The organism is Paenibacillus sp. FSL R7-0204 (assembly GCF_038002225.1).
GTDB lineage: Bacteria > Bacillota > Bacilli > Paenibacillales > Paenibacillaceae > Paenibacillus_AQ.
Genome location: NZ_JBBOCA010000001.1, coordinates 3,169,951 through 3,227,621 on the forward strand (window position 1 = coordinate 3,169,951; position 57,671 = coordinate 3,227,621).

The following is a 57,671-nucleotide window of genomic DNA, read 5'->3' on the forward strand; positions in this document are numbered from 1 at the left end:
GATACGGTATAAAGGCCAGTATGTCCCGAAAGGGAAACTGCTGGGACAATGCCTGTATGGAGAACTTCTTTGGTCATTTTAAAGCCGAGTGTTTCTACCTCCACTCCTTCCACTCTGCTAAGCAGGTGAAGCATGCTGTGCAGCAATACATCCATTTTTACAACCATGCACGTTTCCAAACGAAACTAAACAACCTGAGTCCTCATGAATACCGAACTCAGGCTGCTTAAATATTGCTTTTTTATTACTGTCTACTTGACAGGGGTCACTTCATGTAAAGGGGGCGTTATTTTAGCATGATACATTGCTTGGTTATCGGGACTTGATTGAGTACAATTGATAGTATTCTGAGCCTTATTAAGTCTGAGTAAAATGTGAGGGGAATGCGAAATGGACAGTATTATTTTTGATCTGGATGGAACGTTATGGGACCCGACGGAGACTGTCGTGGGCGGTTGGAATCAAGTGATTAACAGCTATAATGGAGCTGCACATGAAGTGACTATAGAAGATTTACAGGGGATTATGGGTCTGCCGGTGCCGGAGGTTGGCCGTAAGCTGTTCCCTGATACGGATGAGGATACCCGGCAGAGGCTGCTGGATGATTGCTGTGACATGGAATGTGATGTGCTGGCGAGACAAGGCGGAAGGTTGTACGCTCGGGTGGAACAGGTGCTTCAGGCACTATCGGCTAACTATAAGCTGTTTATCGTAAGCAACTGCCAGGCGGGGTACATCGAGGCTTTTTATGACTATCATGGGTTGCAGAAGTATTTCACAGACTACGAGAATCCGGGGAGAACCGGACTGTCCAAGGGAGAGAATATCAAGCTTGTCATGGACAGAAATCATCTGGTGAGTCCTGTCTATGTTGGCGATACAGAAGGGGATCTGAAGGCGGCAAGGTTCGCGGGGATTCCTTTTGTATATGCGAGTTACGGATTCGGCGGAGTGAGCAGTTATGATTATGTCATTGACCGGCTGGAGGGGCTATTGGATTCGTTCTAAATCTCTCTTGGATAAGTGAGTACCCTTTTCTGCAAAAACTAGAGCTGTCCTCCAGCTATTCCATGGCCAGGAAGACAGCTCTTTAGGCTAGAATCAGACGGCTGTCCAGCCCCCGTCCACATATAGCGTCTGGCCTGTCGTGTAGCTGGAAGCATCCGAGGCGAAGTAAAGGACAGCGCCGTTCAATTCATCGGGGTTGCCGGGACGTCCCATGGGGCATAGCGTATTATACTGCTCCAGGAAGTGGTCCTGATAGAGTGCGCGTGTCATCCCGCTGGGGAACAGGCTCGGTCCGATCGCATTCACCGTGATTCCGTAAGGAGCGAGGGTCGCGCCCATGCCGCGGGTCAGATTCACGACTGCGCCTTTGGAGGCATTATAGGCATGCAGGGCGGCCAGCTTGCTGCCCTTCACACCGCAGATGGAAGCAAGGCTGATAATGCGGCCCGCCTTGCGTTCCTTCATGGCCGGGATCACAGCTTTGGACATGAGATAAATACTTTTCACATTGGTATCCATCACCCGGTCCCATTCCGCTTCCGCCAGTTCCTCGACAGAGCCTGTGGATGCAACTCCGGCATTATTCACCAGGATATCTATCCGTCCGAAATGCTCCAGAATGCTTGCTACCCCCGATTCTATCTCTCTGCTGCTGGTTACGTCACACTGGAGCGGGAGCACCCGGCGGCCCTGGGCTTCAATCTGTTGCCGCGCCGGTTCGAGCTCGTCCACTTTTACATCCAGCAGGGCAACATCCGCCCCTTGCCCGGCCAGAGCTTGGGCCAATTCTGTGCCTATCCCCCCGGCTGCTCCTGTCACCACCGCTACTTTTCCGCTCAAATCAAATGGATTTCTCACTGGCACACCTCCATTAATTCCACCAGTCCCAGCGTAAGTTGGAGTAAGGAAGGAACTGTACAGGATCTACAGCAGTCAGGACCTCACCGCGTTCAAGAACGGTATTGCTGACCGTGTAGATGCCGCCTAGCATACGGACAACTTCCAGCTCGGCCCAGGGGTCATGCGGAGAGTCATGCAGGTGAATCTCTACTTCTGCCGCTGTGCGCACGCTGACATCCATAGAGGCTGTCTGCCGGATCAGCAGCGGTCCAAGATCGAATCCGCGGCCATCCGGGGACTTGGAATACTTCATGTTGAAGACGGGCAGACCCTCACCGTAATGCTCGGAGATGATACGCTGTCCGTTCCCGGCATTCATTTTCCCGCTAAGCGCGGCCTCTACATGGAAGAATTCAGTGCCCCGCCGGGAGACGCTGCCTGCCACGTGCTGATCCTCCTTCTGGAGACTAATATCGGCCATCTTCTTGGGGAAGCCGTAAATCTCACGCCCCAGGCCCATCGCGATATCATCGCTGATCGGCATGGACAGGCAATAGGTGCCCGGTTGTCCGTTGTAGGCTGCCAGGACGAAGACCGCGGCTTCCCGGTAAGGCTCGCAGAAGCTGGTGCGGGGATAGTTAGCTACAAAAGCGTGCACAAGCGGCCTTGGACCCGGCGTAAGCGGGGCGGGCAGAATGCTGCGGATCACTTCGGGCGAAGTCTCCCAATAGACGGTTAGGGTCTCGGCATTATAGAAGGTCGTAGGTGTATTGATTCTTTTGGTAATTTCATTCACATCTTTTACGAAGCTGCTCATCTGAATCTCCTCCTGTGTTATAGGGTCACGAATAATGTAACATGACTATTCCAGTGATTATATATATGGAAAATATAAAAATAAATGGGAATTTTGTGCGCGGCGCACTATAATAAGCAGGGGGGGAGAGCGATGAGTGTTACCTTTGAACAGATTAGCAGACATTTTAGTAAGCATGCCGTACATATCCAGTGGAACAAAGCATTAACGACAGCCTATTCAGATACGATGCTGATTACGAAAAGCCTGACGCATTTTGCACCTGAATATATCTATGTGGGCTACCAGTCCGGATTACCGGATCACGCAGAAGGGTTGGAGCAGGCCAGCCTGATGCTGATTAATGATACTGTGGAGCCAGCTTCAGGCCAGCATCAGCAGATGTATAGCAGACAGAACCGTATGGAATTTGGGGCAGAGGAAGATGTATTCGAGCTCTATAATCGGACCCGGGAGCTGTTTCTGGAAGAGGCTGAACGGGAGCAGGCCAAGGGCAGAATGCTTGAAGCCTGTGTCGCCGGCAAAGGACTGGATGCAATCGTCTGTGCTGCAGCAGAGCTGATGGGTAATCCGGTGATTATCATCGATGTAAGCTATAAGGTTCTGGCTTCTTCGGATTGTAGCGGGGTTACCGATCCCATCTGGACCGATAATCTGCACAAAGGCTATTGTTCCTATGATTTCATAGCTGCCGTCCACCAACTGAAGAGCGTGCAGACCGGCATAGAGTCGCTGGAGGCTTACGAAGTGGAATGCAGCGGAAGCCAGGTGACCAAGCTGGTCGCCAAGATTAGGATCGGCAGCAAGCCTGTCGGCAATGTAATTGTACTGGGTGACAAACGCCCCATTGAACAGAGGGATCATGAGCTGGCAGGTTTTACGGCCGGGCTGGTGGCGGCCGAGCTGGCGAAGAACAGTTTTTACCGGAATTCCAGCCAGGCGGAATATGAAGAGCTGATCTATGGATTACTGGAGAATGAGGAGAACGGACCGGTACTTATTCAGGAGAGTCTGCGGAGCGGTCTGCATCTGCCCAAGGGCAGATTGTCCGTTCTGGTGCTGGATCTTGCGGGGTATGATGTTTCCGTTTCCGGCAAACACACCGGTTATTTAAGAGATCAGCTGCACCTGTATTTCGGGGAGGAGCGGCTGATCTTTTACCATGAGTATATGGTGGGGGTGAGTGAAGGTGAGTATGTATCTTCCAGGTCAAAAGAGGTTGATCCAAGCTTGCGCAAATTTCTCGTCAGCCATCAGATCCGCCTGGGGATCAGCCGGGAATTCACCGACCTCACAGACTGCCGCAAATATTATCTGCAAGCGCTCAAGGCGCTGGAGATCGGGCGGATCGTCTGGCCTGCGGAGCCGCGTGTGCTATACGCTGATGTGCAGCTGTATGATCTGTTATCCCCGCATGCGCAGCATGATTCCCGGGATGTCAGCCATCCGGCGCTTACGGTCCTGCGTGTATTCGATGAGAAGCATCATGCCGACTTGTATCATACCCTCTATTGCTATTTGAAGAACAACCAGCAGCTGCAAAAAACCGCCGACGAACTATTCGTCCACCGCAACACTCTGCGGTACCGTTTACGCCAGATCGACGAACTGATTCAGCTTGATTTGCGCCAGATCGATCAGGTACTGAGGCTATATATGTCCTATCAAATGACAGATTATCTGGAAAAGCTCAATGGGGGAGGGAGCCCTTGTTGCTCTTGATTTGTTATTTGGCAGCAGCTGCGTTCTCCCGCATTAGCTTCATACACACCTGAGGCTCTTCCTCCACTTCCCTGCAAGGCGCACATAGCTCAAACCCGAATTTCCGCACAGTAGCCATCGATGCAGCGTTCTGCGGATGGGTCAGAATATAGATACAGTCCACATCAAGATGGGTGAAGCACGTACCGAGAAGAATGGGCAGGGCCTCTGACATATAACCTTGTCCCCAATAGTCCTTCCAGATGTCATAACCGATCTCCACCTGCTTCCGCTCAGCGTCCCAATAATGATAGCCGCAGGTGCCAATGAAGGCATGAGTCTCCCGGTCAAACATCCCATAGCGGTGATGGCCTTTACCCTCAGGCTGGGCGTAATGCTCAATGATCTCTATCGCTTCATTATAATCGCAGGGCGGTTCGCTGAAGTATCTGCACATGTCCGGGTCTGAGAATTGTTTGTAGACGGCATCGGTGTCTAATTGATTCAGTAAGCGGAAGTGCAGACGGCTGGTGTTAAAGGGTTCAGATAGATTCATTATGTTCTCTCCTATTTATGAAAAAATCGTATCGTAATTGACCAGTGTATAGATATGGTATATTCTGTATTTAAATGGCATTTAAGGAGGATTTGGGGTGGGTAAATTGAGATTAGAAAACATAGATAACATTGATTCGCTTACTAATATGTTGAAACTAGCGTTTTCCAACGAAGATTGGCACAATATGATTTTAATTGCCGACAGGCTCTACGAAGAGTCTAGTGTTTTATATTATTATCAGCTGAACCAACCCTCCAGTAAATCATCTAACGACAGGCCTTTAATCTACTACCTTGGATTTTCACAGCTATGCAAGGGCGAAGCTTATCAGAAATTGAAACGATATTCAGAATCAAGAGATTGCATCCTGAAATATAAAGATCTTTCATGGGTCAAGGGTGTAGATGAGAAAGACAAGTTTATTATAAAAGATTTTAGTATATTTGCACTAGGAAATACATACACCATTGACTTGATGGAAGGCAAAGAGGATGTGCTGAAAGAGTATGTTCAGTATTTAAAACAGTATCCGAGAGAAATAATTGCCGGAATGGTCACAATCTTTGAATGTGCTATTAAAAAGAATCTACCAATAGAGTGGGTTAAAAAATATTCTAGAAGGAGTGTTAATGGATGAAAAAGACATTTCTCTCATTTCTATTCACAGCGGTAATAATGATTAGCGTTACAACAACGATTTTTGCAGATAATCAGCCGCTAAAAGGGTCAACTCTAATTAACGGTAGTATGGTGGTCACTCCATTTGGTCACGGTGTGGATTACTGATCAATTTTACTTATTCTGTGTTCTACATTATATTAAGCGCCTTGCAGAGATGCAGGGCTTTTTGCATTAAGTAGGCTGTTAATGTATGGTAAAATACAAAGAATGCTATGACCATTGAAAGGGGTGTGCCTATGAAGCCGAAGAGATTAACCAAAAACCTGGCAGTCGCGCTTGCCTCCGCACTGTTATTGACTAGCACCGGAATTACCGTTCTTAGCGCTTTCCCGCAGAAGATTGCGGCGGCGGCAGCGAAGACTACACCAGCCTTCAGCTTATTTGAACAGAGATTGAAGAAGCCGTCTTCCCTCGGGCTGGCCCAAGCTACGCTGGTTAACCGGATCGGCCAGATGACGCAGCTCGAAGCGAATCTGGCAGTACTGCATCTGGAGAATGCACTAAAGGCTTACCTTCCTACGGCAACCAAACGTATGAATGCGCCTGTCGTTCAACTGAATATCAAGAACATATATACGACCGGGATGCCAATGGCGCTCGCACGCTCCAAGGTGAGACAGGCCGAGGTCCGTGTGGTCCTCCAAGACCTGGAGGGCATGGGCTACAAGCTGGTGGAGGATGGGGGATTCGTACCAGCCATTCCTTATAAGAACTTCAAAGTCTTCAAGCCTTATGTCAGTAAGGATCTGCAGGTCTATATTGACCTTATGGCGATAGAGTCGGAACAGCCGATGGTAGCTGCCGAAAAGTTGATGGTGGACTGGTACCAGGTCATTGACCGGGCCGTGCAATACGAGGATTTTGTGCAGACATATAAGAACTCTAACCGCGTTGCGGCGATGACGGAAGCGCTGGAACGCGCCAAGAGAATTGTGTTCAACGGCACGCCCAAGACTCCGCTGTTCGACAAGAAGACACAGGTCATGCTGGAACAAGCGGCGATAGCTTACGAGAATACTTTGTCGGAAGCAGGCCCAGAGAGAATTGAGGGCAGCAGGCTGCTGACCCAGCTTGATGATTTCCTGCTGCTTGTAATGAAGAATGGCGATAAGCGCACACAGGCTGTTATTGATTATCTGAAAGCCTTGTAAATGTAAGGAGCCATTATAATTGTATTAGAGGAACCGGACTGCTTACCCATGCAGCTCCGGTTTTTTGGTTAAAATATAAGAATTTATATGTTTCACACGATAACTTATCCTTCTATTTCTCGCTGAAACGGTACCGACCTTTAAAGGACGGCAAAGCCGTTTCCACTTGGTTAGGAATTTGTGATTTACGTCTGCAAGTGGATAAGTGCTCTTTACTGCTCCAGCCAGCTAGCAAATGGGCAAACATAAGTGAGGTAAAAAAAACTAAGATGATCAAAGGACAAGTAACCTATTACCCAAGGGTGATTTAAGTGTGTGGTCTGGCTGATTAGACCCTGAGTACATATGATCCTATAGGTCTGAAGCGTCATATGTCACAGAACATGTAAGCAATTAAGCTTATAATGTAAGCGTTATCTATTAACGGTGTACATTTAGATGTAAAAGGAGGAAGACGGCTTGAGTGTCCCGAAGGTTTCCTTTAACATGCTAGTCTTTATGGGTTTTAGCCTTCAGTATGCATTGATGCATCTCTTGTCTGCAGGTGAGGTGATTGTGATTTCATCCGCTGAGCTTATCATTTATATGCTGCTAACCTTTGCCGGGCTCGGCAGATTCTTTCGGCGCAGAAGGCGGGCTCTCAACGAGAGGGGCTGCGGAAGCACCGGACTTTTTTTCAGCGTGTTATGGACAGTGTCACTCTGCTCCCAGTTCCGTAAGGAGAACTACCCGGATGCGCTGACTATTATTAATTCACTGGGCGTGTCAGCGGCTGGGCTGATTCTGCTTACTGAGATTATTATTCTGTTCAAGGTATAAGCCAGCTGTACATGAAGAAGCCCCTGTCCTGGGTGAAGGATAGGGGCTTCTTCATGTAACAACGGATCGAATTAATAGATATAACCATGCTCTATCAAGTAGGCGAGAATCAGCTCGGTGGATTGATCCTCGGTATGCTGCTCGGTATCCACAATGATCTCGGGGCTGAGTGGTTCCTCATAGGGGGCAGTCAGGCCGGTGAACCATAGTGTTACTCCGGTATGCAATGTGCAGCCCCACCTTCCATGTCAAACGATTAGGTTACCAGTTGTAATCTGTCTCATAGCCTGCCGGGAAGAGCAGGTAGCCTGCCACCTCTTTGAAGCAAGTCTTCACCTCTTCATTGAACTCGGTCCGCCAGTTCCCGGTTGTGCCGGTGCGGAAGGTATAGGAGGCTTTAGGGTTAATGTTCTGCTCCATAGCGTCCAGGATTGTGTCTAGCGGTAATGGCAGCGGCTTGTCAGCCCAGAGATAACGAATCAGCTGCTCCATGGTCCGGCGGCGTGAGCTGTGGCTGTCTACCAAATGTTCAAAGGCGATCTGCATACAGTCCGCTTCTCCGCTCCATCCGGCGAACTGCCCATACCACGCGGCGATACTCGGGTAATGAAGCTCTGGTATTCCCCGGATTAAAGCCAGAAATTGCTGATTCCGGTCCGGCAGAGAGAGCAGATAGGGGCGCAGCGGATGATTAGGGTATTTGTCTGTTATGAAATACGTATACGAGATGACGATATCTCTTAAGTCACGGTTAAGAAATAACGGCTTGATCTTCAGCTCCCGAAGCATGCCTGACCACCGGGGTGAATAGTACACATGCCCTGCTGTGAAATGTCCGCTGCGGACGAGCAGCAACCGCTGATAGTGGAGGCTGGAGTCTTCCGGATAGCCTTCATAGAATTCATAAGGGTTCTGCTTCATCCCCGGAATGCCTTCCAAGATCTGCTTCATCAGATGAGTACCGCTCTTAGGGACAGAGTTCAAAAATACAATGGGATATTCAACCGAAGGATCGAATGTGTTCATACCTGCCGTGTTCCTCTCTCTTTGAATAGCTGCTAGTCATACTCCTCTATGTATCCTATGAAGCTCTGACTATTGCTGACTAGACATTGTACATAAAAAGTAAGGGAATCTATCTACATTGTATAATCACATGGATTAGCTATTGCCGAAAAATATGTATGTCCAAGCGGTGCTCCTGCTGAATTTATAAATCCTGATAAACAATATTTATGAGTTCAATCTTTAAGGTCTGAATCGCTTCTTCCCGCGGCAGCATAATGAACCGAGATAAATTTTCGATGTCTACCGAGAACAGGCTTAGGATATCCTCCATGGACGCTTTATCGCCGCTTTGCGCCTTTTTTACGGTCTCGATGAATGGGTAAGATTTTCCTTCAGGACTTCCAGTCCCTTGCGCTTCCATTTACTAACCCCCTGTTGAGTCATTTGCAGCTCGGCTGCTACTTCTTGTTCGGGCATTCCTTCTATGACTGTTTTTTTGATGATATACCTGCATTTTTCCCATGGAAGCATATCCAGAAGCTCATCGACAAACAGCTCAGAAACGACCATACTTTCAAAGCTGTTGTCGTAGCATTCATTATCGTAGAGCGGGTTACTTTCCTTTATCAGCTGAATGCGAGTCTTGTACTGGATTCTCCATGCTGAGCGTTTTAATAATTTCCTGCAGGTTTCAACTAATTCGTCATCACAGGTAACCATGAATTTTCCTCCCCATGTTCAGTAGTACCTTCATTCTCAAGACGAGCGGAGCCTGTTCCCCCAGGCTTGACCTAATCCATCGCTGGTCCCCTCATATAACAAGTAAAATATTCCATAGATTCCACAACTGACAAAAACAAAAATTTACATGATTACTATATTTCTAGCGAAAGTTGTAAATATTATTTCGGGATTACCTAGTATTACGAGATTAAAGAACAATAGATTGTCGAATTATCCATTTAGGAGGCGATGGCAATGAGTGATTATGTAACATCTGAGATGATGAGCACCCTGATGACCGTGCTGATTATTCCGCTGCTGGGGCTGCTGGCGAGGTCTGTAATTGCTTATATCAAGCGGGAAATTGCCGGGCTGGAGCAGAGAATTGAGAATGAGGCAGTGAACAGCCTGCTTCAGCGGGCGGGGGATGCTGTTGAATCTGCTGTAATTGCCGTCAATCAGACGTTTGTGGAGTCGCTCAAGCAACAAGGCGATTTCGACACGGAGGCGATGAAGAAATCTTTTCTGCTGGCCAAAGAGAAGGCGATAGCGATCCTGGGTGAATCCGCCCGTAAGGAGCTGAGTCTGGTGATCGGCGACCTCGAAGCATGGCTCGAAACGAAAATCGAAGTTTGTGTGAACCGGAATAAACAGTTGTAAAAACCCGTCCGGGTTTCCCTTTGATTAGTAAAGGAGGTCCAGGCTTCACCATGATCACTATGCTCATTACTAAAAAGTTAGGGGATGTATGATGAAACATTCAAAAAGGAAATGTAAGCTTGTGCAGCAAGGACGGTTGGGCATAATCAGCAGATGGCTGTGTCTCTCGCTTCTAATTCTGATGCTGGCGCCAGGCGCTGTATTCGGGTCGGGGAAAATAGCCCACAACATTCTTCCAGGGCCTGAAGCGGACACTGCCTCTGCAGCAGTGTATGAGGCAGAGCCGCCAGTACCGGAGCCGCAGATTCAACGGGGGGCAACAGTTAAGGATTCGGTCTATCGCTCCGTGTATCAGTCGGTGTATGAGATTGATCCTACCTTGGGAGTCATCCTAAATCATGGAGCCTATCAGATGAGCCTGATGGCGCTCAGCAATGTCGAGGGGTCGATGAGCCCGGTGTCGCCGCTGCTGCAGCAGATCCGGTTGTCGCAGGCCTCGGGTGTGGTTCCAGGGGGGCGCGGCTTTATGCTTCCGCAGGTGGTGGCTGTCAAGGATCTGGCGGGTAATCCGCTGCCGGGTATTCCCGTCACCTTCACCGTCTCGGAGGACAGTACAATTACTGCGGTCATGCGCGGGCTTAACAGTACTGGAATTACAGTGGTGTCGGATGCGAACGGATATGCATCTGCGGCTAACAACTATACAGGATATATAGGAGAAGGCTATCAGGTCTATTCGAAGGGAACCGGGGTCATTAAGACCATGGAGGTAAAAGCTGCCGTTCCCGGTCTTCAGCCTGTTACCTTCAAGGTAGAGGTCGGTGCCGTAGGCTCTAACCTGATCGATACGACGCCGCCTTCCATCAAGGCAACGGCGGTAACGGATAACGGTGCTCCTTACATTGCCGGGACCTGGACCAGTCATTCCGTGACGGTACATTATACGGCAGAGGATACGTTGTCAGCGATCAAATCCCTGACCCCGGATCAGAAATTCACCGCTGAAGGAGCTGGTCAGACGGCAACGGGCAAGGCTGTTGACAGTGCGGCTACCAGTGATGAGGATAAGAACCATTATTCCATCGCAACCTTCGGTCCCATCCATATTGATAAAAGCGCCCCGGTTACAGAGGTAGCTGTAACAGGCGCTGAATCCGGCAGCTGGAGCCGGGGGAAGGTTGCGCTGCATTTTACCGCTCAAGATCCATATTCCGGTGTGGAAGCGATCTATTACAAGCTGGGCGGGAGCGATACCGTGAGAACTGCCGGCCCAAGCGCGGCGCTGGAGCTGGAGCTGGAAGGAGTGACTACTGTCAGCTACTGGGCGGTGGACAGAACCGGGAATGCAGAAGCTCCCCGCACGGTAGTAGTGCAAATTGACAAGAGTGGTCCGCTGATCGCCAGTATTCTAAGTCCGGAAGCGAATGAGAAGGGCTGGAACAGCACGGATGTTACGGTCTCTCTTACCGCGTCAGATGCCCATTCCGGAGTGAAGGAGATCCATTATAGACTCGGAGCGGATGGCGAAGAACAGATTGCGGCAGGCAGCACGGCTGCTTTTGACGTCCCGGTGGAGGGAATTATCCCTCTGGAGTTCTGGGCTGAAGATCATGCAGGTAACCTGACCGCTGTACAGAAGACCGAAGTGAAGATTGACAAGACGATCCCGGTCATTACTGTTCCGGCGAATATTACAATGGAAGCGAAGGCGGTCCGTACCCCTGCCGATATTGGACAGGCCTCCGTTCAGGATATCTCGGTCCCGGATGTTCTCCTGACAAATGATGCACCTGCAGACTATCCGATCGGGACAACTACCGTCAAATGGACAGCGGTGGACCCGGTGGGACTTACCTCCTCGCAGGTGCAGAGAATTACTGTAAAAGACACCACAAAGCCGGTACTAACCGTGCAAGGAGATATGGTTGTGGAAGCTACAGCGGTTAAAACGCCGCTTGTGGTCACCGGAGCGTCGGCTACGGATATTTTCCCGGTTATTGTGGTGAATGACGCGCCGAAGGAATTCCCCATTGGTCCGACTACTGTCACCTGGACGGCGACCGATGCCAACAGCAATGTGACTACAGCAACCCAGAAGGTCACCGTAGTAGACAGAACTAAGCCGTTACTGACGGTTCCAGCCGATATTACAAAGGAAGCTGTAGGCCGAAGAACTGTGGTAGATCCGGGGAAGGCCGCCGCCACAGATATTTTCAAGGTAAATATTACGAATAATGCGCCTGAGGATTATCCGGTGGGCGTAACCAAGGTAAGCTGGACGGCTAAGGATGAGAATGGAAATATCTCTACAGCAGATCAGCTGATCCGCATTACCGATACCACCAAGCCTGTACTGACAATACCGAAGGATATTACCGTAGAAGCTACGGCTAGACGGACGAAGGTGAATATTGGGCAAGCCGAAGCCAGCGATCTGTTCGATGTGCTGTTAACCAAGGATGCCCCGGCGGATTATCCGGTGGGTGTAACCATGGTTACCTGGACCGCCACAGATGAACATGGTAACGTCACCGAGAAAGTGCAGAAGATTACAGTTACAGATACAACGCCTCCACAGCTAACTGTGCCTGGAGACATCACCGCCGAGGCAACCGGCATTAAGACTCCAGTGGAGCTGGGGGAAGCGTCTGCCAAGGATATTTTCAGTGTTACTGTAACCAATAACGCCCCGGAACGCTTCATCTTCGGGACAACAGTCGTTACCTGGACGGCTACAGATGAGAATGGCAACACCACCAAGACAACGCAGACCGTGAAGATCGTAGACACGACGAAGCCGCTGGTTACACTACCAGGCGGTATAACGGCAGAAGCCACTGGAGTAAAAACGAAGGTAGACCTCGGCCAGCCGGTGGTTACAGAAATTTTTGCTGTGACGCTCAAGAATGATGCTCCGGCGGAATTCCCGCTTGGAATCACCAAAGTAACATGGACGATTACGGACGAGCATGGCAATGCAACTAAGGGAACGCAAGAGGTCAAGATCGCAGATACGACCAAACCGGTCATTACAGCACCGGAGGATCTAACGGTAGAGGCCACGGCGGTCAGATCCAAGGTCGCTCTGGGCGAGCCAGTGGTCTTCGATCTGTTCGAGACCGGGATCATTAACGATGCTCCGGTTGATTTCCCGGTCGGCACCACGCTGGTTACCTGGATGGCCAGTGATCCAAGCGGAAATGTGGCAATCGCGAAGCAGAAGGTGACGGTTGTAGATACGACTGCGCCTAAGCTGTCTATCCCTGCAGACGTCAAGGCAGAGGCTACAGCTATCAGAACTCCGGTTGTGACTGGCGAGGCCACGGCTACGGATATTTTTCCGGTTACTGTAACGAGCAATGCTCCTGAGAGTTATGCCGTGGGCGTTACCGAGGTCATCTGGACGGCGAAGGATGCCAACGGTCTGGTAACTACCGGCAAGCAAAAGGTGACTGTAGTGGATACTACCTTGCCAATACTGACGGTTCCGCAGGATATCAGTTTGGAGGCTACCGCAGTAAATACTCCGGTACAAATCGGCAAGGCTACGGCTACGGATCTGTTCCCGGTCACGGTGGTCAGCAATGCTCCGGCCAGCTACCCGCTCGGCAAGACCATTGTTACCTGGAAGGCGACAGATGCGAACGGCAACTTCAGCACCGGCACGCAGACAATTACGGTAAAAGACACAACGGCCCCGGTAATCGCTGACATTCCGGACTACATTGCAGAAGCTACCGGGCAGACAATGCAGATTAAGCTGCCGGTGCCTGCAGTCACCGATATCTTCGGAATTGCTGCGGTGAGCAGCAACGCTCCGGCTTCCTATCCCCTGGGCGTGACTGAAGTCACCTGGAGAGCGAAGGATGTGAACGGCAACGTATCCACACGTAATCAAAAGGTTACTATCTTGGATACCACGAAGCCTGTGCTTGCTGTACCGGAAGATATAGTTGTGGAAGCGGCGGCGGTTGAGACTCCGTTAGAGATCGGCGAGGCCACGGCTACAGATATTTTCAAGGTGACGGTGAAGAATAATGCCCCTGAAGCGTATCCGCTGGGCGTAACAGAAGTAGTGTGGACGGCAACGGATGCGAACGGCAATGTGACTACGAAGGTACAGAAGATTAAGGTCGTGGACACGACGAAGCCAACATTGACTGTGCCGGAGGATCTGTCCGTAGAAGCAACGGCTGTTGAGACTCCTGTGGAGATCGGTCAAGTGTCAGCTGCGGATATCTTTAAGGTGACGGTGAAGAATAATGCCCCTGAAGCGTATCCGCTAGGCGTAACAGAAGTAGTGTGGACGGCAATGGACGCGAACGGCAATGTGACTACGAAGGTACAGAAGATTAAGGTCGTGGACACGACGAAGCCTGTGCTTGCTGTACCGGAAGATATTACTGTAGAAGCGGCGGCGGTAGAGACTCCGGTGGAGATCGGCGAGGCCACGGCTACAGATATTTTCAAGGTGACGGTGAAGAATAATGCCCCTGAAGCGTATCCGCTAGGCGTAACAGAAGTAGTGTGGACGGCAATGGACGCGAACGGCAATGTGACTACGAAGGTACAGAAGATTAAGGTCGTGGACACGACGAAGCCTGTGCTTGCTGTACCGGAAGATATTACTGTAGAAGCGGCGGCGGTAGAGACTCCGGTGGAGATCGGCGAGGCCACGGCTACAGATATTTTCAAGGTGACGGTGAAGAATAATGCCCCTGAAGCGTATCCGCTAGGCATAACAGAAGTAGTGTGGACGGCAATGGACGCGAACGGCAACGTGACTACGAAGGTGCAGAAGATTAAGGTCGTGGACACGACGAAGCCGACGCTGACTGTGCCGGAGGATCTGACCGTAGAAGCAACGGCAGTGAAGACTCCAGTGGAGACCGGTCAAGCGTCTGCTACGGATATTTTCAAGGTGACGGTGACATCGGATGCTCCAGCTGCTTATCCGCTGGGAACAACGACAGTTACCTGGAAGGCCAAAGATATCAATGGTAACGAGGTAACCGGGGTACAGCGGATTACCGTAGTCGATACGACACAGCCCTTGCTGAAATTCGAAGGACCACTGCAGCTTACCAAGGAAGCAACGGCTCTGGAAACACCGGTAGAACTGGAAGTGCCAGCGGTGCTGGATTTCTTCCCGGTCACTCTAACGACAGATGCTCCTGGAGAGCATGGCGCCATCACTTCAGAGGAGACCTTAACCGCGAATTTCCCTATCGGTACTACGATTGTAAAATGGACTGCTACAGATAGCAGCGGAAACTCCGCAGTGGGCATCGTGAAGGTGACCATTGTGGATACGGTCAAGCCTGCGCTTAAGCTTCCCGCTGACATTACTCTAGAAGCATCAGCCCTAAAGACGCCAGTGGAGATCGGCGTGGCAACAGGGACGGATATTTTCAAGGTAACAGTAATCAGTAATGCTCCTGAGAGCTATGGGTTGGGAGTGACCGAAGTGGTCTGGACCGCTACGGATGCAAACGGTAATGTCAGCACTGGCGTGCAGAAGATTACGGTGGTGGATACCACGAAGCCTGTGTTGAAGCTACCAACTGACAAGACGGTCGAGGCAACGGCGCTGAAAACTCCGGTGGAGATCGGCGTGGCAACAGGGACGGATATTTTCAAGGTAACAGTAATCAGTAATGCTCCTGAGAGCTATGGGTTGGGAGTGACCGAAGTGGTCTGGACCGCTACGGATGCAAACGGTAATGTCAGCACTGGCGTGCAGAAGATTACGGTGGTGGATACCACGAAGCCTGTGTTGAAGCTACCGGCTGACAAGACGGTCGAAGCAACGGCGCTGAAAACTCCGGTGGAGATTGGCGTGGCAACGGGAACTGACATTTTCAAGGTAACAGTAACCAGTAATGCTCCTGAGAGCTATGGGTTGGGAGTGACCGAAGTGGTCTGGACCGCTACGGATGCAAACGGCAATGTCAGCACTGGCGTGCAGAAGATTACGGTGGTGGATACCACGAAGCCTGTGTTGAAGCTTCCGGCTGACAAGACGGTAGAAGCATCAGCCCTGAAAACTCCGGTGGAGATCGGCGTGGCAACAGGGACGGATATTTTCAAGGTAACAGTAATCAGTAATGCTCCTGAGAGCTATGGGTTGGGAGTGACCGAAGTGGTCTGGACCGCTACGGATGCAAACGGTAATGTCAGCACTGGCGTGCAGAAGATTACGGTGGTGGATACGACGAAGCCGGTGCTGAAGCTTCCGGCTGACAAGACGGTGGAAGCAACGGCGCTGAAAACTCCAGTGGAGATCGGCGTGGCAACAGGGACAGATATTTTCAAAGTCACAATAACCAGTAATGCGCCTGAGAGCTATGCGCTAGGAACAACAGATGTCACTTGGACGGCTACGGATGCGAATGGCAATGTCAGCACTGGCGTGCAGAAGATTACGGTGGTGGATACCACGAAGCCGGTGTTGAAGCTTCCGGCTGACAAGACGGTGGAAGCAACGGCGCTGAAAACTCCAGTGGAGATCGGCGTAGCAACAGGGACGGACATTTTTAAAGTAACAGTAACCAGTAATGCGCCTGAGAGCTATGGGCTGGGAACCACAGATGTCACTTGGACCGCTACAGATGCGAATGGCAATGTCAGCACGGGCGTGCAGAAGATTACGGTGGTGGATACGACGAAGCCAGTGCTGAAAGCTCCGGCAGATGTTGCTGCTCCGGCAACCGGAACCAAGACGCTTGTGAACCTGGGCCAAGCTACAGCGAGCGATATCTTCGGAGTTGTGCTGAAGAATGATGCTCCGGCTGACGGCTTCCCGTTAGGAATAACAGTGGTCACCTGGACGGCTACGGATGTGAATGGCAATGTATCGACGGCGGTGCAGAATGTAACTGTCACTCAGACGTTCAAGGTTCAATCGTTTAATGCGAGCCGAAGCAGCGTGACGAATACGATTTTCCCGAGAATATCCTTTGAGAATACCAGCAAGTCGACCTTGCAGCTCTCCAGCATCAAGCTTAGATATTACTACACTATCGATGGTGAGAAATTCCAGAGCTTCTACACGGATTATGCCAGAGTAGCGGGCTCGAATACCAGGGTGATTCAGTCCTATGTTACGGGAAGCTTCCAGAAGACAGCAGGCAAAACCGGCAGTGATTATTATCTGGAAATCGGCTTCACCAACAGTGCCGGAAGTCTGAAGCCGGGAGAAATTGTAGAAATTCAGTGCAGATTCTGGAAATCGGATTTCTCTAATTATTATCAGACCAATGATTATTCCTTCAATGGACAGGCAACGGGCTTTACAGATACCAGCAAAATTACGGCCTACTCCTACGGCAATCTGATTGCAGGTATGGAACCGTAAGCGGCTAAGTACAGCATTGCACAGCTTCCAGGCTGCTTCCAGATCAGTGGCTGCAGCTTGGAGCTATTCATTAACGGGAGATCAACCAGCTCCATTAGCGGGGGTACGATATGCCAGACGACATGAATGAAATCCTTCAACGGTTGACCCGGGTGGAAACCAAGCTCGACATCATGAACAGTGCAAGGGATATTGCGCTTGAGGCTATGCAGAGCAGCAAATCAGCGCATTTGCGGATGGATGAGATGCGGGATGAGCTGTCCAGATTGAAGCTCAGGCAAGGGGAGAATCAGCGCTGGCTGGTGGGCACAATCATTAGCAGCGTGGGGATGTGTATTGCCGCAGCGGGACTTTTGATGAAAATATTAATCGGGTAGCAGACAGGAAGAAGGAGATGGGGGAATGGCCAAAGGCTTTGATTGCGCAGCACCGCTAACACGTACACTGGCTAAAAAATTCAAGGAGGATGGTCACGAATTCGTATGCCGTTACCTCGTGCCCTCCGGCTGGAAAAGGTTAACCCAGGCGGAGGCGGTTGCCATCAGCGCTGCGGGGCTGCAAATTGTCTCTGTGTATGAAACGACCGCCAGCCGTGCGCTGGGAGGCCGTGCAGCGGGTCTGACAGACGGGGCGATTGCCGCACAGACGGCCCTTGCGGTTGGACAACCTGCCGGGAGCCGGATCTACTTCGCCGTTGATTTCGATGCCTCTGCAAAACAGATGGATACGGTGATAGAGTATATTACGGCAGCAGGAGAAGCCGCCCGGAATTACCAGTCGGGTGTTTACGGGAGCGTGACCGTTATTGAAGCTGCAATGGCCGCTAAGGCCTGCACCGGCTTTTGGCAGACGTATGCCTGGAGTAAAGGCCGAAAAGCGGAGGGTATCCACATTTATCAATACGACAACGGCCCCAAGGGATTGGGTCAGCCGGTTCACGGGGTGAATGTGGACCTCAATCAGTCGAGTGGAGAGGCGGGCTGGTGGAGCACACAGTCTGCTGCGGTTCCTGCACCAGGCAATGTAAACGGGGAGGGAAAAGACTATATGATGAAGAAAGAGGATGCGGGCAAGATCATTGCTTTTCTTCAAGCGGCTTATATGGCTGCAGGTAATGCAGAGTCTGGAAAAGAATTTCACCGTCTGGCGAATGAGCTGCGCAAAGCCTCGGGCCAAGCGGCAGACCCGAATAACCGTTAATCCGCAGAATGGTTAACAGGCTGCCTTAGGGCGGCCTTTTTGACATGAGAATATACATAATTAATTGAATAAATGGATTTATTTATAACTCCGGCTGTAAAAAGCGCTATGGATTTTACTTTATCTATAGGATCGATTTTTTACAGAGGGGGGACTCCATTGCAGACCCAAGCAACCGTAAGTAAGGAGAAAGATAAAGCATCCGGCGGGCATAAACCATACAGCAATCCGCAGGTATTCATTCGTCCGGCAGCCGCGAAACAACCGGACCCGGTAGAGATTATCCGGCGTGTCCGCCAGAATCCGGCTTCCTTAAGCCGTGAAGACAAGCTGGCGCTCCAGCGCACACTCGGCAACCGGGCCGTGGTTCAATTGTTGTCGAGTCTGAAGGAGGATGGGAAGAAGAAAGAGCAGGCAGATCATGGAACCCAGGCGGCTGGACCAAGTAAGAGCGTGGCCGCAGAAGCCCAGATGGAAGAGCATACGGATTCACCGGAACCGGTGCAAGCAGAAGCAGAGCAAGCCAGCGCTCCGGCTGAATCCAAGATGCAGAGCAAGGAGGAGCCCGAGGGCCAGGCAGCAAGCGCTGCTGCGTCTGTCACACAAACTAAGCCTGCTAGTGGGGGCAGTTCTTCAGGTCCCGTAGCCGTCAAAAAGACACCAGCGCCTGCCCGGGCAAAGGGGAGGGCTGAGGCCGCTGCAGAGGGGCAAGCTGAAGCGGCAGAACGAGAGGACGACGCTCGGTCTGCAGAAGAAGCCGTCGAAGAGCCGTCTGCGGAGCCGTTGAATCCCGGGAAGGCGGAGGAGTCCGCAGCAGCTCAGGGAGAGGATGCGCCGGAGCCAGCCAAGAAGTCCGCCGCCTCCAAAGGAGCAGATGAACCGAAGAAAGCGTCCAAGGAGCCATCGCTTGGAGCAGCACTCGGTGCGTTAGCGGGAGATGGGAAGGAGAAGCCGGCGAAGGGCAAGACGGTGAAGATCAGCGGTGAAGATCCGGGGCAGATTCTGGATCAGCTGACACAGGTTCAGCCCACAGAGCTGGGGGATGCCTATGCCCAGGCGGTGAATGTATCCTCCGGTGCCTTCACGAAGCAGACGCAGAAGACCAAGCAAGGGCTGCCTGCTGTTCCGGTACCGATCGGCTTGAAAGGGAAGCCCTTGCAGGCCCGGAAGAAACCGGCAGCGCTGAAGCACACTGTGAAGGAAGGCTTCAAAAGCGAGCGTACCGGCGGGGCTGTTCCTGCGGGGAAGCTGGATAAAATGAACATTAGTTCTTCCGGTTTCGGGAGCAATCCAGAGGCGATGCTCAGCGAAATCCGATCCGCAGCCGCCCAGCCGCCGGGAATCAGCATGACCGGGGAGGCAGATCCCTCCCAGATGGAGGGCTTTCATCAGGAGGCCTCCCAGCAGGTGAGCGCAGCCAAGCAGGCGGAGATGGGCCAGATTAAGCAGCCGTTCGGGGAGAATGAGATCTATCCTGAGCCGGATGGCACCGTGGTGAAGGCTGCTGCAGGGCTGAAAGGCGGGCAGGCACCCGGGGCCAAAAAACTGCCTGCGCTGGCACTGCCTGCAGATATGACTGCCGGACTGAACCATAGTCTGGCTCCAGAGATGAAGAAGCAGCTTGGTACCAAGCAGGCGGAATATAAGAAGGAACAAGCCAAATTCGACAGTAAAGTGCTGAGCTCCAAAGCTGACAGCCAGGCGCAAATCCGGCAGGCCGAGACCGAGGCGAAGAACAAGCAGATCAGCCAGCAGACTGGAGCCAAAGCAGAAGTCACCCAATTGCAGGGCGAGTGGAAAAAGGAGCTGGATGCTGCCGAGACGGACTATACCAAACAGGCCGGGTCAGCCGCCCAGCAGAAGAAGCAGGAGATCAACAGCGTCCGCACTGACAAAGAGCGGGAAGCTCAGAAGAAGCAGTCTGAAGCGGAGCGGGAAGCGACGCAGGCCTACAGTAAAGCTAAGAAAGAAGCAGATGGCAAGCATGAAGAGGAGAAGGCTAAGGAAGAGAAGAAGGGCGGCTTTCTCGGTTGGGTGAAGGGCAAGCTGGAAGCTGTCGTCGAACTCGTTAAGAAAGCAGTTAACTTCATTTTTGAGGGTCTCCGCAAAGCAGTTAAGTTCATTTTTGACAAAGCAAAGCAGGCTGTACTGGGCATCATTGAACTGGGCCGCAAGCTGATTACAACCCTGATCAAGGGACTGGGTGTGTTGCTTAAAAAGCTGGTGTCCGTTGTATTTGCCAAGTTCCCCGGCATTGCGGCCAAGATATGCAGCAAGATTGACGGAGTTGTCAATAAGGCCATTAAAGCGGTCAACCAGCTGGCCCAGAAGCTCAAGACCAAGGTCACTCAGGTGATGGACTTCCTGGCTGCTAAGGTGGATCAGGCGCTGGCAGCAGTGCAGAACTTCTATTCCAAGCTGATCTCAACGCTCGGCAATCTGCTGATTGCAACTTTCCTGGATGTGCTCGTCCGTATAGGAGCGCTCGGGAAGGCAGCGAAGCGTTCATTCAGCCATCTGGAAGGGAAGATGTGGGAGTATCTGCTCGGAGTAGATATCTCCAAGCCAATGGGGGCTGGAGCAGCAGAAGGCGGAGCTGCAGAACAGGCAGAGGGCGCGGGTCCGGCAGCGGATGAGAAGCTGACCGCTGAAGATATCGAGATGGAATCGGTGGAGCAGGGCGAGATGGACCCTGCACTGGTGCAGGAGGCAAACCTGAAAGACGGAGAAACCAAAGAGATGTCCGGCAGCCGCGACCCGGCTACAATGGACAGCATAATGGCGGAATTCGACACCGGAGCAGCCAATCAGAGCCTTGGCGGCAAAATTGCAGACGGTGCGAAGCTGCGCGCAGGCAATGCGAAAATGTTGTTTGACCAAATTAAATCATTTGTAATAAAATGGATGAAGAGTAATGGATTGAAGCTACTGGCTGCAGTCATCGGGATATTGGCTGGGATCGTGGTCGCAGAGATTGTAACAGGCGGAGCGATTACGGCTGCACTTCCGATGATTATTAACATCATCACCGTATACCTGCAGGCAGATGCGATTAAGTCCGTGGCACAGACCATTGTCCAGGCCTCCGGCTATATTGGCACCTACCTGAGCCAGGGCTGGCAGAAGATGATTGAGCCTGCGGCCATCGCGCTCGCAACCGCACTGGCCATGGGACTCGTTGAGCTCGCTATGGAGCTGGGCTTCAAGGCCATAGGAGCAGGAGTCAAGAAAGCCGGACAAGCAGCGAAAAAGGGTATTGATGCAGCCGCGAAGGGTGCCAAGAACTTAGCGGGCGCAGGAGCCAAAGGCATCAAGAGCCTGCTGAAATCCGGAGCCAAGCTGGCCTCCAGGAGCGGCAGCATGATTATACGTAATGGTAAAGTCGTGATCAAGAGCCTGCAAAAAGGGCTCATGAAGGGGGCCAAAAATCTCCGGGGCCTGCTGGACCGGATTCTGCAGAAGTTCAAGTTCAAGAAGTTTAAGCTGGTGCGCAAGGGCAAGCATATTCGTCTGTACGGCGAGGTTAATCCTTGGGTGTTGCTGGCTGATGGAACGATTCAAGAAGTAGATAGTCTGGATGGAAGAAAAGCTGGCATTAGTACTCAGGCTGGGTTGGATAAGATTAAGAGTTTGCCCGAATCCCAAAGAATTGCTATCTATAACGCGGCTGCGTTGAGAAAAGACGGAAAGATTGATTTTAGCAGGATTGATAAAAATCTTAGAAAATCAATTAAGTATGTTGATCGATTCGATAAAGTCAGTAAGAAAAAAGTTTTAAAACCAAATGTAAAGTACTCATCACGAGCAGGATATAAGTACGAAACAGATATATTAGGTCGAATCGATAATGTTGAAGCTGATTTACAACTGGGTAAGGTTAAGAGAAACCCTTATGCACAAAGTAATGTGGGCGGAGATGAAAGAATTCGAGGAGAGTATCCAGAGAGAGATGATGGAGGCCACTTAATCGGAAGTCAATTTAAAGGTTCTGGAGGAATTGATAATTTAGTTCCTATGAATTCTCAAATCAATGAAGCTGGAGGAAGTTGGCATGAACTTGAAAAAGAATGGGCAGAAGCTTTGAATAAAGGGGGGAAAGTGAAATTGAAAATTAAGCCTCAGTATTCAAGTGATTCTGTAAGACCTACTAGTTTCAAAATTGAATATTCGATAAATGGTGGGAAGACTCAAAGACCTATAATAAAAAATCAAATTGGAGGCTAAAATAATATGGAAATGCAATTGGATAAATTATACTCAGATATCGCAGAGCGCATATTAGATATGCTGCCTGAAGATAAGTGGGAAGAGATTAATTTGCACGCAGAGATACTTGATGACTCTAGTAATGTATACTTTTATTTCAATACTCAAGCGGATAAGGAATTTCAATACTCTCATGATATTCCAAATATATATGGTGTGAGCGATGAAATATATGATGAATTGTTAACTGAATTAAATGGGAAATTTGAAGAATTAAGAGGAATCTTTATTCATAATGGGCAGGAGAAATGGACTAATGTAACAGTGGTTCTGAAGTATCCTAGTAAATTTAAAATCAATTTTGGATACGAAGATATTTTAGCCTCTAAAATATCTCCAACACAACGACAGATGATTTTTGAATATCAGTATCTAGGTATATTTCCTAATGGGGAAGAGAATAAAAAAATAATAGAGAATTTTGTGAAAAGTCAAGCAGAATAAGTATAAATTAATGTTATGCTTATGTAGCTATATTTCATATACGGGTAATTTAATTGTGTCACTGATTTTTACAAAATATAGGGATTCTAAAAGAATAACAATATCATTTATTGAAGCTTATTCCCTTTAAAGTAAGGGGGTTAATAAGCTTCTTTTATTAATGTTATTCATCATAATGCAATTCAATTGATGAGGGTTCATTTAAATTCTCCCATCCCCAAAACTAACTTTATGGTATGAACAAGAAATATAGAGTGAGGAGAGCTTGCTGAAATCCGGAGCCAAGCTGGCCTCCAAGAGCGGCAGGATGATTATACGTAATGGTAAAATCGTAATTAAGAGCCTGCAAAAGGGGCTCATGAAGGGGGCCAAAAAGCTCCGGGGCCTGCTGGACCGGATTCTGCAGAAGTTCAAGTTCAAGAAGTTTAAGCTGGTGCGCAAGGGCAAGTATATCCGTCTGTACGGCGAGGTTAATCCTTGGGTGCTGTTGATTGACGGAACGATTCAAGAAGTAGATAGTCTGGATGGAAGAAAAGCAGGGATTAATACTCAGGCAGAACTCGATAAGATAAAGAGCCTGAAACCATCTGAGAGAATTGATGTTTATAATAATGCGGTTACAAAACCTGACGGTAAATTGATTTTGATAGTATTAAGTTGCCTGATACTAATGTTCCTACAGCATTCAAACAGACAGATTTTGCTAGTTCTTATCAAGATAGATTACATCAAACACCTGGTAAAAAGAATGTAAAGGTTAGCTTTGAGGCAACTAGAGGTGAATCATTGGCTACTCTCAAGCAACCCGCAGATCCAAAATTAAAACAAATACTAGATGATGCTGGAGTTAAGGGAATCAAATACAAGAACTCAGTTCCTGACTTCTCTCCTGTTGCTAAAGCTCAGGTGGAAGTCGATCATATGCTAGGGGGATTAGGGGATATGGGGAAAAAAGCTCGACGAATTAATTTTGCCCAAGCAGATTTGAAATTAGTTGATCAGCTTAATGCCTCCCCTGAATTGGCACGTCAGTTTGGAATGAAAGCGGGATCAATTAAAAGAGCAGATGTAGCAAAATATCGAAATAGAAACGGTTTAACTTGGCATGAGCTAAATGATGTAAAAACTCTACAGCTCGTTCCTACTGAGATCAATGATACATTTGGACACCTAGGTGGAGTAGGAGAAATAAATGCAGGAGCGTTTGAGTTTGGTGGATTTGCTCATAAATAAAGAGGAGGCTGTGAAATGATTATAAACGATGAGGTTTTTGGAGAACTAAACTATGAATTTGGTTGGACAAAGGATACCACTATTAATTTTTTTGGAAAGGAATATGAGATATCAATAATGATTGATGGTGAAGAAGATGAAGAAATTGATGAAGAGCAACATGAATCATATACTTCATTGCTGCAACATTGGGGGGAGTTGCAGCATAGTTTCATAGATGCAATTTTGAAATATTATATTCAGAAGAGACATGAGCTTGGTTATAATGTGGAATTTAATGGAAGTTATCCGTTAATTACAACGACAGATCAATTATTAAACCATATATCATTGTCAGGAATAACTATTCCGTTTCCAGATATTAATGAAGGCAGAGATATAGGGATTACGTTTGACTGCACTTGGGATAACGAGAATGGTTTAGGTCTTCGTCTAGTTAATGAACAAGTTTTAAAAGTCGGTTATCAGGATGTGGCAATTTAACTACCCTTTTTTCTGTTTCATAAGAAATAAATAATAAGCTGAAGTAAATATCTCGTAATATGTAAAATGGTGCATTAATGGATAATCCATAATGCACTCTTTTTTTCTATTAAATTCTTCTGCTTTATCTCGAAATTTGAAAATTCCTCGCCAGTCATTGTGATATTGGCCGCTTTGGTTGTCGCAGAGATTGTGACCGGTGGGGCTATAACCGCCGCACTTCCGATGATTATCAACATCATCACCGTATACCTGCAAGCAGATGCCAAAAAATCCGTAGCACAGACCATTGTCCAAGCCTCCGGCTACATCGGCACTTACCTTAGCCAGGGCTGGCAGAAGATGATCGAACCTGCCGCAATTGCGCTCGCTACTGCACTGGCGATGGGGCTGGTTGAGCTGGCGATGGCGGGCGGCTTCAAAGCTGTCGGAGCCAACCTCAAGAAAGCCGGACAAGCTGTCAAGAAGGGCGTCGGAGCGGCAGCCAGCGGGGTGAAGAACGTTGTAGGCGCAGGAGCCAAAGGCATCAAGAGCCTGCTGAAATCCGGAGCCAAGCTGGCCTCCAAGAGCGGCAGCATGATTACGTAATGGTAAAATCGTGATCAAGAGCCTGCAAAAGGGGCTCGTGAAGGGGGCCAAAAATCTCCGGGGCCTGCTGGACCGGATTCTGCAAAAGTTCAAGTTCAAGAAGTTTAAGCTGGTGCGTAAGGGCAAGCATATTCGTCTGTACGGCGAGGTTAATCCTTGGGTGCTGTTGATTGACGGAACTATGCAGGAGATCCCAAAGAAAGACTTCGAACAGGAGTTTAAGCGATTAAAGCAAGAGGGTAAGCAACCGGTTAAGCTTAATGCTGCAGAATATAGCAAACTAAATAAATTAGATAGTGATAAGCGAATCGAAATCTCAAAGAATGCTAACGGAGATAAAAGTAAGATTGATTTTGATAGTATTAAAGAACCGACTCCCGAAAAAAAATCTAGAAATAAGCCGAAAGAAAGACTTCCTAGAACAGGTGGTAAATGGGAAGGAGAACCTGGGAACGGGAAATGGTATTCTGATCATTCAGAAGTTAAGGAAGTAATAGGAGACGAACCTATAATATTCAAAGATGGCAAACCTGATTTTTCAAGATGGTCAAATTATGAATTAGAATTTGAATTGGGACAATTAAATGGAACTGATGCACTATTAAAGTCTCAAGGATTGACGCCTCACCATTTAAGTAATACAGAAATACAAATGATTCCGTCAAAACTTCATGGAAATATACCACATAAGGGTTCGGCATCTGAAATGAGAAACGCAATGGATTAAACCACGTCAAAAAGATCTAAAGAGAAGAAAGTAGTAGCAAATATAAACCTTAAAGGAGCTCAGATAACGAATGAAAGAGATAAACAAAACCTTTAATCGTATGGAAGAACATTTAAATGCTATAGGGTTACCAAGTAGAGATATAGTTGATCCCATGGTTCGTGTTTCTAATATTGAAAATAAATACAATATTTCATTTCCTGAATTGTATAAGCTTTTTGTACTTAAATACGGAAATTCTATATTCAATGAAAGTGTTACCTATAATTCAATAGAATTATCTCCTTGTGCAGATAAGAATGGCCTTAGTACTTTTGATTCTTTTTTTGGTTTTGATGGTGGCGTGGATGACCTGGAAAATAAAATTAATCAGTATTACGAAAGAATTCCCAGCTCGTTAATGCCTATTGCGGACGATGGGAATGGAAATCTTATATGCATTGGTGTAAAGGGTAATTACAATGAGAAAATTTATTTTTGGCATCACTAAGATGAATTTAGTGCAAATTTAATGCTTAATGAAAAAAAATATAGGAATATTGGTTTAGATGATTATTGGGATAATATATTTTTAATCTCAAATACTTTTATTGATTTTATTAGTAGTCTTGAAATTGAACAACCAGAAGAACAAAAAGTTGAATTGAAAATTGTAAGAGAAAGAATGAATAGTGACTTTATTGCCAATATGTTAGCCGCTAGAGCAGAATTGGAGGCAAAAGAAAAAGAAAGAAAAGACAAGAATAATGGCAAGGGCTGAAAAATGAAGCTGTAGGGAGGCTCTGTACCAAAAATCAGTAAAGCATTTTTCACAGAACCTCTAACTATCAATCCATCAGGTCGATTTCAGTCTAATAACTGAATAATCGACCTTCTTTTTTCTTTATTGTCTCAGTAACTTTTTTGGAAAGCTTCCGATGATTATCAACATCATCACCTTATAGCTGCAGGCAGATGCGATTAAATCCGTGGCGCAGACCATTGTCCAAGCCTCCGGCTACATCGGCACCTACCTGAGCCAGGGCTGGCAGAAGATGATCGAACCTGCCGCGATTGCGCTCGCTACTGCACTGGCGATGGGACTGGTTGAGCTGGCGATGGCGGGTGGCTTCAAAGCTGGCGGAGCCAACCTCAAGAAAGCCGGACAAGCTGTCAAGAAGGGCGTCGGAGCGGCAGCCAGCGGGGTGAAGAACGTTGTAGGCGCAGGAGCCAAAGGCATCAAGAGCCTGCTGAAATCCGGATCCAAGCTGGCCTCCAGGAGCGGCAGCATGATTATACGTAATGGTAAAGTCGTGATCAAGAGCCTGCAAAAAGGGCTTATGAAGGGGGCCAAAAATCTCCGGGGCCTGCTGGACCGGATTCTGCAAAAGTTCAAGTTCAAGAAGTTTAAGCTGGTGCGCAAGGGTAAGCATATCCGTCTGTATGGCGAGGTTAATCCTTGGGTGTTGCTGATTGACGGGACTATGCAGGACATAGAGGAGCAGGATTTCAATCAAAAGTTCCTGAAATTAAAGCAAGAGGGTAAGAAGCCGGTTAAGCTTAGTGATGCGGAATATAGCAAACTCAGTAAGCTAGAAGATACAGAGCTGAAAAAAATCTCTATGAATGCAGATGGGGATAAAGATAAGATTGATTTTGATAGCTTTGAGGACCCGAGTGATGTTATTAACCAAAGGGCGAAGAAAGCAGGACTTGATTTATCACCGAAGTCTAGCCCTTATAAGCAATTGGGATATAGGACAAAGAAAAAATTCAATAAAAAGGTTGATAATAGAACGATAACTAAAGAAGAGTGGAAAAGACTTCAATGGAATAAAAGACTCGATTCAAGAAGGGATGAAGGGGTGCAAAAATTCTGGGATCAGGAAAGAGCAAGAATTAGGAATGGTGAGCAAACAACTCGTGAATGGTCGCAAGAACAAATAAATGATATTTTAAATGATAAAGCACCCACTTTTAATGGGAAAACTATTACAGGACATCATGCTTATTCGTCTCTAAGAATCCCCATCTAGCAGACAAAGGAGAGATTATATATCCGGCAACGTTTAAAGAACATTTAAAACGTTGGCATGGAAATTCATATCGTAAGAGTTTACCTGGTAAACCAATGAATCCGCAATTCCCAGAGGAATTTTAGAATAAAATATATATTTGAGGTGAGGTATTTTGTCCACATATTCTTTATTACTGGATTCAAATATAAGCGGTAAATTGTTAATGACAACAAAAAAACATGTGAATTTATCCCTTCATGAAATTAAATTTAACAGCATGAATCATATACCGATAATGATTGTAAATCGTAGAAACAAAGAGGAACTGGAGTTAATGAAAAATTTAGTCCAGGTATTATCAACACATCAATCAAAATTTAGGATTCTTAAACAAACTGAAGACGGGGTAGAAGAGTTACCACTTGAAATGTTCATGAATAGCTTTGAACTATCACGCCAAATTGCACAAGAGAGAGAACGATTGGATGCAATATTGCTAAAAGAGGACGATGAAGTTTAATAATATAATCTTTTTGTGGTAATGTTTTAAGTGTATATTAATAACGTGAAGGGGCTACCAAGTGCCGAATGACCCCATCATTTTTTCAACCGTTAAATCAATCAGGTCAATTATGGTCAGATACTACCATGATTGACCTGTTTTTTGTTATCTTCATTTTCTTGGCTTTTTTATTATAACTGAAAAATCCAAGCTGATAAAAAAACTAACCATTTCCCCCTCCCCCCAGTTGTAATCCCCCACCCAAAACTTACTTTATATATGAACAAGAAAATATAGAGTGAGGACAGAACTGCCGATGAAATTCAAAAAATTGGCTAGAGGCTATCGAAAGGAAACAGCGGAAGGTGCTGACAGTGTGGAACGAATCGAAGCATCCGGGCTTGGCGCAGGCGCTGCTCCTGCTTCCGCTCATGAAGCAGCAGCTTCTGAAGCAATTTCCAGAGCAGCAGCTCCCCGAGAGGAGAGCGGCGAACCCGCTCCGCCCTACAACTCCAATCAAGAGCATCTCGCAGAAGAGCTGCAACTGCTGGAGCTCCGACTCAAGCTCAGGTACCTTGAAGGACCGCAGCCGCACGCAGAGCTGGAGCTTGTGGACGAGGAGATCCGCAGTTTGCTGGATGTCCAGCCGGAAGATGAGCGTTACATCAATCTCTTAACAGCGGAAATAGCTCATCTGGAACGGAAGATCGCTGCCAGACTGAGGACTAATTTCCACCCATCAGCAGGTCAGTCACCCAGTCCAGCTCTCCGCCTTACGTGCACAGAAATGGCTTCTGCACTTAGCCTGCCGGGGCTGGAGGTAACCAGTCCCGCACCCAGACTCATGCTCCCGGAGGTGGCTTCTGTACTTAACCTGTCAGGGCTGGAGGTAAGCATCCTGGTGGCTTGTCTGGCGCCTGAGCTGGACGGCAAGTACGGGCGAATCTATGCCTACCTGCAGAATGATATGTCGGACAAGCGCCCTTCGGTGGGTTGGGTCCTGGAGGTATTCGCCGGGGCAGAGGAGGAGCGGCAGGCGGCCCGTCTGCTGTTCGATGCGAATGCGCCGCTGATGAAGCTGTTGCTGGAGCGAAGAGGGGAGTACGGCGACAGCCGCATTCCGCTAATCGCCCGGCCGCTGAAGCTGGAGGATTGGGCGGTGAATCTGCTGCTCGGCTATGAGGTGCTAGATGAGCGCCTGACGAAGGCAGCGAATCTTAGCACGGTGCCCCTTCCGCAGCAGTCCCGTTTCCCTGCTGAGCTGGAGCAGAAGCTGCTGCGGTTCGTGAAGCATTACAGCAGCAGCGGGGCCGGCAGCTCCGGTAGCTCTGGCAGTGTGCTATACGTTAGCGGGCCGGATGAGGCCGTGAAGCTGGGCGGTATCTGCAAGGTCTGCGGCACCCTGGGACTCTCTGTCCTGGTTGCCGATCTGGAGAAGCTGCTGTGCCCTGAGGCTGATTTCAGCGAAATGCTGAGGCTGCTTGGACGGCATGCGCTGCTGATGAAGACGGCCCTCTGCTTCACCGGCTTCGACAGCCTGGTGACAGAGGATGACCGCTACAGCCTGCAGATCCGGCTCCTCACGGAGATGCTGGCAGACTATGCACCGCTGGCGTTCATCCTTGGAGAAGCGCAGTGGGGAATCAGCTTAACCGGAATTGCGCTGAACTTCATGCAGATCGACTTGCCCTTTCCGGATGCGGCGGCCCGCAAGGCTGCATGGACTGCCTTCGGTCAGGAGTATAAGCTGTCTCCGCAGATGGAACTGGATGAAGTCAGCGGCAGCTTCCGCTTCACGGCAAGCCAGATCCGGGCCGCGCTGAACGGCGGTGAGAACATCGCCGTCTGGAACGGCTCCAGGGAGAACGGGATCAGCACGAAGGACCTCTACCAAGCCTGTTACTTCCAGTCCAGCCGCAGAATCCAGGCACTGGCCTCGAAGGTCCAAGCCATGTATACCTGGGACATGCTGGTGCTTCCCGAAGAGCAGCTGAATCAGCTGCAGGAAATCTGCCGTCAGGTGAAATACCGCGCACTCGTCTATGGAGAGTGGGGCTTTGCAGGACGGCTGTCGCTCGGCAGAGGGCTGAACATCCTGTTCTCGGGGCCGCCAGGCTCCGGGAAGACGATGGCTGCTGAGGTGATTGCAACTGAGCTGAGTCTGGAAATCTACAAGATCGATGTCTCGCAGATTGTGAGCAAGTATATCGGGGAGACCGAGAAGAATCTGTCGCGGATCTTTGATGAGGCGGAGACCTCGAACGCCATTCTCTTCTTCGACGAAGCGGATGCCTTGTTCGGCAAGCGTTCTGAGGTCAAGGATGCGCATGACCGGTACGCGAATGTGGAGATCAGCTACCTGCTGCAGAAGATGGAGGAGTACACGGGAATTGTGATTCTGGCGACCAACCTGAATCAGAATCTGGACGATGCTTTTGCCCGCAGGCTGCATTTCAAGCTGGAATTCCCGTTCCCGGAGCAGCAGCAACGCGGCCGGATCTGGCAGGGGATGTTCCCGGTGGGAGCGCCGCTTGATGCCGGCCTGGATTACGATTTCATGGCGGAGAAGTTTATTCTTGCCGGTGGCAACATCAAGAACATTGCCTTGAATGCGGCCTTTTATGCGGCGCATGAGGGCTGTTCCATCGGGATGAAGCAGATCATGCTGGCGGCCAAGCGGGAGTATCTGAAGCTGGGCAGAACCTTTTTGCAATCGGATTATGCGCCCTATCACACACTGATCGAGGTGAAATAAGTATGGCCGTGGATACAGGTACGGTAATAAGAGATGTCAGCACCAGCCTGAAGGCGCTACTGAAGGCGCATGTGCCTGAGCTGAACGATGACAGCTTCATCAGCTTCGGCTCTCCGAGTGATATTGACAGCTCAACGATGAAGCTCTCAATGTGTTTGTATTATCTGAGCCATAGCCCAAGTATGCGCAACAGTGAGAAGGAAGAGACCGGCGGCAAGAATGAGTTCATGTATCCGCCGGCTTATCTGGATTTGTACTATCTGCTCACACCTTATGCCAAGGACAGGGAGACTGAGCAGCTGATCCTGGGCCGGATCTTTCAGCTGTTCCATGAGCATCCGGTGCTTAGCGGCAACGATCTGCGGGGCAACCTGGCCGAATGCGGCAATGAGAAGATCCGGATCTCCTATAACAACCTGACGATTCAGGATATCAAGCAGCTGTGGGAGGTGTTCCCCGGAAAGCCGGCTAAGGTGAGCCTGTCCTATCTGGTGTCGCCGGTGCGGCTGCCTGCGGATAAGACGATCCAGATCCCGCGGGTTGAGGTGAAAGAGCTGGGCGTTCATCCTCTGTAGACACAGCTGGCAGAGAGGGCTTCTGTGAAGGGAGTGATTCATGGAGGAATGACATGCAAGGCACCCGTACCAGCGGATATTCCGCAGACAAAGGCAACTGTGCCTAACCGGATTGTGTAAGCTGACCAACCTTAAGTTTATGCTTCCTTAGCCAGTTTTGCCGAAGGTTTCTCTCAGAAGCAGAAGCTAATTAAACTTTTTTAGGAGGGTAAGAGATGGCAAATTATTTATCGCCAGGCGTGTATGTGGAGGAAGTCTCAAGTGGGGTCAAGCCGATTGCCGGTGTGGGCACCTCAGTCGGGGCCTTCGTCGGGATCGCAGAAAAAGGGGTCATCGGCAAAGCGGTACTGGTCACCAACTGGAGCCAGTTCGTCAATGAGTTCGGCCAGTTTATCCCCAATGGCTATCTGGCTTATGCCGTGTATAACTTTTTTGCGGAGGGAGGCACCTCCTGCTACGTAGTGAGAGCCGCATCCACCGATATCCGTCCGGCTTCGCTTGCGGTTCGCGATACCGATAATCTGGATTTGTTCAAGGTAGTTGCACGTTCGGAAGGGGAGTGGGGCAACCGCATTTCGGTCAAGATCGGCCCGTCCTCCAACAAACAGCAATTTGGCTTCAAGATGATTGTGCAGTATTTGCTGGACAGTGATTTCAATAATGAATACAGCGGAGAAGACGAAGAGGGCAAAATCGTCGAAATTTTCGACAACATGCTGCTGATTAATTTTGAAGAAAAGGTGAATCAGGTATCCGCCTTTGTCAGTGTGAAGCCGCTGGTGGACCTGACCATTCTGGAGAATATGGAGAAAACGCCAGCGTTCAATGAAGCAGCTCTGTCCCTCAGCGGCGGTGTGAACGGGATGTCCCCGATTGACTTCCTGGGGGATGCGGTCAAGCGGGCCGGTATCCACGCGTTCGATACGATTGACGGCATCAACATTGTAGCAGCTCCAGACCTTGCAGATATGGCGTACAGCCGGGGCACCATCCTGGATATGCTGAATTACTGCAAGCTGAGAAAAGACTGCATCTTCATCGTAGATCCTCCGCATGGCTTAAGCCCGCTGGAGGTCAAGGATTTCAAGGAGGGGGCGGGCGATTATTCGGGCAATTCATTCAATACATCCTACGGCGCCTTGTACTATCCTTGGGTCTACATTAATGATCCGCTGACCGGGAAGCAGAAGCTTGTGCCGCCGTCCGGGGCAATTGCCGGTACGTATGCGTATGTCGATGCCGTTCGCGGTGTCCACAAAGCACCGGCAGGCACCACCGACGGCTATCTGGATTCCGTAGTCGGAATCGAGAAGATCATCACGAAGGCGGAGCAGGAGCTGCTGAATCCCGGCGGCATCAACGTAATCCGCTCCTTGCCGGAAGGTATCTGTGTCTGGGGAGCCAGAACGTTGTCCGCCGATTCGGAATGGAGTTACGTCAACGTCCGGCGGCTGATGATGTATATTGAAGAGTCGCTGGATGAGGGCAGCCAGTGGGTCGTGTTTGAACCGAATGATCCGAGCCTGTGGGGCAAGGTCAAACGCAATCTCACCGCCTTCCTGACCCGCGTATGGAGAGACGGTGCACTCTACGGAACCACGCAGGAAGAGGCCTTTTTCGTCAAAGTGGACGAGGAGAACAATCCGCCTGCTGTGCGGGATGCCGGCCAGCTGATTATCGAAGTGGGCGTAGCCCCGGTCAAACCTGCTGAATTCGTAGTCATCCGGGTCAGCCAGAAGACCTTATCCAAATAAGAGACTGAGAGGAGATTTATGCTATGGCAACCGGCAAAAGATTGGACCCCTACCGCAATTACCGCTTCCGCGTTGTAATTGACGGCATTCAGACCGCAGCCTTTGCGGACGCAACGATTCCGGATACATCCACAGAGGCTGTTGATTACCGGGAGGGTATCGATGCCCCGCATGCGCGCAAGCTGTCCGGCTTGACCAAATTCGGGAACATTACCTTGAAAAAAGGGCTGACCGACTCCCTGGAGCTCTACAACTGGCGCAAGGCGATTGAGGACAAAGGCGCGCTGAAGAACCGCAAGAGCTTGTCCATCATCCTGGTGGATGAAGAAGGCAATGACAAGGCGCAGTGGGATATCCTCGAAGCCTGGCCGATCAAATATGATGTCAGCGCCCTTAGCGCTAAAGGCAACGAGGTCTCTGTCGAGTCGATGGAGCTGGTGCATGAAGGGGTTCGCAGAGTGAAATAGCCTTCCCGCTTATCGTCATCGTCACTGTGGATGTGATGCAATACGCCAAAACATAAGCTGGACGGTATGGACATCATATTCACGGCCGGGGACGCCGGAAGGAAGCGAAGGCATGAGGATGGTCTTGATGAGGAAGTGAGGGAGAATATGGAACTATTACAAACTGAATTCAGCTTCACCCTGCCCAAGGGGTACGTGGATGAAGCAGGCACGCTGCATAAGCAAGGCACCATGCGTCTGGCTACCGCAGCCGATGAGATTACACCGCTCCGGGATTCCCGGGTTCAGCAGAACCCCGCGTATCTGACAGTCATTCTGCTCTCCAGAGTAGTCACCGCACTAGGTGGACTGGGCATGATTACGCCGAGAGTGATCGAAGAATTGTATACCTCGGATTTCGCCTATCTGCAGGATCTGTACAACCGGATTAACCAGAACGGCAGCAATGCGGTTCATGCGCAGTGTCCCAAGTGCGAGCAGCGCTTCGAGCTTGAACTGGAACCGCCGGGGGAATAGTCGGCTACCCCCTTGACCGCCTCTACGAGGAGGTAGCCTTTCTGACCTACTATCTGCATTGGGACTATACGGCGGTGCTGAACCTGGAGCATGCCGAACGGGACCGCTGGTGCAGTGAAGTCAGCCGGATCAACCAGAAGCTGAGTGGCGGGGAAGAGAAGAAGAACTTCTTTGAGGCTTAGGAGAGGATAACATGAAGGCAAATATGCTAAATATCGGCGCCAAAAGAAGCTGGGTACCCGGGTACCGGGAAGATCCCTTTCTTGCTTATAGCTTCATCGTGGAAATTGACGGGATCTCCGTGGCCGGATTCTCTGAGGTCTCAGGCCTTAGCGTGGAGACACAGGTGGAGCGCAAAACCTTCGGCGGTGAGAATCATAAGGAATTTGTGTTCCTGGGACCGACCAAATACTCGGATCTGACGCTGAAAAACGGGGTCACGAATGATGAGTACCTGTGGAATTGGTATCAGAATGTGGTGAACGGGGTCATCCGGCGGCGCAGCGGGTCCATCTGTCTCCTGGATCATTCCGGCACGCCCAAGGTGTGGTGGAACTTTATCGAAGCCTGCCCCATCAAATGGGAAGGGCCGGCGTTCAACGCCAGCAGCAGCGCGGTAGCCGTCGAGAGCCTGGTTCTGACGCACAACGGGCTGTACAGGTACCGGTAATGAGCCGGAGTATTCGGATGGCGGCAGCTCCTGCGAATCAGAAGCAGACCGAGTTCATTCAATCGATTCTGGCAAAATACGGCTTGACCCGCTGGCGGAGCAAGCTGAAGAGTCTGATCCTGCGGCACAATCCGTTATATGCTGCGCAGCCGGAGACATTGCAGCGTACGGACCTGGTGACCAACCATATCCATCAGACATTCTATTATAAGGTAGTACCAGAGAAGGTACAGCCGGGACCGGCAAGCCGCATTCTATTGGTGACTCAAAGCGGCATCAGGCCTGGACTAAGCGCTCCATCTGCTTCTCCTGGTCAAGCTGAGGATCTGCGGAGCGGGCTTCATTCAGCAGCCGGACGATTTGATTCGGTACAGGTTCTGCAAGAGAGAGTCTGGCAGCATAGAAGCAATCAACATCAGGTAACAACGGAGTATCGCATAAAAAATACAGCGGTTTATCCGGCTGAACCTGTAACTGTTCATCCTGCCGGATCAAGACTGGCGCAAGTCTCTGCTCCGACCGGGTTGTCTGTTCCGAAGCCACAGCCTTCAGGCGCTACAGTCGAAACAAGCCAGGGAGACAGGCAGAACAGAGGCGATCTGCCGGCTGCTTCTGTCCTTCCAGGGCAGCAAGACAGGATGACAGGCAGACCGGCACATACAGTCCATCAGCAGCAGCTGGTGCAGGTGATGCAGCTGCTACGGACCTATGGCGTTAAGCAAGAAGAGGAGAACGGAGCGGAGGCGCAGCCCTTGTGGCAGAAGCCAGGGCATCCTATACGGGCACAAGCATTGAAGCAGGAACGGGAGGCCGTCTCAGGCTCAGCCGGGACCGCTGTGGAAGCACAGCTTAAGACTCCCAGCCTAAGCTTCAAGCCCGGTAGTCTGCTGCTTCCGCATTCAAGCGTAAGCTCCAGTCTTCAGCTCGGCTTAGGTCAGCAGCTGACGGCAACGCTTGAGCAGCTGGAGAGCAGGCAGGAGCTTCTGACCCCGCTGCTCGCTGCCGTTGGTACGGTTCATCAGAGGCAGCCGGTGAAGTCATTGCAGCTGGCGCAGCCGCAGATCCTGCTGCCGCTTGGGGACGCGTCAGGTGCACCAGTTGCGGCCGGGCAGGCGTCTTCCGCGCGAATGGCCGCAGCCGCAGGCCGGACAGCTCCAAGAGGGCCGGGGCCTGCGGCTCCGGTGGAGGCCAGCCTGATCTACGCTGCGGGCCGGACAGAGCTTCCGTCCGCGCCGCAGCTTAGAAGGCCGGGCAGTCCGCTTAGGGCGGATAGCCCGGCTTATGAACCGGACCTTCCGCCTTCCGCCAGCCATAGCCGCCTGGTGCTGCGGAAGCCTGAAGCGCCGCGCACGCCTCTGCCGGAGCCGATGCAGCAGCAGCTAGAGCGGGTGCTGCAGGAACAAGCGGCCCAGCCTCCGGCGCAGACCTTCACCAAGGCCGCTCCGCCGCTGGCAATGAATGCAGCAGAGCTGAATCAGTTGGCTGAGCGGGTCTATCAGGTGCTGGAGAAGAGAATGGCCATACGCAAGGATCGGAGGGGGCTAAGATAATGGCGGAGAAAGCGAAGATTATTCCTCTGGATATGCCCGTCGGAGCCATTGAGGTGATGTTCAACCCCAATGAGTACACCGTTTCTTTTGAAGGCAAATATACCGGGGAGAAGAACAACAAGCAATTCCAGATCACAGAGACACCGGAGTTCAAGGTCTCCTTGTTCTACGATACCTATGAGCAGCGCAAGGATGTCCGCAAGAAGACCCGGCAGCTGACGTCGCTGCTTGATCCCAAGGTCAGCGGCAAAAGCACGAAAAAACCGCCGGTGTGCATGTTCGTCTGGGGCGGCTTCACCTACCGCGGCTTGTTGAGCAAGATCGAGCAGAAGTTCACGATGTTCATGGATAACGGCACGCCTGTCCGCTCGCTGCTGGATGTGACCTTCATTACAGATGAGCCGGATAAGTCGGTGGAGGACAGCCAGGGCTTGAATGCCTGCCGGAAGCTGTGGGTGGTCAAAAGCGGGGACCGGCTCGACCTCATTGCGAATGAGACGCTGAAGGAGCCGCTGGCCTGGCGCAGAATTGCCGAGCTGAACAGGATCGCCAACCCGGTTGGCTTTCCTGGCAAAAATGACATCGGGAGAACTCTGGTTATCCCGGATTAAGGCGGGGATTGCATGGGCACCAGTGTAGCAAATTACAAAATTGAGCTAAACGGCAGCAAGCTGTCCGCTGAACTGACAGCGGCGGTGGAAGGCGTCACGCTGGAGGATGAGCTTAATCTGCCGGCGGTGTTTTCCATCCAGATGAATATGGTGAATGCCGGAAGCGGCATGTGGCGTGGAACGGATCTGACGAGTCTGAAGCCGGGCGACCAGCTGAAGCTCTCCCTTGGACTCGATCAGCCGGAGCCGATGATCAGCGGGGAGATTACCTCGCTGGATCTGAACTTTGCGGAGCACTCGGTGCTGGATATCCGCGGATATGATCTGCTGCACAGGCTGCGTATGGGGACGAGGAGCAAAGCTTTTCTGAAGAAGAAGGATAGTGAGATTGCGGGGGAAATCGCCAAGGAGCATGGATTGACCCCTGTGGTGGAAGATACCGGAACGGTGTATCCCTACCTCTTCCAGAATAATCAGAGCAACTACGAATTTCTGCTGGAGCGGGCAGCCCTGCTCGATTATGAGCTGTTCGCGGCAGATAAGAAGCTGCATTTCGTCAAGTCGCGGTCCGTGAAGGCCCCGGTGCTGCCGGAGATGAGCTTCAAGAAGGATTTCGAACGGCTGAACCTGGAGCTGAGGGCCCTTACCCGGGGGAGTAAGGTGACGCTTAAGGGCTGGGATGTGAAGGAGAAGAAGGAGCTTGAAGCTATCGCTAAGAGCGGGGAAGAGACGACCAAAATGGGCGGGAAGGAAGGCGGCTTCACCATCAGCACAGCAGCGGTAGGGGAATCACCGATTGTCATTATGGCCGAGAATCTGCTGGATATGAACGAAGCCAAGGTGCTGGCCGCCGCCGCTTACAACAGCCGCCTGCGCGAGTTCATTGCCGGGGAAGGCATGTGCTGGGGGAACCCGAAGCTCCGGGCAGGACAGACGGTGAAGCTGATGGGTCTGGGCGAGCGCTTCAGCGGCATTTATTACATTGTAGCCACGGTTCACAAGATCGACAGCAAGGGCTATACCACGACGTTCAAGGTGAAGAGGACTGGCCTATGAGTGAAGGACCCGGAATTAGCAATTTTATGGACAGCATCATGAACGAGGGACGGATCTTCGGCGTAATGGTGGGGATTGTCATCAATAATGACTCTGCGAACCATGCGGACAAGCCCGGCCCCGGACGGGTGAAGGTGAAGATCCCGCTGATGGGGATGCCGGAATCCAACTGGGCGCGTATGGCGTCCTGGATGGCCGGGAAGGAGCGGGGAGCGTTTTGCCTGCCGGAGGTGGAGGATGAGGTGCTGGTAGCTTTTGAGAACGGGGATGTCAACCGCCCCTATATCATTGGCTCCTTGTGGAATGGCAAAGACATACCGCCGGAGACCAACAAGGACGGCAAGAATAATATCCGCCTGTTCAAATCCCGCAGCGGGCATGTTCTGCAGTTCGCCGATACCAAGGGGGAAGAGAGCATCACGCTTACCTCCGCCAAGGGCCACGTAATCAGACTGGATGACAAGGGTGGCGCGGAGCAGATCCATATTAGCGACAAGTCAGGCAAGAACCGGATCATCCTGGATACGAAGGCGAATAAGGTGTCGGTATCCGCCGGTGCGGATATTGAAATCTCGGCGGGAGGCAAGCTGTCCCTGTCCGCCAAATCCATTGCAATGAAATCATCGGCGGGCACCGCTATCGAAGCTTCGGCCGGGATGGAGGTCAAAGCCGCCGCCAGTATGACAATCAAAGGATCTGTGGTCAACATTAATTAGAGGGGGTGCCCTCTATGGGCCAGCCAGCAGCGAAGCAAGGGGACCGGATTCTGGCGACCGATACGCATATCGTCATGCTTCCGGCCGGTGGAGGCCTGGTTCCCACCCCGTTGCCGCATCCCTTCACGGGGATTCTGGACGGTGCGCTGAGCACGAATGTCAAGATTATGGGGCAGCCGGCAGCCACTATGGATTCTACGGCTACGAATACGCCGGCTCATGTTCCGCAGGGAGGCCCGTTTCAGAAGCCGCCGACCAATAAGGGGACCATCAGCGCCGGAAGCACAACAGTATTTATCAACGGGAAAAAGGCTGCCAGAAACGGTGATCCGGCGCTGACCTGCAATGATCCGGCCGACCTTCCGGCAGGGAAAGTGTCTGCTACGGGAACGGTCTTAATAGGAGGCTGAGAGATGGAAGTTGTAGATTTTTTGGGACGGGGCTGGACGTATCCGCTCGCTGTCCAGCGGGGCAGTCTCCGATCCTCCGGTGGAGAAGACTCCATCCGGGAATCGATCATTCTGATTCTGTCAACGGCCCGCGGCGAGCGGGTCATGCGGCCGGATTTCGGCTGCAGACTGAATGAGCTGGTGTTCTCGCCCAATACCATGAGCACCGCAACCTTGCTGCGAAGCTTCATTGAAGAAGCCTTGCAGAACTGGGAGCCGCGCATTGAAGTGGACGACATTACGGTTACCCCGCGCTCAGACCGCTCCGAGCTTGAGGTGTCCATTGACTATTCGATCAGGGCCAGCAACAGCAAATATAATCTGGTCTATCCATTCTTCCTTGAAAGCGTGGGGAAATAATGCCAAACCAAATGCCTATTATTGATAAACGGGATCAGGAACAGCTGGTTCCCGAGCTACGACGCCTAATCTACCAATACTGCAGCCGGGAATGGACGGATGTGCCGGAGCTTGAGGCAGACAAGAAGGCAGATGCCCTGGTCCATATCTTCACCGGGATGATGAGCAAAGTGATCAGCCGGTTGAATCAGGCGCCTGCGAAGAATTTCACCTCCTTCCTGAATCTGATCGGCATTCATCCTACTCCGCCCCGTGCTGCCAAAGTTCCGCTGCTCTTCCGGCTGAAGCCAGATTCGGGCAGCTATAACACGGTTCCGGCCGGAACCCGGGTATCCGCCCAGCCGGAGCAGGGGGCGGAGGTGGTTTTTGAGACGGATAAGGATTTGACCATCACTATGGCGCAGCCTGTCCGGGCGGTGAGTCTCGATCCGCAGGAGGACCAGTGGAGCAATCAGGATCATCTGCTAGCCGGGGGAGCTGCCGGCAGACCTGCCCGGCTGTTCAGAGGGGATTCGACACTTGTCCACAGATTATATCTGGGACATACAGAGCTGCTCGGATTCCAGGAAGCGGGCAGCAGCTTATCGGTCTATTTCAACAAGCCGGATGCAGCCGCGCTGAGCAAGGCCGCGCCGGAGCAGGACAGAACCGGGGATCTGCTGAACCATATCGACTGGTTTTGTTTCGATGAAGAAGGGAATTCTATGCAGCTGTATCCTTCCTCAATAGCCGAAGCACAAGAGGACGAAGATGCTCTGTGGAGGGCGGTGGTCCGGTTCGACCGGCTGACTGGCGTGCATACGAAGACGCTGGCCGGGTACGAGCCGTCCGGGGCGCTGCGGGAATGGCCTGGCAAGTGGATTTTCGCCGAGTTGAAGAAGCCTATAACCGCCGGTACGCGAATGCCGGATATCGAAGATATCCGCCTGGAGCTTAACGTGGTGAGTCCGCAGCCGCTCCCGCCGGATGTGACGGTGAATAACGGGAACCTGCTGGATATGGGCAAGGATTATTATCCGCTGGGGGACAAGCCCAGAATCAACGATACGTTCTACATCGCCTGCGGGGAGGCCTTCTCGAAGCCGGGTGCCCGGATTACGCTGAGGTTGGAGCTGTCAGAGCCGGAGATCAGCAAGCTGCCGGACACACCGTATGTGAGACTCGGCTGGGAATATTGGAACGGGCAGGAATGGCTTGCGATCACCGGTCTTGAGGAGAGAACGGACGAAGGCGGTGCAGCTTATGCCGGCGCTGCCCTCCGTGCGGTGAGCAGCCTTACTGCCAGCGGAACGCTGAGCTTCGTCTGTCCGGGTATCCAGAAGCTGACGCTGGGCGGTGAAGAGCAGTACTGGGTCCGGGCCCGCATCACCGGCGGGAATTACGGCGAGGATGCGAAATACGAATATCAGGATGAAGAGGTCAAGCTGGGAGAAGGCAGCATCAATGTAGCCAAGCTCAAGGTGACCCAGGCCACATACGCGCCGCCTTCCATCCGTAAGCTCAGCATTGCCTACAGCTACACACTGGAGGCGCACCCGCAGACCGTGCTCACAGAGAATAACTTCAGCTTCGCTGACAAGTCGGCGGCCTGCCGCAACGAAGGCGAATATTTCAAGCCGTTCTATCCGTGCACCGAGACGGAGCCGACCTTTTACCTGGGCTTTGACCGTGATATCAGCGATCTGCCCGTGTCGCTCTTCTTTCCGCTAACGGGTGAACAGCTGGGACGTCCGGTAGTGGCGTGGGAGTACTGGGACGGCAGAAGATGGCTGACGCTCAGCGTGAATGATGAGATCAGAGGCTTCACCCGCAGGGAGATTCTGCAGTTTGCCGTGCCGGGAGATATTGTGAGACGGCCGCTGTTCGGCACGGAGCAATACTGGATACGTGCCCGGCTGGATGAAGGCCGGTTCGAGATAGTCCCGCAGGTGGATGCTATTCTCGCTAACGCGGTCTGGGCCCGCAATTCCAATACCGTTGCGGGAGAGCTTCTGGGCTCCAGCAACGGTGAGGAGAATCAGACCGTTCAGTTGTCCAAAATACCCGTGCTGCCAGGCCAGCTTCTCAAGGTCCGGGAAGCCACCGGTCAGGGGACATGGATACCGTGGGAGGAAGTCAATACGTTCTCCGTATCCGGTTTAGATTCAAGGCACTATATGCTGGACAGAAGCACCGGAATGATCATGTTCGGGGATGGACGCAGCGGCATGATTCCGCCTATGGGCACAGACAACATCGTGTGTGACTACAAGCATGGCGGCGGAGCGTCCGGGAATGTTGCCGTAGGCTCGGTATCCCGGATATGGGACAGTTACAGCTGGCTGGATTCCGTAACGAATCCAGTGGCGGCGGACGGCGGCTTCGATCAGGAGGAAGCAGAGCAGGCTGAGCTTCGCGGGCCGCATACGCTGAAGAGCTGGAACAGGGGCGTAACCGCTGAGGACATGGAATGGCTGGTGCGTGAGGCGATGCCCCAGATTGCCAAGGTGAAATGTCTTAGCGCCATGAACCGGGAGCTGGAATTCACTCCGGGTAGAGCGACACTGATTGTGGTGCCGGAGACAGACGATCCAAGGCCGGTCCCGAGCCAGGAATTGCGCAGTGAGATTGAAGCCTATCTGTGTGAACGGATCTCGGCCCCCCTGAACACTGCTGTGCCGGGGATTGAAGTGGTTGGCCCGGACTACGTCCGCACTGCTGTGGAGGCAACCGTAGCATTTACCTCTCCAGACCAGCGGAAGGTAGCAGAGGGCCGGATCATCGACAACCTGAAGCAGTTCTTTCATCCGCTTAAGGGCGCAGACGGGAATACGGGCTGGGAGCTGGGACAGAACCTGTATGTCTCCGAGGTCTATGCCGTGATTAAGAATACGCCGGGTGTTGACTATGTATCGGATGTAGTCGTCAAGGCTTCAGTGCAATGCTTCACGCTGAAGCTGGAGCCGCTTGAGAACGGGCCGTATAAGCCTCAGGCCGCCTATCCGAAATACAGCCTGGTCCGCTCTGAGGACAACGCGCTTCAATTTGCCCTTGCCGAGCCGGTGGATGCCGGGGATGAAGTAAAATCGCTGGTGCTCAGAGGGTTCAAGGAGAACGGAATCATCAGGCTCCGCTACAGATCCCGGGAGCCGGTAGAGCTGATTGTCCTCTCCATCGACGGTGACATGCTCGAATGCCAGACCCTTGACGAAGAACCGCTTGCAGAGAGCTATCCTGAGGGCAGCGATCTGGAATTTGGACTTCCGGGTGATCTGACAGTCCGGACGTTTATCCTCAATAGGCTGGATTCGGGGACGGTAACCTTTGTTGTGAAGACCGCTGTATTCGAGGAGAAGGATATTGTCTTCCTGAGCCGGACGGATGAGTACATCAACACCACACCGCTCAAGATCCGTACCCTCGCCAGCGGCAATATTCATCTGGAAGAGGATGAGCTGATCTGCGGCGGGCTGCATCTGGTGAACAAGCCGGAGGAACATCCCTTTCCATATCTTATGGATAAGCGGGCGGGCCTGCTGCATGATTTGACCGCAACCACGGCAGCGTGTGGGCTGGAGACCATCCGCAGGGAAGAGCGGAGGTATCTGACGGGGCTGTCCGGTATTCCGGACACAGTGGTGCGGTGTCCGCATTGTAATACTTTGGAGCCGTAACTACAGAAAGGAGGAAGAATCTATGCCGCTTCCAGTATTGAAGCTGGATGATCTTAGCTTTGACCAGCTTGTGGCCGATGCCACTGCGCTGATTCCGCTCTACGATCCGGATTGGACGAACTATAACCCCTCCGATCCCGGCATTACCCTGGTGGAGCTGTTCGCCTATTTCACGGAGATGGTTCTCTACAGGCTTGACCAGGTGACCGATGAGAGCAGGCAGCAGTTCCTCAAGCTGCTGGGTATCACCCTGGAGGACGGGGAGAAGCTGGCCAGCGGAATATCCCGCGGGGCGAAGCAGTTCTCCGAATGCTACAGGGCTGTGACGGCAGAAGATTACCAGCTGCTGGCGGGGCAGAGCCTGCTGGATATCCCGGGGATTCGGACCACGTATCCCGACCTTGCGGTCCGTACACTCTGCCTGATTAATACGGATATGGAGAACGGCACCGGGCCGGATAAAGAAGCCTTCGGGCATGTGTCCGTAGTTCTGGTGCTCCAGACCGAGAATCAGCAGGATCTGCGCAGAGACATGGCGGAGATCAAGCAGCAGGTTAAAGCGATCATGGAGAAGAGCAAGCTGCTGACGACCCGAGTCCATGTCGTTGAGCCAGATTACCGGGATGTTGCGATTGAGATGACGGTTGCCGCCGGGAATCAGAGTATCGGGAGCATTGTGCACGACAGCATTGTACAGTTCCTGGACCCGGTTAACGGGGGGGAGCACGGACAGGGCTGGCTTCCGGGGAGGAAGCTGTACGCCTCGGATCTGTATCATCTGGTAGAGGGAATCGCCGGTATTGATCATGTGACCAGCGTGAACCTGGACTCGCCTGAGCTGCTGCCGTTCCAGTTATTTAAGCTGAAGGACCTGAAGATTGAGGTGGAAGCATGAGCAAGACAGACGGGTACAGTTATGTGGAGTATCTTCCCCGGGTGTTCCAGCAGAAAGCGGGGGAGCCGGATGAACAGTTTTTTCTGGGACGGTTCCTGAAGGCCTTCGAAGCCATGCTCTCGGGCAATACGGGGACGGCAGGCACGGAATCTGTGGGCATGGAGGCTTTGCTGGACGGTTTGCATCAATACTTCGATCCGCAGACGGCTCCCTCGCAGTTTCTGCCCTGGCTTGCAGGCTGGGTAGGCCTCCAGTTGGCTGAAGGCGTGGAGTATGACGGTGAGGAGGATAACCAGGAGCGCACACTTGCCCCTACGCAGATTCTTCCGCTTGCGGACACCCGCAGCACCGTTAACCGCAAGCTGATCAGCAGCATCGTCCAGCTCTATAAGAAACGCGGAACCCTGGGCGGTCTGGCCGAATATTTGCAGGTTCACGCCGGTGAAGAGGCGGCCATCCATATCTATAGCTACGAGGAGCCTGTCCGTCTCGGTAACTCCCGGCGTATAGGCATTAATACGATGGTCGGGGCGGCCGAGCCGAGCTACTTCTCCGTCCATATCATCCTCCCGGCGTACAGCCGGAGCCTGCTGCAGCAGAAGGTGCGGAATCTGCAGGAGGTGATCCGGAAGGAGCGGCCCTTTTACACCAATTCCAGCTTGAATATTGAAGTTCCATCTATGCGTCTGGGGGTCTATGGGCGTGTGGGGATGGAGACCTTAGTCGGGGGTATGACAGAGCAATAGAGATTATAGACCGGGAGGCAAGCGAATCATGGGAAAAGAATTAAGAAGAATGCGCTACTTTGACGGGCTCTTCCTGAACGCTGAGGATTACATGCTCGATCAGGAATTTCACCTGCGCCTGCAGCGGCTGCATAACCGCTATCTGCATACCTGGGGGATTGTCTGCGGGCTCAAGGTACTGCCCTCTGCGAAGCCGGGGGAATCCATGAAGGTGAACATTGCAGAGGGGCTGGCCTTGAATCTGGTGCTGGTCAAGAACGGTGACAAGTATGAGAGCATCAGCCAGGAAATTCTGATCTATGAGGGGCATCCGGATAATCCGGTCAACCTCTCCGAGTATAACGCCAATGAGAATATCTACATCTGGGTCAGCTATGAGGAGGTGGGGGCTGAACGCAGCATCGAGCGTGGACAAGGGGAACAGATCCATATCTGGGAGCGGGGGAAAATCAGTCACGGGACCACTAAGCCTGAGGGTACCGATACGATCCTTCTGGCCCGGGTGGTTCCCCGCACAGATGGGGCGGGTATTACCATCGACAGCACATGTATATACGATTACGACAGCGATGCGGCCCGGACGCCCATAAGAACCTATGCCGGTGCCGCCGGCAAGAAGCTGGTCACGGAGAAGCTGGTGATCCCGGCTCAGAGTGAGGACAGTATGGACAGCGCGGGGCTGAGTGAAGCTATTCTGGCGGCGATGCCGTCTATGACTACACTGCAGGCTGGCAAAGTGCTGGAGATCAGAGCTCCCGAGACCCGCTTCACCGGGGCTATGAGCGTAGCCGGAGCGTTAACGATTGAGGGCGAGCTGATTCTGAAGAGCAAGGACAAGGCCCAGAGCGAGATGCGGATTATGAACAGCTTCGTTGAGGTGAACAGCCCCAACACGGACGACCCGAAGTATGTATTCCCGGGTGCAAGAGATGGCGGTCTTGAGGTATACCGGGGTGACGGGGGCAAGCAAGACGCCAGGATTGTCTGGGTGGAGAAGGAGAAACGCTTCAAGGCGGGGATCGGTGAAGATCTTAAGGCAATCGCCTACGGCAATGAGTGGGACAGCCTGATCAAGTCTGAATTCGCTGATCTGCTGCACCGGCACAGCAAGCTTTCTTCGCCATCAGGCCTAAGCTTCGGTTTCACCGGGGCGGGCAAGCTGTACAGTGATGCCGATCTTGCCCTTCAGGATGAGAGAATCCTGCTGCTGAAAGGCACGAACCCGGACACGGTTGACCATTCGCATGGCCTCGGCTGGTTCGGAGCCGGGAAGCCCTTCGCTGCGGCAGAGGTAGAGGGGCCGGTATTATTTGGCGGCAGCGGCGGGGCACTCGGTACCCGGACGGTTAACGCCGACGGCTCCCATACAGATAAGCAGGCGCTCTCCTGGAACAAGAACGGCTATGTCGGCATCGGCCCGCAGAAGCTGCTGGAGGATTCGCTGGATGTCGAGGGCAGCGTACGCCTGCTCAGCGGCCGGAACCCGCTCCGCTTCACCTCCGCCTGGACGGGCTTTCCCGACAAACAGACGAACGGTGCGGAGATCTGTAACGATACTACAGACTACAAGGCGCTGATGATAGTTGGCAATAACTCTGCCGGGCAGAAGAGAAAGGTCGCCATCTGGGACCGGCTGGATGTGAACGGATTTCTGTATGTGAACGGGACAATGCAGGCCTCCCAGGAGATTATTCCTAGCGCGGGGAACGGGGAGCACAGCGGCATTATATTCCCGGCCAATCCGGGTGGAGGCGGGTATGATCAGGCTTGGATCAAGTACTATCCCCGTACAGGCGAGGATTGCACGCTGGAGATCGGTACCTCCAATGACAGGAGTGACCATATCTCTCTGATAGCTTCCGGCAACGTGGGCATCGGCACACTGGAGCCTGCGGACAAGCTGGACGTGGCAGGGGAAATGCGTATCCTGAGCGGGCAGAACCCGGTCCGATTCACCTCTGGATGGACAGGCTTCACGGGCCAATCGAAGAAGAATGCCGAGATCAGTAACGATACCACGAACTACAATTCATTGATGATCGCGGGTAACGGGATGTCGGGAGTCCGCAGAGTCTCGATCTGGGACAATCTCGATGTCAATGGTTCCCTGCAGGTGAAGGGGGGCGCCTATATTGGCGGTGATCTCGAGATCAAAGGCAGCATCAAGACAGAGGTATTCAACTTCGCCGGCAAATTCAAAAAGCTGGATGTAGCTGAGGAATTCGCCGCCACTGTACGCTGCGCTGATTTCTACATCGGTTATCCCGGGCGCCGCGGGGCTCCCGGCCGGGCGCTAGTCGACAATGGCAGCCATCTGGTGCTCAATTACGGCAACGACTGGTCCTATGCTTCTGTCCACAGCAGCCTGGAAGTGAGAAGTGCCCTGATCCCGAGCGCGGGCAGCGGCAACAACGGGATTATCTTCCCGTCCGATCCCGGCGGCGGCAGCGGCGACTCGGCCTGGATCAAGTACTATCCGACCAGCGGGGAGAACTGCGTGCTGGACATCGGAGTCTCTAATGATGCCGGCGACCGCATCTATCTTCATGCCAGCGGCGGGGTCTATGCCAACGGCAGCATGTACTGGTGGTCTTCGCGCGAGCTGAAGGACAATATTGCGGATATTCCGGTCAAGGAAGCGAAGCAGCTGCTGGAGGGGCTAAATCCGGTCTCTTTTAAATACAAAGGAGGCACTAAGCAAAAGACCCTCGGCTTCATTGCGGAGGAAGTACCGGCTGTTCTGGCCGATCCGGAGCAGCGGGCGATCAGCGGGATGGATATCATTGCCGTTCTGACCAGCGTGATGAAGGATCAGCAGAAAGCGATCACAAGAATGCAAAAACAAATCGACACCCTGCAGGGTGCCTAAACCTTAGGAGGATGAACTCATGAAAGAACAATTAGAAGCACGCATGAACGAACTGAAGGCAGAGCTTGAATCCGGGCGGCAGATGATCCAGGAGCTGGACGAGAAGCGTACCAATCTGGGATATACCTTAACACGCATCAGCGGGGCAATCCAGGTGCTTGAGGAGCTGGCTGCCGCAGAAGAGGAGTCCGTTCAGGCCTAAGCTAGCTGTAACTATGAAGAGCCGGGAGGAGTGGGATTGTGCCAAAGGATATGAAACGCATGAATTATTTCAACGGGCTGCTGCTGAAGGAAGAGGATCTGACGCTGGATCAGAATTACCATAAGCGTGTGCGGCAGCTGCATAACCGTCATTTTCATGATTGGGGAGTCGTGGATGGCCTTAAGGTCACCATGCGGGACGGGATAACCGTTGAGATCGCTCCGGGCTTTGCCCTCAACCGTGTCACCGACCCGGAGCACAATGAGGAGATCAGCCAGGAAATTATGGTCAGTGACGCTCACCCGGATCGGGTGATTAATCTCTCCGGGTACAGCACTTCGGATCAGATCTATATTTCTATCAGCTATAAGGAAAAGCTGACGGATACAGATCTGCTCAAGGGAGGAGGCAACCCCATCCATGTGCTGGAGCAGGCGAACATTGATATAAGCTCCCGGAAGCCCGCAGATGTACACCAGAATATCCTGCTGGCCCGTGTGAATCTGAAGCATTCCCAGGACGGGTCCTTAACGATCGGCGGGATCTATGAGACGGATGTAGACGGGTCTCAGCTTGTGACCAGGGCCGCTGGCGGGACGGTGCTTAAGGCGGATCAGATCATTATCGGCAAAGAGAAGAAGCCCGAAACGCCCTTCCTCAGCAACTCGAAGGACCTGGACGGCGAGGAAGGGAGCCGGCTTAATGTTCACGCTGTGCTGACAGAGTTCACTGGCGACATCAAGGCCGGGGCCATCAGCACTTATGGATCAGTGGATATAGACGGCGCGTTATCTGTAACCTCGGGTAGCGCAGCGGTGTTCAAGGTGAATGAGTCCGGCGATTTGGAGGTCTCCGGCGCGTCAACCATGGAGGGTCCTTTCTCCGCGAAGCAAGGGATTGAAGTCAGCGGGGGGATGGCGATGCTGGATGTTCCCCAGGTTATCATCGGCGGAAGCAAGGTCACCTTGAATCAGAATGCGGCTGAAGATGACCGGATGGGGATCGAGATCCTGCGCAAGGATCATTCCAGCGCCAAGCTGCAATGGGATGAGAAGAATAAGAGCTGGATGATTGGAACCGAAGTGCAGGCGGGTGACGATGCCAGCGGATTGTTCAAGGTGGCTTATGGAGCAGACTGGGAGCAGCTGCATCACGGTGCGAATGCGGATAGTCTGCATAGCCATAGCCAGCTGATGGCTGCGGATGGCAAGCCGTCACTTCGCACGGACAACGAGGGGACGGTCCTGGTTGACCGGGGAATGAGCGTATCCGGGACACTGGTATCCCAGAAGGATGGCCTGGAGGTCTTCCGGGGAGCCACGCTGCCTAATGCCAAGATAGCCTGGAATGAAGCCGCGAAATCCTGGCAGACCGGCACCGTGAGCGGGGATATGACCAATATTCCTGACGGGAAGCAGTGGGAGGAGCTGACCGGCGGCAACCGGAACGCAGATGCTCTGCATACCCACAGGCAGTTCCATAACGAAGACAAGAGCCTGCTTGCGCTGGAGATCGGTGCGGACGGCAATGTGAATATCCCCCATGAGCTGATGGTCGGCGAGACCCTGACCGTGAATAAGCTGATTGTCCGGGAAGAAGAGGTGGTCATCCGGAAGGTTGAGCAGGAGGTAGCAGACAGCTTCCTTACGGTCAATAAGGCGGAAGACCACACAGCTCTGGGTAACAAGGGAGGGCTGGATGTCTACCGGGGCAGCCAGCTTCCGGCAGCACGCATGGAGTGGAATGAAGCAGACCGCAAGTGGAGAATCGGGCTTGAAGGCAGCATGTCCGACATTCCCTACGGGAACAAATGGGACACACTGACCAGCGGGGCTGTGGCGGATGCTTCCCACAAGCACAGCACACTGAGTACGCCGTCCGGCGGAACGATTCTGTCGGCAGACGCCCAGGGACGGCTGTCCGCATCCGGGAATATGGAGCTCGGCGGTACGCTGCTGGCTAAGGGCAGTACCACGCTGAAGTCCGACCTGAGTGTTGGAGGATCGGCTACGATTGAAGGAAATCTGACGGTCAAGGGCACCACTACCTTCGTCAAAAAGGAAGATCTGGTGGTGGTCAGCAACCGGATTGAGCTCAATAAATTCGAGGGGAATAGTTCCTCCCTGAAGCAGAGCAGCATTGAGGTCTACCGGGGCAAGCTGAACCCGAGCGCCAAGCTGCTCTGGGACGAGACGGATGGCAGATGGAAGCTGGGACTCGGCGATGAACTGTCCAATATTGCCTATGGGAGTAATTGGGACGCGTTGACCGGAGGGGTCAGCTCGGATGCAGATGGCCTGCACCGGCACAATTCCCTGAGCGATAGCATGGGCAACACGGCTGTCCAGGTTACTGCAGACGGTGATTTTGAAATGATCAATGATGCTGAGGTGCAGGGCTCCCTGACCGTCAATAACGGGGCGGAAGTCAGCGGAGGTCTGGCGGTTCAGGGCCTGGTTAAGGTAGACGGCAATCTGATCGTCAAAGGCACCACGACCACGCTTAACCGTGAGGATCTGGTCGTCACCAATAACGTCATTGAGATCAACAAATTCGCAGGGGATACCCCGCCAGCCGCCGAGAGCGGCATTGAAGTGTTCCGGGGAGAATCGCAGCCGCCGGCCAGAATGTTCTGGAACGAAAGCGAGCGGAAGTGGAAGGTGGGTATCGGAAATTCGCTGGAGAATGTCGCCAGCGGCAGCTCCTGGGACAAGCTGACACAGATGGCGAGTGCGGATGCTCTGCATCTTCATAGCCAGCTGTACAATCCGAAGAGTGACATCCTGGCACTCAGCGCCAGCGCCGGAGGGGATGTGGATATTCACCATGACTTGACGGTGGGCAGCAATCTGACGGTAGCCGGAGAGCTGGAGATCCGGGGGGCCTCGGCCAAAATTGCCACAGATGAGCTGGATATCGGCAGTCCCTGGATTACCCTTAATAAGGTTGGTGGAACAGTCAAGTCGCTTGCGGGTAGCGGACTTGAGATCTATCGCGGCCCGGATCAGAATCCGGTCAAGCTCGCCTGGGATGAGGTCAAGGACCAGTGGCAGCTGGCAACACCTGCGGATAGTGCGGCGGTAGTAGTGGATTCATCCGGCAATATCCAGGCGTCCGGTGCAGTGAAGGCTGCAGGTGCTGCGATTACAGGAGCCGTTACTGCCGCCAGTGCGGCAATTGCAGGAACAGTGACGGTCGGAGACGGCATTGAGGTGCTGCAAGGCACCGAGACTAATGCGCAGATCAAGTGGGCTAAGGACCGCTGGAAGCTGGGTACTGCCGGCAGAACGGTTCTCAGCCTGACCCGCAGCGGCAAGATGGGGGTGGGCACGGATAATCCGACCGAAGTCCTGGATGTGGCAGGCAAGGCGGTTTTCCGGACGGAGACAGAGGTCTCTGGCGCGGCATCCTTCTCAGGTAAGCTGACCGCTCATAGTGATGCTGTATTTGAAGGCCCCGCTACTTTTAACAAAGGGATTAATGCAGCGGGTGCCGTGATTAGCAATCATGCGGTGGTGTCCGGGAATGTGACTGCCGGAGGGTTCGAGGCTCCGCGCGGTCTGGATAAAGACGGCAACCCTAAGAAGAATGCACGGATCTACTGGAATAATGAGCTGAATTCTTGGTTCTATGGCGATGGGGACAAGTTCGCTGAGTTCGGCACCGGGAAGGGCGGCCAGCATCAACTCTACAATTCACTTGGCAATGCGGTTACCTTGTCTTCGGATGCAAAGGGTTATATCGGCATCGGAACCACAGTTCCGCTGGCCCTGCTGGATGTTAGAGCAACTGGCGGAGATAGCTTGTTCAGTGTTACCAAAGACGGAGAGGTCGGCATCGGAACCGTGACTCCGCAGGCGCTTCTGGATGTGAAGGTACCAGGCAAAGACAGCTTGTTCATGGTTACCAAAAGTGGAGAGGTCGGCATTGGAACCTTAAGCCCTGACCCTAAGTCCAAGCTGGATGTTCAAGGCAATACAGTAATCCGCGGGGAGCTTAGTGCAGTTAGCGCCTCCATCTCCAAGGATCTGACGGTGAACGGAAATCTGACGGTGAATGGCGATGTCGTGACGATCAACGCGGCTGAGCTTGAGATTGAGGACAGCATTATAAGAGTTAACAAATATGATCCTAAGAGTGATCACATTGTCCAAAATGCCGGTCTGGAGGTATTCCGCGGCGGCACCGCTCTTCCAGCCCAGCTGCTATGGGATGAGACTGCCGATGAATGGCTGGCCGGAGTCTCAGATACCCTGAAGGTCATAGAGTTCAAAGGTCATATCCACCCCGAGTATGCTGCTCTGGCGGAGGCGATCACTGTTGACGAAGGCAATGTCGGGATTGGCACGGATGCCCGGGCCGCTAAGCTGGAGGTCAAAGGGAATGCCGTTGTCAGCGGATCATTGACGGTTACAGAGGCTTCATTAAGCGGCGGCTTGGCGGCAGCAAATGCAACGATCAGCGGCTTGGCTGCACTTAAGGAGGTCACCGTCAGCGGAGGTTTCACAGCTCAGGATGCCGCCATCACCGGCGATCTTACGGTCAGTAAGGGAATTGCAGTGGACAGAGGAACGGATCAGAAGGCACAGCTGCTCTGGGATGATGCCCAGAAGGTCTGGACGGCGGGTATTGAAGGAAGCATGAAACAGCTATCCTACAGCGGTCATACACACCAGGAGCTGTCGGAGCTGACCGGGGTGCTGAAGATCGCCTCCGGGAATGTCGGCATCGGCACCGCCGCTCCAGCCGCCAAGCTTGAGGTGAACGGCAATGCGGTGGTATCCGGGCTTATGACCGTTACAGATGCGGCAGTCAGCGGCAAGTTAACGGCTGCGGATGCCGAATGTAGCGGAATGCTCCGCGCGAAGGATGCTGAAGTTACGGGAAGCCTTACGCTTAGCCGGGGGATTGATGTGGGTAGGGGAACCGGTGCCAAGGCACAGATTGTATGGAACGAAGAGATGGCTGAATGGCAGCTGGGGCTTGCAGGCAGCCTGAAGCAGCTCTCGTACAGCGGTCATACGCATAAGGAGCTTACGGATCTGAATGCTGTGCTGAAGGTGTCCTCGGGCAATATCGGAATCGGCACCGCCGCTCCAGCCGCCAAGCTGGATGTGAGCGGTAATGCGGCGGTATCCGGTAGATTAACCGTCTCTGACGCTGTTGTGAACGGGGCGTTAACCGTGAAGAACGCAGTGATCGACACGTTACTAAAGGCAGCGGATGCCGAATTTACAGGAACGTTCAACGCGCAGGACGCCGCCTTCACAGGTACATTGTCAGCGAAGGAACTAACCCTCAGTGATACACTGAACGTGAAGGATGCCATGATCAGCGGCAGCCTGACGGTTACCCGGGGGATCGAGCTGGACCGGGGCAAGGATAAGAAGGCACAGATTCTCTGGGATACTACGGCAAATGCATGGCAGGCGGGCATTGAGGGAAATATGCAGAAGCTGGTCTGCCAGGATGCCGACTATGATGAACTGGTCCAGGTGGCGGGCGCATTGACACTAGATTCCAGCAGCAATGTCGGCATTGGTAAAGCGCCCGCAGATAACTACAAGCTGGATGTGAACGGCAACCTGCGGGCAACGAACTTCGCACAGACCTCCTCCCGGACCTACAAGGAGAACATTGCCAGCCTGCCGGTGAAGAAGGCGCTGGAGCTGCTGAACAAGCTGAAGCCGGTGACCTTCAACTACAAGACGGAGAACGGCAAGCAGCAGAATATCGGCTTCATCGCCGAGGATGTGCCACAGATTTTCTCCACTGCGGATCACAAGTCTGTAGTACTGATGGACATTATCGGTGTACTGACCACGGTAGTTCAGAAGCAGCAGAAGGAAGCTCAAGACATGCGCAAGCAGGTAAATGAGCTCAAGGTTCAGGTTACGGCCTTGGCCGGCGCTTAATGGCAACAACTCCTCAGCACATAAGGTGAACGAAGCAGCTCCTGCCGCAATTATGCCGCAGGAGCTGCTTCGTTTGGAAGAATACCCTAGTCATTTCTTGCTGCATTCCAATCATGGGTGGATTCTCCTCTCCAGATGAATACAGTCTGGCATTAATAATCTGGTCTCCATCCTATAACAGCTTCACTGACAGAGGCTGTCAGTAAGTTCAATCCCCATCGTTCATGTAATGTCTGCTAATCGCACCGGCCAATTCCTGAATCTGGTTCTTGAGCTCCAGAGGCTCATGAATACGTATGGAAGTGCCGAAGCTCAAAAGATATTCGGGAAGATATTTATTCATAGAGGGAGCATCCAGCAGGAACCTCGCCTCCCGGTCCGTCCGCTCCGTCAGGTAGTGCCGCAGATGCCAGTTGCCGCATAGCTTGTTCAGCGCATCCGGCTCCCCTTCGATACGGATCACGAGCAGATGGGCATTTTCTTCCGGCTCCGGCTCCAGCTGGCTGCGGAAATAGTCTGATACCGAGAAGGGCTCCGGCTTAGGGAAGCTGGCTTCCGTTAACGCAAGCTTGACAATGCGGTCCACACGATAGGTCCGCATGGCCTGTGACCGGTGACAGAACCCAACCATATACCATTCCGAACGGTCGTAAGCCAGACCATATGGATCGACTACGCGCTCCTCGTTCTGTGCAGCATTCACTTTCCGGTAGGTGAGGTGGACCGTCTGGCCCGCCTTCACAGCCTGCTCCAGCTCCCGCAGCAAAGGGACGACAGACGGGGGACGGGACGGAGCGATCACATCGAGACTGCCTGTGTGCAGCGACAGGTCTTGGCGCTGTTCATCGTGTAGCCCGTTCTCTACCTTTTTGAGTGCGTTTTCCAGCTCCAGGGCGTAGGGATAGCCAGCGCTTTGCGCGAATTTATAGGCATCAAGCAGCGCTCTCAGCTCCATGGAGCTGAAGAACAGGGGCGTCTCACTGAAGCTCTCCAGAATATGTACCCCGCCGTCATGTCCTGATTCGGCGACCACCGGCACCCCACTGGCACATAAGGCATCGATATACCGGTATACCGTGCGGACGCTGATCTCCAACTGGTCTGCGATCTGAGCGGCAGTAAGCTTTTTGCCGGACCTCAGCATCCACAGCATTGCGAGCATATTATCCCATTTGGCCATCGGGTTATTCTCTCCTAAGTTCTCAATTCGTTAACGGTTGAGTCATGTATTTCCCTTATATTTCTCGCTGAAACAGTGCCGTCCCTAAAAGGACAGCAAAGCCGTTTCTGCTTAGTCTACCATTTAGTATTCGGCTGTTCCATCTGTAATATGCTATGATAGGAAATATGGTATTTTCTGAGAAATGAAGGGGGTACGTTATGGTTACATTCAAAAAGCTCATGCAGATCATTGGACTCAGTGTTATTGTCACGAGCGTGGCACATTCTCCTGCCCCGGCTGTTGCTGCCTCCGGTACAACCCAGTCTGCCACAGCCGGGGCACCTGCGGTTCAGGTCTACCTGAACAATGAGCAGATTACTTCACCTGCAGGGGGCGCTACGCTCATCAACAATACAGTTATGCTCTCGCTGGACAAGCTATATGTGCGAGGGGCGAATATTACATATGACGAGCATTCCAGAATGCTCACCATTCAGAATCTGCTCACGCAGGGCAGCATGAAGATCGGCAGCACTCACGCCTCTGTGAACGGGAAGCAGATCACCTATCCCGCTGCCTTCCAGCAGGTGAATAAGAAGCTCTACATCCCTCTGCGCTTCGTGAATGATGCGATTGGCGGGTCACTGGAGTGGGATACGCTCAAGCGTGAAGCGTTCATCAGCTATCCTGAATACACCGGCAAAGGCAGGACGGCCAAGAACGCGTATTTCCTGAATGGGTTAGACGGCACTTTGTATAAGCGGGATGCTGAGGGCAAGGTTCATTCCCTGGGAGCTTCTACAGCAAAGCTTGATCCGTATTATATTGCCAACACGGAGATTACGGCTGAGAAAATATCGGCTGATGCCGACCTGGTGACCATTCAATATAGCAGCGGTGAGCCTTCCGTGAACCTGACTGTATACAATATGTTTGTGAAAAAAGGGGTCATTCTGCGCCAATCCAAAGCGAATTACTGGCAGTTCTACCCTGAGGATATCAAGAGCTATGACGGAAACGCCGTGATGAATGACGGTCATTCCGTTCGTTTAATCGCTCCGGATGGTTCCGTCAAGCAGACCTGGAATATGTCCAAGCTGGCCGGTACACCGGATGCCACCTATGCGATAGAAGGCATTAGCGGGAATGTTCTGATTGTCCGTTCTTCACAAGACGGCGTACTTACTCTAATCGATACAGTAGCTAAGCAAGCAGTCGTTCTTTACAAGGAATTCGATATCGATCCTAAAGAGTTCGCCGGATTCATCTATGATGGAATTCGGTTCACCGGAGTAAGTCCAGATCAAACTGAATTGCAGTTTATGTTCACCAATAACAAGAAGGCGAGCAGGCCATTTACGTATCGGCTGGGGTCTTAGTGGACTGATCATCGGTACCGGAAGATTCCAACAGATCCATCCAGAACTCCTTCAGATAGCCGATAAAAGTATGGGTGGCCTTGCTGATGTAACGGTCTGCCCGGTAAATTAAGCTGAGCTTGCGGATCGGCGGCGAATCCAGGATGGGAATGGAGCGCAGTCCGCTGTTCTTCATCGCGTCCATAAGACTGCCCGGCTGCACGGTACCGCCGATTCCGGCCTGGACCAGCTGGATCAGCGAGGTGGCCGATCCGGTCTCCATAATCGGTTCCAGTGCAAAGCCGGCTTCCCGGCAGGTGTTCTCGACCAGCTCTCTGCCGATAAAATTTCGCGGGTACATCACAAGCTGGATGTACTGAAGCTCGGACAACTCGATATGACTCTTGGCAGCGTAAGGATGATCCTCGCGGACAATCAGATGATACGGCTCCCAGCCGAGATCAATCTTGGTTAACAGTTCATCGCGCGGCCCCTGGAGGCAGATCCCGATGTCCAGCTTGTTATCCAGCACCTCCTGCTGAATGACCGTCGAGGCGAACACCTGAAGCCGTATATTTGGATAATCCTCGTGGAACTTAACCAGCATCGGTGTTAATTGGTAATCAAG

The 57,671-nt window shown here is 52.1% G+C and carries 51 protein-coding genes (2 of these 51 only partly in view); 42 read left to right on the forward strand and 9 right to left on the reverse strand.

The window, feature by feature from the left end; all coding sequences use genetic code 11:
• Positions 1 to 230: the end of an IS3 family transposase gene (locus MKX42_RS14110; protein WP_340752982.1), read on the forward strand. It extends 652 nt beyond the left edge of the window; 230 of the gene's 882 nt are visible here — the last part of the coding sequence; its start codon lies off the left edge, out of view; it ends in the stop codon at positions 228 to 230.
• A gap of 160 nt (positions 231 to 390) precedes the next feature.
• On the forward strand, positions 391 to 1,008 hold the full coding sequence (locus tag MKX42_RS14115) for an HAD family hydrolase (protein ID WP_340753045.1): 618 nt from the start codon (positions 391 to 393) through the stop codon (positions 1,006 to 1,008).
• 93 nt (positions 1,009 to 1,101) lie between these two features.
• On the opposite strand, the gene MKX42_RS14120 is transcribed toward MKX42_RS14115, so the two are convergent.
• Together MKX42_RS14120 and MKX42_RS14125 are read right to left on the reverse strand one after the other, a co-directional pair.
• Positions 1,102 to 1,866, reverse strand: a complete 765-nt coding sequence (locus MKX42_RS14120; protein WP_340753046.1) for an SDR family NAD(P)-dependent oxidoreductase — start codon at positions 1,864 to 1,866, stop codon at positions 1,102 to 1,104.
• Between the two features lie 13 nt (positions 1,867 to 1,879).
• Positions 1,880 to 2,665: an acetoacetate decarboxylase family protein gene (locus tag MKX42_RS14125; protein WP_340753047.1), complete on the reverse strand. Its 786-nt coding sequence runs from the start codon at positions 2,663 to 2,665 to the stop codon at positions 1,880 to 1,882.
• A gap of 132 nt (positions 2,666 to 2,797) precedes the next feature.
• On the opposite strand from MKX42_RS14125, the gene MKX42_RS14130 reads away from it, so the two are divergent.
• Entirely contained in the window at positions 2,798 to 4,387 is a 1,590-nt protein-coding gene (locus MKX42_RS14130; protein WP_340753048.1) for a PucR family transcriptional regulator, read from the forward strand.
• Between the two features lie 4 nt (positions 4,388 to 4,391).
• On the opposite strand, the gene MKX42_RS14135 is transcribed toward MKX42_RS14130, so the two are convergent.
• The gene (locus MKX42_RS14135; protein ID WP_340753049.1) at positions 4,392 to 4,922 is read right to left on the reverse strand and encodes a GNAT family N-acetyltransferase; all 531 of its coding nucleotides are present in this window, start codon (positions 4,920 to 4,922) and stop codon (positions 4,392 to 4,394) included.
• Positions 4,923 to 5,019: 97 nt separating this feature from the next.
• On the opposite strand from MKX42_RS14135, the gene MKX42_RS14140 reads away from it, so the two are divergent.
• The 4 genes from MKX42_RS14140 (at position 5,020) to MKX42_RS14155 (ending at position 7,576) form a co-directional block, all read left to right on the forward strand.
• A complete protein-coding gene (locus MKX42_RS14140; protein ID WP_340753050.1) occupies positions 5,020 to 5,562 on the forward strand; it encodes a hypothetical protein in 543 nt (180 codons plus the stop codon).
• Positions 5,559 to 5,711: a hypothetical protein gene (locus tag MKX42_RS14145; protein WP_340753051.1), complete on the forward strand. Its 153-nt coding sequence runs from the start codon at positions 5,559 to 5,561 to the stop codon at positions 5,709 to 5,711. The genes MKX42_RS14140 and MKX42_RS14145 overlap by 4 nt, the downstream gene beginning before the upstream one ends.
• A 131-nt stretch (positions 5,712 to 5,842) precedes the next feature.
• Positions 5,843 to 6,757, forward strand: a complete 915-nt coding sequence (locus MKX42_RS14150; RefSeq protein WP_340753052.1) for a hypothetical protein — start codon at positions 5,843 to 5,845, stop codon at positions 6,755 to 6,757.
• Between the two features lie 459 nt (positions 6,758 to 7,216).
• Positions 7,217 to 7,576 (forward strand): hypothetical protein, encoded by a 360-nt coding sequence (locus tag MKX42_RS14155; RefSeq protein ID WP_340753053.1) that lies wholly within the window; start codon positions 7,217 to 7,219, stop codon positions 7,574 to 7,576.
• Between the two features lie 71 nt (positions 7,577 to 7,647).
• Here MKX42_RS14155 and MKX42_RS14160 read toward each other — a convergent pair whose 3' ends face one another.
• From MKX42_RS14160 to MKX42_RS14175, 4 genes are all read right to left on the reverse strand, one after another.
• Positions 7,648 to 7,803 carry an adenylyl-sulfate kinase gene (locus MKX42_RS14160; RefSeq protein WP_340753054.1) on the reverse strand — a complete coding sequence of 52 codons (156 nt, stop codon included), beginning with the start codon at positions 7,801 to 7,803 and terminating at the stop codon, positions 7,648 to 7,650.
• A 34-nt stretch (positions 7,804 to 7,837) separates the two neighbouring features.
• Positions 7,838 to 8,602: a hypothetical protein gene (locus tag MKX42_RS14165; protein ID WP_340753055.1), complete on the reverse strand. Its 765-nt coding sequence runs from the start codon at positions 8,600 to 8,602 to the stop codon at positions 7,838 to 7,840.
• A gap of 184 nt (positions 8,603 to 8,786) precedes the next feature.
• Positions 8,787 to 9,005, reverse strand: a complete 219-nt coding sequence (locus MKX42_RS14170; RefSeq protein ID WP_340753056.1) for a helix-turn-helix domain-containing protein — start codon at positions 9,003 to 9,005, stop codon at positions 8,787 to 8,789.
• Positions 8,945 to 9,304, reverse strand: a complete 360-nt coding sequence (locus tag MKX42_RS14175) for an RNA polymerase sigma factor (RefSeq protein WP_340753057.1) — start codon at positions 9,302 to 9,304, stop codon at positions 8,945 to 8,947. Before MKX42_RS14175 ends, MKX42_RS14170 begins: the two co-directional genes overlap by 61 nt.
• Positions 9,305 to 9,562: 258 nt before the next feature.
• Between MKX42_RS14175 and MKX42_RS14180 the strand changes: the two genes are divergently transcribed.
• The 34 genes from MKX42_RS14180 to MKX42_RS14345 all read left to right on the forward strand — a co-directional run bounded on the left by MKX42_RS14180 (position 9,563) and on the right by MKX42_RS14345 (position 54,523).
• Positions 9,563 to 9,967 carry a hypothetical protein gene (locus MKX42_RS14180; protein WP_340753058.1) on the forward strand — a complete coding sequence of 135 codons (405 nt, stop codon included), beginning with the start codon at positions 9,563 to 9,565 and terminating at the stop codon, positions 9,965 to 9,967.
• A gap of 121 nt (positions 9,968 to 10,088) precedes the next feature.
• Positions 10,089 to 17,324, forward strand: coding sequence for an HYR domain-containing protein (locus MKX42_RS14185; protein ID WP_340753059.1), 7,236 nt, complete (start codon positions 10,089 to 10,091; stop codon positions 17,322 to 17,324).
• Positions 17,325 to 17,434: 110 nt separating this feature from the next.
• A complete protein-coding gene (locus MKX42_RS14190) occupies positions 17,435 to 17,701 on the forward strand; it encodes a hypothetical protein (protein ID WP_036700963.1) in 267 nt (88 codons plus the stop codon).
• A gap of 25 nt (positions 17,702 to 17,726) precedes the next feature.
• A complete protein-coding gene (locus MKX42_RS14195; RefSeq protein WP_340753060.1) occupies positions 17,727 to 18,524 on the forward strand; it encodes a DUF1906 domain-containing protein in 798 nt (265 codons plus the stop codon).
• A 159-nt stretch (positions 18,525 to 18,683) separates the two neighbouring features.
• Positions 18,684 to 22,748, forward strand: a complete 4,065-nt coding sequence (locus MKX42_RS14200) for a DNA/RNA non-specific endonuclease (protein WP_340753061.1) — start codon at positions 18,684 to 18,686, stop codon at positions 22,746 to 22,748.
• A gap of 6 nt (positions 22,749 to 22,754) precedes the next feature.
• The gene (locus MKX42_RS14205; RefSeq protein ID WP_340753062.1) at positions 22,755 to 23,234 is read left to right on the forward strand and encodes an antitoxin YezG family protein; all 480 of its coding nucleotides are present in this window, start codon (positions 22,755 to 22,757) and stop codon (positions 23,232 to 23,234) included.
• Positions 23,235 to 23,499: 265 nt separating this feature from the next.
• Positions 23,500 to 23,988, forward strand: a complete 489-nt coding sequence (locus MKX42_RS14210) for a hypothetical protein (RefSeq protein ID WP_340753063.1) — start codon at positions 23,500 to 23,502, stop codon at positions 23,986 to 23,988.
• A 32-nt stretch (positions 23,989 to 24,020) separates the two neighbouring features.
• Positions 24,021 to 24,467 (forward strand): HNH endonuclease, encoded by a 447-nt coding sequence (locus tag MKX42_RS14215; protein ID WP_340753064.1) that lies wholly within the window; start codon positions 24,021 to 24,023, stop codon positions 24,465 to 24,467.
• Between the two features lie 15 nt (positions 24,468 to 24,482).
• Positions 24,483 to 24,950, forward strand: coding sequence for a DUF6985 domain-containing protein (locus MKX42_RS14220; protein WP_340753065.1), 468 nt, complete (start codon positions 24,483 to 24,485; stop codon positions 24,948 to 24,950).
• A 174-nt stretch (positions 24,951 to 25,124) separates the two neighbouring features.
• Entirely contained in the window at positions 25,125 to 25,538 is a 414-nt protein-coding gene (locus MKX42_RS14225; RefSeq protein ID WP_340753066.1) for a hypothetical protein, read from the forward strand.
• Positions 25,539 to 25,575: 37 nt separating this feature from the next.
• Positions 25,576 to 26,265, forward strand: a complete 690-nt coding sequence (locus MKX42_RS14230) for an HNH endonuclease (RefSeq protein ID WP_340753067.1) — start codon at positions 25,576 to 25,578, stop codon at positions 26,263 to 26,265.
• Positions 26,266 to 26,335: 70 nt separating this feature from the next.
• On the forward strand, positions 26,336 to 26,755 hold the full coding sequence (locus MKX42_RS14235; protein WP_340753068.1) for an SMI1/KNR4 family protein: 420 nt from the start codon (positions 26,336 to 26,338) through the stop codon (positions 26,753 to 26,755).
• 21 nt (positions 26,756 to 26,776) lie between these two features.
• On the forward strand, positions 26,777 to 27,025 hold the full coding sequence (locus tag MKX42_RS14240) for a hypothetical protein (RefSeq protein WP_340753069.1): 249 nt from the start codon (positions 26,777 to 26,779) through the stop codon (positions 27,023 to 27,025).
• A 208-nt stretch (positions 27,026 to 27,233) separates the two neighbouring features.
• A complete protein-coding gene (locus MKX42_RS14245) occupies positions 27,234 to 28,280 on the forward strand; it encodes a hypothetical protein (protein WP_340753070.1) in 1,047 nt (348 codons plus the stop codon).
• A gap of 205 nt (positions 28,281 to 28,485) precedes the next feature.
• Complete coding sequence (locus MKX42_RS14250) at positions 28,486 to 28,782, forward strand: hypothetical protein (protein WP_076086847.1); 297 nt, start codon at positions 28,486 to 28,488, stop codon at positions 28,780 to 28,782.
• A 358-nt stretch (positions 28,783 to 29,140) separates the two neighbouring features.
• Entirely contained in the window at positions 29,141 to 31,519 is a 2,379-nt protein-coding gene (locus MKX42_RS14255) for an ATP-binding protein (protein WP_340753071.1), read from the forward strand.
• Positions 31,520 to 31,521: 2 nt separating this feature from the next.
• The gene (locus MKX42_RS14260) at positions 31,522 to 32,094 is read left to right on the forward strand and encodes a DUF4255 domain-containing protein (RefSeq protein ID WP_340753072.1); all 573 of its coding nucleotides are present in this window, start codon (positions 31,522 to 31,524) and stop codon (positions 32,092 to 32,094) included.
• A 215-nt stretch (positions 32,095 to 32,309) separates the two neighbouring features.
• The gene (locus MKX42_RS14265; protein WP_340753073.1) at positions 32,310 to 33,848 is read left to right on the forward strand and encodes a phage tail sheath family protein; all 1,539 of its coding nucleotides are present in this window, start codon (positions 32,310 to 32,312) and stop codon (positions 33,846 to 33,848) included.
• 23 nt (positions 33,849 to 33,871) lie between these two features.
• Positions 33,872 to 34,315: a phage tail protein gene (locus tag MKX42_RS14270; protein ID WP_340753074.1), complete on the forward strand. Its 444-nt coding sequence runs from the start codon at positions 33,872 to 33,874 to the stop codon at positions 34,313 to 34,315.
• Positions 34,316 to 34,462: 147 nt separating this feature from the next.
• Positions 34,463 to 34,831 (forward strand): hypothetical protein, encoded by a 369-nt coding sequence (locus MKX42_RS14275; protein WP_340753075.1) that lies wholly within the window; start codon positions 34,463 to 34,465, stop codon positions 34,829 to 34,831.
• On the forward strand, positions 34,828 to 35,013 hold the full coding sequence (locus tag MKX42_RS14280) for a DUF6760 family protein (RefSeq protein WP_076083189.1): 186 nt from the start codon (positions 34,828 to 34,830) through the stop codon (positions 35,011 to 35,013). Before MKX42_RS14275 ends, MKX42_RS14280 begins: the two co-directional genes overlap by 4 nt.
• 11 nt (positions 35,014 to 35,024) lie before the next feature.
• The gene (locus tag MKX42_RS14285; protein WP_340753076.1) at positions 35,025 to 35,501 is read left to right on the forward strand and encodes a phage tail protein; all 477 of its coding nucleotides are present in this window, start codon (positions 35,025 to 35,027) and stop codon (positions 35,499 to 35,501) included.
• Positions 35,501 to 37,051 (forward strand): hypothetical protein, encoded by a 1,551-nt coding sequence (locus MKX42_RS14290; RefSeq protein WP_340753077.1) that lies wholly within the window; start codon positions 35,501 to 35,503, stop codon positions 37,049 to 37,051. Before MKX42_RS14285 ends, MKX42_RS14290 begins: the two co-directional genes overlap by 1 nt.
• Positions 37,051 to 37,662, forward strand: a complete 612-nt coding sequence (locus tag MKX42_RS14295; protein WP_340753078.1) for a CIS tube protein — start codon at positions 37,051 to 37,053, stop codon at positions 37,660 to 37,662. The genes MKX42_RS14290 and MKX42_RS14295 overlap by 1 nt, the downstream gene beginning before the upstream one ends.
• Positions 37,663 to 37,674: 12 nt before the next feature.
• On the forward strand, positions 37,675 to 38,718 hold the full coding sequence (locus tag MKX42_RS14300; RefSeq protein WP_340753079.1) for a phage late control D family protein: 1,044 nt from the start codon (positions 37,675 to 37,677) through the stop codon (positions 38,716 to 38,718).
• On the forward strand, positions 38,715 to 39,434 hold the full coding sequence (locus MKX42_RS14305) for a phage baseplate assembly protein V (protein WP_340753080.1): 720 nt from the start codon (positions 38,715 to 38,717) through the stop codon (positions 39,432 to 39,434). The genes MKX42_RS14300 and MKX42_RS14305 overlap by 4 nt, the downstream gene beginning before the upstream one ends.
• Positions 39,435 to 39,448: 14 nt before the next feature.
• Positions 39,449 to 39,844 carry a PAAR domain-containing protein gene (locus tag MKX42_RS14310; protein ID WP_340753081.1) on the forward strand — a complete coding sequence of 132 codons (396 nt, stop codon included), beginning with the start codon at positions 39,449 to 39,451 and terminating at the stop codon, positions 39,842 to 39,844.
• A 3-nt stretch (positions 39,845 to 39,847) separates the two neighbouring features.
• Complete coding sequence (locus tag MKX42_RS14315) at positions 39,848 to 40,243, forward strand: GPW/gp25 family protein (protein WP_036733369.1); 396 nt, start codon at positions 39,848 to 39,850, stop codon at positions 40,241 to 40,243.
• Positions 40,243 to 43,896 (forward strand): putative baseplate assembly protein, encoded by a 3,654-nt coding sequence (locus MKX42_RS14320; RefSeq protein ID WP_340753082.1) that lies wholly within the window; start codon positions 40,243 to 40,245, stop codon positions 43,894 to 43,896. Before MKX42_RS14315 ends, MKX42_RS14320 begins: the two co-directional genes overlap by 1 nt.
• Positions 43,897 to 43,918: 22 nt before the next feature.
• Positions 43,919 to 44,791: a hypothetical protein gene (locus tag MKX42_RS14325; protein ID WP_340753083.1), complete on the forward strand. Its 873-nt coding sequence runs from the start codon at positions 43,919 to 43,921 to the stop codon at positions 44,789 to 44,791.
• Entirely contained in the window at positions 44,788 to 45,537 is a 750-nt protein-coding gene (locus MKX42_RS14330; RefSeq protein ID WP_340753084.1) for a phage tail protein, read from the forward strand. Before MKX42_RS14325 ends, MKX42_RS14330 begins: the two co-directional genes overlap by 4 nt.
• Before the next feature lie 28 nt (positions 45,538 to 45,565).
• Complete coding sequence (locus MKX42_RS14335) at positions 45,566 to 48,406, forward strand: tail fiber domain-containing protein (RefSeq protein WP_340753085.1); 2,841 nt, start codon at positions 45,566 to 45,568, stop codon at positions 48,404 to 48,406.
• 19 nt (positions 48,407 to 48,425) lie between these two features.
• The gene (locus MKX42_RS14340; RefSeq protein ID WP_036701070.1) at positions 48,426 to 48,608 is read left to right on the forward strand and encodes a hypothetical protein; all 183 of its coding nucleotides are present in this window, start codon (positions 48,426 to 48,428) and stop codon (positions 48,606 to 48,608) included.
• Between the two features lie 38 nt (positions 48,609 to 48,646).
• Positions 48,647 to 54,523, forward strand: coding sequence for a tail fiber domain-containing protein (locus tag MKX42_RS14345; RefSeq protein WP_340753086.1), 5,877 nt, complete (start codon positions 48,647 to 48,649; stop codon positions 54,521 to 54,523).
• A 208-nt stretch (positions 54,524 to 54,731) separates the two neighbouring features.
• Here MKX42_RS14345 and MKX42_RS14350 read toward each other — a convergent pair whose 3' ends face one another.
• Positions 54,732 to 55,703 carry a helix-turn-helix transcriptional regulator gene (locus MKX42_RS14350; RefSeq protein ID WP_340753087.1) on the reverse strand — a complete coding sequence of 324 codons (972 nt, stop codon included), beginning with the start codon at positions 55,701 to 55,703 and terminating at the stop codon, positions 54,732 to 54,734.
• A gap of 200 nt (positions 55,704 to 55,903) precedes the next feature.
• On the opposite strand from MKX42_RS14350, the gene MKX42_RS14355 reads away from it, so the two are divergent.
• Positions 55,904 to 57,064, forward strand: coding sequence for a copper amine oxidase N-terminal domain-containing protein (locus MKX42_RS14355; RefSeq protein ID WP_340753088.1), 1,161 nt, complete (start codon positions 55,904 to 55,906; stop codon positions 57,062 to 57,064).
• Here the strand turns inward: MKX42_RS14355 and MKX42_RS14360 are convergent.
• A protein-coding gene (locus MKX42_RS14360; RefSeq protein ID WP_340757690.1) for a LysR family transcriptional regulator crosses the window boundary here: on the reverse strand, positions 57,042 to 57,671 show its 3' portion. Its footprint extends 312 nt past the window's final position; 630 of the gene's 942 nt are visible here — the last part of the coding sequence; its start codon lies beyond the right edge, outside the window; the stop codon is at positions 57,042 to 57,044. The genes MKX42_RS14355 and MKX42_RS14360 overlap by 23 nt on opposite strands.

Excerpts from the sequence above, each read along its gene's own strand:
- MKX42_RS14295 (WP_340753078.1), top strand. The coding sequence starts at position 37,051 with ATGGCGGAGAAAGCGAAGATTATTCCTCTGGATATGCCCGTCGGAGCC.
- MKX42_RS14350 (WP_340753087.1), bottom strand. The coding sequence starts at position 55,703 with ATGGCCAAATGGGATAATATGCTCGCAATGCTGTGGATGCTGAGGTCC.
- MKX42_RS14285 (WP_340753076.1), top strand. The coding sequence starts at position 35,025 with ATGAAGGCAAATATGCTAAATATCGGCGCCAAAAGAAGCTGGGTACCC.
- MKX42_RS14165 (WP_340753055.1), bottom strand. The coding sequence starts at position 8,602 with ATGAACACATTCGATCCTTCGGTTGAATATCCCATTGTATTTTTGAAC.
- MKX42_RS14145 (WP_340753051.1), top strand. The coding sequence starts at position 5,559 with ATGAAAAAGACATTTCTCTCATTTCTATTCACAGCGGTAATAATGATT.
- MKX42_RS14335 (WP_340753085.1), top strand. The coding sequence starts at position 45,566 with ATGGGAAAAGAATTAAGAAGAATGCGCTACTTTGACGGGCTCTTCCTG.
- MKX42_RS14270 (WP_340753074.1), top strand. The coding sequence starts at position 33,872 with ATGGCAACCGGCAAAAGATTGGACCCCTACCGCAATTACCGCTTCCGC.
- MKX42_RS14315 (WP_036733369.1), top strand. The coding sequence starts at position 39,848 with ATGGAAGTTGTAGATTTTTTGGGACGGGGCTGGACGTATCCGCTCGCT.
- MKX42_RS14235 (WP_340753068.1), top strand. The coding sequence starts at position 26,336 with ATGAAAGAGATAAACAAAACCTTTAATCGTATGGAAGAACATTTAAAT.
- MKX42_RS14300 (WP_340753079.1), top strand. The coding sequence starts at position 37,675 with ATGGGCACCAGTGTAGCAAATTACAAAATTGAGCTAAACGGCAGCAAG.
- MKX42_RS14250 (WP_076086847.1), top strand. The coding sequence starts at position 28,486 with ATGACAACAAAAAAACATGTGAATTTATCCCTTCATGAAATTAAATTT.
- MKX42_RS14135 (WP_340753049.1), bottom strand. The coding sequence starts at position 4,922 with ATGAATCTATCTGAACCCTTTAACACCAGCCGTCTGCACTTCCGCTTA.
- MKX42_RS14340 (WP_036701070.1), top strand. The coding sequence starts at position 48,426 with ATGAAAGAACAATTAGAAGCACGCATGAACGAACTGAAGGCAGAGCTT.
- MKX42_RS14220 (WP_340753065.1), top strand. The coding sequence starts at position 24,483 with ATGATTATAAACGATGAGGTTTTTGGAGAACTAAACTATGAATTTGGT.
- MKX42_RS14325 (WP_340753083.1), top strand. The coding sequence starts at position 43,919 with ATGCCGCTTCCAGTATTGAAGCTGGATGATCTTAGCTTTGACCAGCTT.
- MKX42_RS14205 (WP_340753062.1), top strand. The coding sequence starts at position 22,755 with ATGGAAATGCAATTGGATAAATTATACTCAGATATCGCAGAGCGCATA.
- MKX42_RS14175 (WP_340753057.1), bottom strand. The coding sequence starts at position 9,304 with ATGGTTACCTGTGATGACGAATTAGTTGAAACCTGCAGGAAATTATTA.
- MKX42_RS14195 (WP_340753060.1), top strand. The coding sequence starts at position 17,727 with ATGGCCAAAGGCTTTGATTGCGCAGCACCGCTAACACGTACACTGGCT.
- MKX42_RS14275 (WP_340753075.1), top strand. The coding sequence starts at position 34,463 with ATGGAACTATTACAAACTGAATTCAGCTTCACCCTGCCCAAGGGGTAC.
- MKX42_RS14330 (WP_340753084.1), top strand. The coding sequence starts at position 44,788 with ATGAGCAAGACAGACGGGTACAGTTATGTGGAGTATCTTCCCCGGGTG.
- MKX42_RS14260 (WP_340753072.1), top strand. The coding sequence starts at position 31,522 with ATGGCCGTGGATACAGGTACGGTAATAAGAGATGTCAGCACCAGCCTG.
- MKX42_RS14355 (WP_340753088.1), top strand. The coding sequence starts at position 55,904 with ATGGTTACATTCAAAAAGCTCATGCAGATCATTGGACTCAGTGTTATT.
- MKX42_RS14240 (WP_340753069.1), top strand. The coding sequence starts at position 26,777 with ATGCTTAATGAAAAAAAATATAGGAATATTGGTTTAGATGATTATTGG.
- MKX42_RS14265 (WP_340753073.1), top strand. The coding sequence starts at position 32,310 with ATGGCAAATTATTTATCGCCAGGCGTGTATGTGGAGGAAGTCTCAAGT.
- MKX42_RS14320 (WP_340753082.1), top strand. The coding sequence starts at position 40,243 with ATGCCAAACCAAATGCCTATTATTGATAAACGGGATCAGGAACAGCTG.
- MKX42_RS14180 (WP_340753058.1), top strand. The coding sequence starts at position 9,563 with ATGAGTGATTATGTAACATCTGAGATGATGAGCACCCTGATGACCGTG.
- MKX42_RS14310 (WP_340753081.1), top strand. The coding sequence starts at position 39,449 with ATGGGCCAGCCAGCAGCGAAGCAAGGGGACCGGATTCTGGCGACCGAT.
- MKX42_RS14150 (WP_340753052.1), top strand. The coding sequence starts at position 5,843 with ATGAAGCCGAAGAGATTAACCAAAAACCTGGCAGTCGCGCTTGCCTCC.
- MKX42_RS14190 (WP_036700963.1), top strand. The coding sequence starts at position 17,435 with ATGCCAGACGACATGAATGAAATCCTTCAACGGTTGACCCGGGTGGAA.
- MKX42_RS14125 (WP_340753047.1), bottom strand. The coding sequence starts at position 2,665 with ATGAGCAGCTTCGTAAAAGATGTGAATGAAATTACCAAAAGAATCAAT.
- MKX42_RS14305 (WP_340753080.1), top strand. The coding sequence starts at position 38,715 with ATGAGTGAAGGACCCGGAATTAGCAATTTTATGGACAGCATCATGAAC.
- MKX42_RS14130 (WP_340753048.1), top strand. The coding sequence starts at position 2,798 with ATGAGTGTTACCTTTGAACAGATTAGCAGACATTTTAGTAAGCATGCC.
- MKX42_RS14170 (WP_340753056.1), bottom strand. The coding sequence starts at position 9,005 with ATGGAAGCGCAAGGGACTGGAAGTCCTGAAGGAAAATCTTACCCATTC.
- MKX42_RS14290 (WP_340753077.1), top strand. The coding sequence starts at position 35,501 with ATGAGCCGGAGTATTCGGATGGCGGCAGCTCCTGCGAATCAGAAGCAG.
- MKX42_RS14115 (WP_340753045.1), top strand. The coding sequence starts at position 391 with ATGGACAGTATTATTTTTGATCTGGATGGAACGTTATGGGACCCGACG.